42 protein-coding genes (2 of these 42 running past the window's edge) are annotated in these 57,671 nt (G+C 65.1%); 28 read left to right on the top strand and 14 right to left on the bottom strand.

All coding sequences use genetic code 11. The annotated features are described in order from the left end of the window. Window positions 1-369, bottom strand: the beginning of a protein-coding gene (locus SR3_RS01190; protein ID WP_068079779.1) for an aromatic ring-hydroxylating oxygenase subunit alpha. 912 nt of this gene lie to the left of the window's left edge; only the first 369 of its 1,281 coding nucleotides appear in the window; the start codon lies at window positions 367-369; its stop codon lies beyond the left edge, outside the window. 258 nt (window positions 370-627) lie between these two features. Beyond that, entirely contained in the window at window positions 628-1,206 is a 579-nt protein-coding gene (locus tag SR3_RS01195) for a TetR/AcrR family transcriptional regulator (RefSeq protein ID WP_068079781.1), read from the bottom strand. 409 nt (window positions 1,207-1,615) lie between these two features. Between SR3_RS01195 and SR3_RS01200 the strand changes: the two genes are divergently transcribed. The 6 genes from SR3_RS01200 (at window position 1,616) to SR3_RS01225 (ending at window position 10,388) form a co-directional block, all read left to right on the top strand. Further along, window positions 1,616-3,895, top strand: a complete 2,280-nt coding sequence (locus tag SR3_RS01200; RefSeq protein ID WP_068079783.1) for a TonB-dependent receptor — start codon at window positions 1,616-1,618, stop codon at window positions 3,893-3,895. Window positions 3,896-4,100: 205 nt separating this feature from the next. Continuing rightward, window positions 4,101-4,610, top strand: coding sequence for a sigma-70 family RNA polymerase sigma factor (locus SR3_RS01205; RefSeq protein ID WP_068079906.1), 510 nt, complete (start codon window positions 4,101-4,103; stop codon window positions 4,608-4,610). Next, window positions 4,611-5,579 carry a FecR family protein gene (locus tag SR3_RS01210; protein ID WP_245653682.1) on the top strand — a complete coding sequence of 323 codons (969 nt, stop codon included), beginning with the start codon at window positions 4,611-4,613 and terminating at the stop codon, window positions 5,577-5,579. 77 nt (window positions 5,580-5,656) lie between these two features. Next, on the top strand, window positions 5,657-8,104 hold the full coding sequence (locus SR3_RS01215) for a TonB-dependent receptor domain-containing protein (RefSeq protein WP_157098561.1): 2,448 nt from the start codon (window positions 5,657-5,659) through the stop codon (window positions 8,102-8,104). After that, window positions 8,104-9,171, top strand: coding sequence for a PepSY-associated TM helix domain-containing protein (locus SR3_RS01220; protein WP_068079785.1), 1,068 nt, complete (start codon window positions 8,104-8,106; stop codon window positions 9,169-9,171). The genes SR3_RS01215 and SR3_RS01220 overlap by 1 nt, the downstream gene beginning before the upstream one ends. Before the next feature lie 170 nt (window positions 9,172-9,341). Then, window positions 9,342-10,388 (top strand): nucleoside hydrolase, encoded by a 1,047-nt coding sequence (locus SR3_RS01225; protein ID WP_245653683.1) that lies wholly within the window; start codon window positions 9,342-9,344, stop codon window positions 10,386-10,388. Window positions 10,389-10,430: 42 nt separating this feature from the next. Here the strand turns inward: SR3_RS01225 and SR3_RS01230 are convergent, their stop codons facing one another. Further along, a complete protein-coding gene (locus SR3_RS01230) occupies window positions 10,431-12,572 on the bottom strand; it encodes a beta-galactosidase (protein ID WP_068079787.1) in 2,142 nt (713 codons plus the stop codon). 329 nt (window positions 12,573-12,901) lie between these two features. On the opposite strand from SR3_RS01230, the gene SR3_RS01235 reads away from it, so the two are divergent. From SR3_RS01235 to SR3_RS01245, 3 genes are all read left to right on the top strand, one after another. Further along, window positions 12,902-15,172 (top strand): TonB-dependent receptor, encoded by a 2,271-nt coding sequence (locus SR3_RS01235; RefSeq protein ID WP_245653685.1) that lies wholly within the window; start codon window positions 12,902-12,904, stop codon window positions 15,170-15,172. A gap of 88 nt (window positions 15,173-15,260) precedes the next feature. After that, complete coding sequence (locus tag SR3_RS01240) at window positions 15,261-16,835, top strand: alpha-N-arabinofuranosidase (protein WP_068079789.1); 1,575 nt, start codon at window positions 15,261-15,263, stop codon at window positions 16,833-16,835. 31 nt (window positions 16,836-16,866) lie between these two features. After that, entirely contained in the window at window positions 16,867-18,360 is a 1,494-nt protein-coding gene (locus SR3_RS01245; RefSeq protein ID WP_218018736.1) for a glycoside hydrolase family 30 protein, read from the top strand. A gap of 49 nt (window positions 18,361-18,409) precedes the next feature. Here the strand turns inward: SR3_RS01245 and SR3_RS01250 are convergent, their stop codons facing one another. The 3 genes from SR3_RS01250 to SR3_RS01260 form a co-directional block, all read right to left on the bottom strand. Beyond that, window positions 18,410-20,884, bottom strand: a complete 2,475-nt coding sequence (locus SR3_RS01250) for a TonB-dependent siderophore receptor (RefSeq protein WP_068079792.1) — start codon at window positions 20,882-20,884, stop codon at window positions 18,410-18,412. Window positions 20,885-20,987: 103 nt separating this feature from the next. After that, on the bottom strand, window positions 20,988-21,920 hold the full coding sequence (locus SR3_RS01255; protein WP_068079794.1) for a FecR family protein: 933 nt from the start codon (window positions 21,918-21,920) through the stop codon (window positions 20,988-20,990). A gap of 64 nt (window positions 21,921-21,984) precedes the next feature. After that, window positions 21,985-22,440 (bottom strand): RNA polymerase sigma factor, encoded by a 456-nt coding sequence (locus SR3_RS01260; protein ID WP_068079796.1) that lies wholly within the window; start codon window positions 22,438-22,440, stop codon window positions 21,985-21,987. Between SR3_RS01260 and SR3_RS31745 the strand changes: the two genes are divergently transcribed. Next, entirely contained in the window at window positions 22,363-22,542 is a 180-nt protein-coding gene (locus SR3_RS31745; RefSeq protein ID WP_169805528.1) for a hypothetical protein, read from the top strand. The two genes, SR3_RS01260 and SR3_RS31745, sit on opposite strands and share 78 nt — an antisense overlap. 77 nt (window positions 22,543-22,619) lie before the next feature. Here the strand turns inward: SR3_RS31745 and SR3_RS01265 are convergent, their stop codons facing one another. Genes SR3_RS01265 through SR3_RS01275 form a run of 3 tightly spaced genes read right to left on the bottom strand, consistent with a single transcriptional unit; the run spans window position 22,620 to window position 27,042 of the window. Continuing rightward, window positions 22,620-23,909, bottom strand: coding sequence for an HlyD family type I secretion periplasmic adaptor subunit (locus tag SR3_RS01265; protein WP_068079798.1), 1,290 nt, complete (start codon window positions 23,907-23,909; stop codon window positions 22,620-22,622). Beyond that, complete coding sequence (locus SR3_RS01270) at window positions 23,906-25,627, bottom strand: ATP-binding cassette domain-containing protein (protein ID WP_068079800.1); 1,722 nt, start codon at window positions 25,625-25,627, stop codon at window positions 23,906-23,908. The genes SR3_RS01265 and SR3_RS01270 overlap by 4 nt, the downstream gene beginning before the upstream one ends. After that, complete coding sequence (locus tag SR3_RS01275) at window positions 25,624-27,042, bottom strand: TolC family protein (protein ID WP_068079802.1); 1,419 nt, start codon at window positions 27,040-27,042, stop codon at window positions 25,624-25,626. The genes SR3_RS01270 and SR3_RS01275 overlap by 4 nt, the downstream gene beginning before the upstream one ends. Window positions 27,043-27,449: 407 nt before the next feature. Here SR3_RS01275 and SR3_RS01280 point away from each other — a divergent pair, with 407 nt between their 5' ends. Next, on the top strand, window positions 27,450-33,164 hold the full coding sequence (locus tag SR3_RS01280) for a Calx-beta domain-containing protein (protein ID WP_068079804.1): 5,715 nt from the start codon (window positions 27,450-27,452) through the stop codon (window positions 33,162-33,164). Window positions 33,165-33,295: 131 nt separating this feature from the next. Here SR3_RS01280 and SR3_RS01285 read toward each other — a convergent pair whose 3' ends face one another. Together SR3_RS01285 and SR3_RS01290 are read right to left on the bottom strand one after the other, a co-directional pair. Beyond that, a complete protein-coding gene (locus tag SR3_RS01285) occupies window positions 33,296-33,496 on the bottom strand; it encodes a hypothetical protein (RefSeq protein WP_068079806.1) in 201 nt (66 codons plus the stop codon). A 31-nt stretch (window positions 33,497-33,527) separates the two neighbouring features. Beyond that, on the bottom strand, window positions 33,528-34,517 hold the full coding sequence (locus SR3_RS01290) for a LacI family DNA-binding transcriptional regulator (protein ID WP_068079808.1): 990 nt from the start codon (window positions 34,515-34,517) through the stop codon (window positions 33,528-33,530). Window positions 34,518-34,644: 127 nt separating this feature from the next. Between SR3_RS01290 and SR3_RS01295 the strand changes: the two genes are divergently transcribed. From SR3_RS01295 to SR3_RS01315, 5 genes are all read left to right on the top strand, one after another. Next, window positions 34,645-35,571, top strand: a complete 927-nt coding sequence (locus tag SR3_RS01295; protein ID WP_068079810.1) for a ribokinase — start codon at window positions 34,645-34,647, stop codon at window positions 35,569-35,571. A 64-nt stretch (window positions 35,572-35,635) separates the two neighbouring features. Further along, window positions 35,636-36,898: a NupC/NupG family nucleoside CNT transporter gene (locus SR3_RS01300; protein ID WP_068079812.1), complete on the top strand. Its 1,263-nt coding sequence runs from the start codon at window positions 35,636-35,638 to the stop codon at window positions 36,896-36,898. Window positions 36,899-36,906: 8 nt separating this feature from the next. Then, window positions 36,907-37,560, top strand: a complete 654-nt coding sequence (locus tag SR3_RS01305; protein ID WP_068079814.1) for a beta/alpha barrel domain-containing protein — start codon at window positions 36,907-36,909, stop codon at window positions 37,558-37,560. Beyond that, a complete protein-coding gene (locus tag SR3_RS01310; protein WP_218018737.1) occupies window positions 37,557-38,531 on the top strand; it encodes a nucleoside hydrolase in 975 nt (324 codons plus the stop codon). The genes SR3_RS01305 and SR3_RS01310 overlap by 4 nt, the downstream gene beginning before the upstream one ends. Next, a complete protein-coding gene (locus SR3_RS01315; protein WP_068079819.1) occupies window positions 38,528-39,670 on the top strand; it encodes an esterase-like activity of phytase family protein in 1,143 nt (380 codons plus the stop codon). Before SR3_RS01310 ends, SR3_RS01315 begins: the two co-directional genes overlap by 4 nt. Before the next feature lie 53 nt (window positions 39,671-39,723). On the opposite strand, the gene SR3_RS01320 is transcribed toward SR3_RS01315, so the two are convergent. After that, window positions 39,724-42,087: a TonB-dependent receptor gene (locus SR3_RS01320; protein ID WP_245653687.1), complete on the bottom strand. Its 2,364-nt coding sequence runs from the start codon at window positions 42,085-42,087 to the stop codon at window positions 39,724-39,726. A 169-nt stretch (window positions 42,088-42,256) separates the two neighbouring features. Here SR3_RS01320 and SR3_RS01325 point away from each other — a divergent pair, with 169 nt between their 5' ends. The 8 genes from SR3_RS01325 to SR3_RS01360 all read left to right on the top strand — a co-directional run bounded on the left by SR3_RS01325 (window position 42,257) and on the right by SR3_RS01360 (window position 51,613). Continuing rightward, window positions 42,257-43,111, top strand: coding sequence for a carbohydrate kinase family protein (locus tag SR3_RS01325; RefSeq protein ID WP_068079821.1), 855 nt, complete (start codon window positions 42,257-42,259; stop codon window positions 43,109-43,111). Window positions 43,112-43,215: 104 nt separating this feature from the next. Then, window positions 43,216-44,409 carry a TetR family transcriptional regulator gene (locus tag SR3_RS01330; RefSeq protein ID WP_068079824.1) on the top strand — a complete coding sequence of 398 codons (1,194 nt, stop codon included), beginning with the start codon at window positions 43,216-43,218 and terminating at the stop codon, window positions 44,407-44,409. Between the two features lie 15 nt (window positions 44,410-44,424). After that, entirely contained in the window at window positions 44,425-45,801 is a 1,377-nt protein-coding gene (locus SR3_RS01335) for an MFS transporter (RefSeq protein ID WP_068079826.1), read from the top strand. Window positions 45,802-45,874: 73 nt separating this feature from the next. Continuing rightward, window positions 45,875-48,286 (top strand): TonB-dependent receptor, encoded by a 2,412-nt coding sequence (locus SR3_RS01340; RefSeq protein WP_068079827.1) that lies wholly within the window; start codon window positions 45,875-45,877, stop codon window positions 48,284-48,286. A gap of 26 nt (window positions 48,287-48,312) precedes the next feature. Continuing rightward, window positions 48,313-49,527 (top strand): Ca2+-dependent phosphoinositide-specific phospholipase C, encoded by a 1,215-nt coding sequence (locus SR3_RS01345; protein ID WP_218018738.1) that lies wholly within the window; start codon window positions 48,313-48,315, stop codon window positions 49,525-49,527. A gap of 1 nt (window position 49,528) precedes the next feature. Continuing rightward, window positions 49,529-50,287, top strand: a complete 759-nt coding sequence (locus SR3_RS01350; protein WP_068079830.1) for a hypothetical protein — start codon at window positions 49,529-49,531, stop codon at window positions 50,285-50,287. A gap of 179 nt (window positions 50,288-50,466) precedes the next feature. Beyond that, complete coding sequence (locus SR3_RS01355) at window positions 50,467-51,120, top strand: glutathione S-transferase family protein (protein ID WP_281198694.1); 654 nt, start codon at window positions 50,467-50,469, stop codon at window positions 51,118-51,120. A gap of 73 nt (window positions 51,121-51,193) precedes the next feature. Beyond that, window positions 51,194-51,613, top strand: coding sequence for a DUF2177 family protein (locus SR3_RS01360; protein WP_068079832.1), 420 nt, complete (start codon window positions 51,194-51,196; stop codon window positions 51,611-51,613). Window positions 51,614-51,755: 142 nt separating this feature from the next. Here SR3_RS01360 and SR3_RS01365 read toward each other — a convergent pair whose 3' ends face one another. Both SR3_RS01365 and SR3_RS01370 read right to left on the bottom strand, forming a co-directional pair. Next, window positions 51,756-52,781, bottom strand: a complete 1,026-nt coding sequence (locus tag SR3_RS01365) for an SAM-dependent methyltransferase (protein ID WP_068079835.1) — start codon at window positions 52,779-52,781, stop codon at window positions 51,756-51,758. Then, window positions 52,778-53,602: a DUF1295 domain-containing protein gene (locus SR3_RS01370; protein WP_068079837.1), complete on the bottom strand. Its 825-nt coding sequence runs from the start codon at window positions 53,600-53,602 to the stop codon at window positions 52,778-52,780. Before SR3_RS01370 ends, SR3_RS01365 begins: the two co-directional genes overlap by 4 nt. 131 nt (window positions 53,603-53,733) lie before the next feature. On the opposite strand from SR3_RS01370, the gene SR3_RS01375 reads away from it, so the two are divergent. The 4 genes in view from SR3_RS01375 to SR3_RS01390 are tightly spaced (each overlapping or abutting the next) and all read left to right on the top strand, a layout consistent with a single transcriptional unit that may run on beyond the window. Next, window positions 53,734-55,044 (top strand): NAD(P)/FAD-dependent oxidoreductase, encoded by a 1,311-nt coding sequence (locus SR3_RS01375; protein ID WP_218018740.1) that lies wholly within the window; start codon window positions 53,734-53,736, stop codon window positions 55,042-55,044. After that, on the top strand, window positions 55,041-55,838 hold the full coding sequence (locus tag SR3_RS01380; protein WP_068079841.1) for a DUF1365 domain-containing protein: 798 nt from the start codon (window positions 55,041-55,043) through the stop codon (window positions 55,836-55,838). Before SR3_RS01375 ends, SR3_RS01380 begins: the two co-directional genes overlap by 4 nt. Further along, the gene (locus SR3_RS01385; protein WP_084454805.1) at window positions 55,829-57,064 is read left to right on the top strand and encodes an SAM-dependent methyltransferase; all 1,236 of its coding nucleotides are present in this window, start codon (window positions 55,829-55,831) and stop codon (window positions 57,062-57,064) included. The genes SR3_RS01380 and SR3_RS01385 overlap by 10 nt, the downstream gene beginning before the upstream one ends. After that, a protein-coding gene (locus SR3_RS01390) for a DUF6134 family protein (RefSeq protein WP_068079843.1) crosses the window boundary here: on the top strand, window positions 57,061-57,671 show its 5' portion. Its footprint extends 43 nt past the window's final position; 611 of the gene's 654 nt are visible here — the first part of the coding sequence; the start codon lies at window positions 57,061-57,063; its stop codon lies beyond the right edge, outside the window. Before SR3_RS01385 ends, SR3_RS01390 begins: the two co-directional genes overlap by 4 nt.

The raw sequence follows: 57,671 nt of genomic DNA on the forward strand, positions 1-57,671 counted from the left end.
CGGCACGCCGGTGAGCTTGCCGTCGAGATCGTAAGCCCAGCCGTGGAACTTGCAGAAGAATTTGCGGGTGTTGCCGCGCTCTTCATAGACGACCTGGTTCAGCCGGTGGGCGCAGACATTGTGATAGGCCTTGATGTCACCCGACTTGGTGCGCACGACAACCACTTCGGCATCGCAGGCATGAAGCTTCTTGACGAAGTAATCGCCGGTCTTCTTCAATTCCTCGACGCGGCCGACCTGCAGCCATGTCTTTTTGAAAAGATGCTTCTTTTCCCGCTCCCAATAGTCCTTCGAGACATAGGGATCGATGGGCAAGGGATCGCGACCAAGCTCAGGATAGCGGTCGTGCAGTCGTGCTGCGCTGCTCATAGGATGCTCTCCAACCAAACATGTTGGCTTAAAACCGAGCGTTATTCTGTATTGAGTGAAAATGGGAGTCAAGTGGCATTTCTGCGCAGGTTTGACGGAATGTCTGAAAAGCGAATGCATGTCGCCGATGGGCACAGGCCGGTGCTGCGCGGTCATCACGCATGGAGCAGACCGTTCAGGGCAAAGTCAGGTGCGAAGCCTCGGCGCGCGGCGGTTGATCCACCTCACGCTTTCACCGCAACGGCCATAAAAGGCTGATTATTCAGCGCCGCCCAGCAGCATGCCAACCCACAGATCGGCCAGCGCATCCATATCCCGCACATCGCCCAGACGGCGATTGATGGCAAAACCGTCGAAGGCCATCCACATCATATGCGACAGCAAGCCGCCCTCAACGAGGAAATGGCGCTCTTCAGGTAGGATTTCGCGCAGCAGGTCGGACAGCAGCGCCTCGACCTGCACCAGCAGATTGTTGGGCTTGACCTCAGAAGGCGGCGTGCTGGCCAGAGCTTCGACGATGGAGTTGGGCAACCCCTGCCCGATCGAGGGAATATCGCGCCACAGACCGAGAATCAGCCGCCGCAGCCGGGTTTCAGGCGAGCGATAGGGCAGCACGGCGGCGCGCAGATCTTCAAGCTGGCGCAGCATCCATGGCTCGTAGATGGCGTAGAGCAGAACCAGCTTGCTCGGGAAATAGACGTAGAGATTGGCCACCGTCATGCTGGAAGCCTTGGCGATGGCCGAAACCGTCGTCGCCACATAACCCCGTTCGGAAAAGAGATCGAACGCCGCGGCAAGGATCGCCTCGCGCACATCCGCTTTCTTGACCTGCACCATTCACCCTACTCCCACCATGCCTTCCGCCCACCTAGGCGGCACGACCTGCCTTGGCAATATTTTGGAGTGAATTTTCACTCAAACAAAAATGATATTCAAGGCGTGAGATTCTCATCTGCCAACTGCACGCGGACACGCCGGGCACCAACAGATGCAAGCCTGCCAGATCCCCTGGATCAGACTGATAAAAATACAATTTATTCCATAAAATTCAAACCCAAACCCCATCCCTACGCCATCCGACGTATTGGATCGAGAAACACGCTTGACAGTGACTGAGATTCATAAAAGAGTGTCGCTCGGTAATGAGTAGCCAGATCGGGGGCAATCCGACGCTAACAATCCACCGACCGCGATCCGCAGGACCTTTTCAGCACGATCCAGGGGAGATCCATCAATGAGGGATATCATGAAGCAATCTTCCTGCCTGGCGGCGCTTTGCGCCCTGATGCCGGCAACCGCCTTCGCGCAGGCCGCTGCGCCCGTTACGCCACCCGCCGCCGATCAGGCGGGCCAAACCGGCAATGACATCGTGGTGACGGCCCAGCGTCGCCAGCAAAACCTTCATGATGTCCCTGTCAGCGTGGCCGCCGTTTCAGGCGCCGAACTGCGCACGAAAGGCATCAACAACATCGTCGATGTGGGCCGCATGATCCCCGGCGTGACCGTAGCCTCCAACACCGGCGGGCAGGCCGCCGCTTTCTCGATCCGCGGCGTGACGCTCAGCGATTTCAACGACAGCGCCGAGGCGCCGGTCGCCGTCTATGTCGATGACACCTATCTGCCCAATGTGCAGGCGCAAAGCTCGGCGATGTTCGATCTCGATCATGTCGAAGTGCTCAAGGGCCCGCAAGGCACGCTGTTCGGGCGCAATTCCACGGGCGGCCTCGTCAACCTCGTGGTCGCCAAACCCACCGCCGAAACGCAGGGCTACATCAACGCCACCTATGGGGCCTTCAACCATGTCAGGGTCGAAGGCGCGGCCGGCGGCACGATTTCAGGCGACACCACGGCCCGCGTCTCGCTGCTGATGGACCGCAACGATGGCTGGCTGCGCAACCTCTACCCCGGCAAGCCCGATCTGGGCGGGCAGGAAACCTATGCCGCACGCCTGCAGATCCAGACCAGGCTGGGCGACAATCTGACCGCGCGCCTTTCGGGCACCTATTTCCACGAAAACATGTCGAGCGCGCCCTACACCTCGATCGCCACCACGGCGGTGAGGGACAGCCAGAACCGCGTCGTCAGCGGCTATTACACCCCCAACCACATCGACTCGCTGGGCTACAATGCCGGGCCGATCGGCTCGCGCTACACCAATGTGGATTACGCCTGTTCGGATTGCACCGGCATGCGTTCGGGCGATCTTGCGCTGCACCTCAACTATGACGCGGGCAGCTTCCAGATCCTGAGCACCACCGATTACTACAAGATCGTCAAACATCTGAAGCTGGATGGCGACAATGATCCGGTCAACTTCCTGGACGTTTCGACCAACGGCCAGACCGAATCCTTCACGCAGGAGCTTCGCGCCACCGGGAAGACTGACAAGCTGGTGTGGAACACCGGCCTCTATTATCTCGACATGGTCGTGCGCACCCAGTCGGGCTACATCATGCCCGCCGGATCGGGCTATGCCGCGCTGTATTATCCGGCCTATGCCGCCAGCGGGCTGGACACCGCCAATGTCACGCGCATGCACAAGCGTTCCGGCTCGATCTTCGGGCAGGCGGAATATGAAGTGCTACCCCGGCTGACCTTTACCCTGGGCGGCCGCCTTATCCGCGAGAGCGCGAATTACGCGCTGACGTCCAACGGCTATGCCAATCTGGACAATTTCAACCTCAACACTGATCCGTCCACCTATCTCTTCACCGCGCAACCTTCCTATGTCGGCAAGAATGCCAACACCTATTGGACCGGCAAGGTTGGGCTCAGCTACAAGCCGTCGCGTGACTGGCTGATCTACGCCAGCGTCAACCGTGGCGTGCGCGGTTCGGGCTACAACAACAAGCTGCCCGGCGGCGCTGCGCTGACTGCCGCGCAAGTGCCCTATGGCGCTGAAACGCTGGTCTCCTATGAAGGCGGGATCAAATCCACGCTGTTGGGCGGCAAGCTGCTGCTCGATGCCGGTGCCTACCACTATGACTACAGCAACTATCAGGCCTTCCTTTTCCTGACCGCTGGCGGCTTCGTGGAGAATGCCAATGCAACCGCCAATGGCGCGGAAGCGGCCATCACCCTGCGCCCGGTCAAGGGGCTGGAGCTTCAGGGCAGCGGCTCCTACAACAAGAGCACCGTCCACAACCTGCCGATCGCGCCGGGCGTGTATCGCGACGTCACGCCGACCTATGCGCCGCGTCGCCAGTTGGCGGCATCGGTCTCCTATACGCCGCCGGTCAATGTCGCGAATGGCGCTGTGACGTTCTCGGCCAACTGGAATTCGATCAGCTCCTTCTACACCAACATCCGCAACTTCGACAGCGAGCGGCTGGCAGGCTATTCGGTCACGGGTCTGCAGATCATCTGGAAGAACGATCGAGGCTTTTCCTTCACCGGGTCGATCACCAATCTGTTCGACAAGCATTATGCCGTCAACGAAACCGATCTCTCGACACTCTGCGGCTGCACCGAGATCACCTATGGCCGCCCGAGGGAGTATAATCTGACGGTGGGCTACAAATTCTGATCGAGACCGAAAGCGCGCCGCCCCGTTTTGGAAATTTCGCAAAACGGGGCGGTGAACGCTGACACCCCTGCCCATGCCGATGCAGCGCCGCAGCCGGAAAACTTGTTATTGCGACTTAATCTCAAACAAACTAAGGAAGCGGGCTATTCAACCTCACCGCTCCCCACTGATGGCCGGCAGCCGGTGCGGCCAGGGAGTGGCGATTGTGTCGGGTGTTGCAGCAACCGTGGACGTGGGCAGGCTTTATGCATCGCATGGAAACTGGCTGACCTCATGGCTGCGGCGCCATACACGCTGCGCCCATCGCGCCGCCGATCTGGCTCAGGATACGTTCTGCCGGGTTCTCGAAGCCAAGAACCCCGCGCCCATCCATGAGCCGCGCAGCTATCTTTCGACCCTGGCCCGGCGCATCCTGATCGACGACATCCGCCGCCGCGAGATCGAACGGGCCTATCTCACGGTCGCCGCCGCCCATCTGGGGGATGCCGACCATCTGACGCCCGAGCGCATTGCCGAAGCCACCCAATTGCTCGATGCGATCCTGCATCTGCTGGAACAGTTGCCGCGCAAGGCGCGCCAGGCTTTCACCCTGATCCGTTTCGACGGACTGCGCTATGCCGAGGCCGCCCTCAGGCTTGGTGTGTCCGAACGGATGGTCAAACGCTATGTCGCGCAGGCCTATGCGCATTGCTACACGCTCGCCCACGCCGATTGAATGTCGGCGCCCCGCCCCACCCCGGAGATGATCGCGCAGGCGGCGCATTGGGCGGCCCAGCTGGCCACCGATGAAGCCCCCCAAAGCGACCACGACGCCTGCGAGGCATGGTGCCGCCTGAACCCGCTGCACCGCCTCGCGCTGCAGCGGATGCGCGCTTTCGACACGCAATTCAGCCACACCGACGCGATCGACCGCGAGACGATCGAGACCGTCCTCGACCAGCGCTCACGCACATCCCGGCGGCTTGGCGGGCTGGCGCTGGCCCTCGCCCTGCTGGCGGGCGGCGGATGGCTGGCGGCGCAAAGCTGGATGGTGCGCGGCTGGTTCCCCGATGACCGCACCGCGCGCGGCGAACAACGCACCCTCGCGCTGGCCGACGGCAGCAGGCTGACCCTCGACACCGATGCCGCGCTCGACATCCGCCGCACCGACCGGCAGCGCACAGTCTCCCTGTTTCGCGGGCAAATTCTGGTGAAGGTGGCGCGCGACAAGGACCGGCCCTTCGTCGTGGAAACCAGCGACGGCACCGCCACCGCGCATGGCACCGCCTTTGTCGTGAGCCGCGAAGCGGAAGCCACCACCGTCACCGTGATCGAGTCCCGCGTGCGCGTCTGCCCCGCCGGATCGGCGCCCGCACCATGCGCCGACCTGCTGCCCGGCGACCGGGCGCGGATGGCGCATGGCGCCCTCACCCCGCTGGGGCGTGTCGACCCCGCCACGGCGGCAGGCTGGGCCGAAGGCTGGCTCGCCGCCGACGATCAGCCCGTGGCGCAGGTGCTTGACGCGTTAAACCGCTATCGCCGCCAGCCCGTGCGTTTCGATGCGGCGGCTCTCTCGGGCATCCGTGTTTCGGGCAGCTTTCCTCTCACCGACACCGACCGCGCGGTCGACGGGCTGGCGCGCTCGACCGGCCTGCGCCTGTCGCGCGAGGGGGACGGCAGGCTGCGCATCGGCGCCGCGCCATAAAATCGCCGCGCCCGGTTCCCGATTTTTCATCTCATCCGTCCCCCTTGGCGAAACCATATCGAACGGGGAAGCAACCGGTGACGACATTCAAGGGCATGCACGGGGCGACGGCGCTCGCAATTCTGGCCGCGAGCATGGGGGCGCAAGCCGGACCGGCACAGGCTCAGGCCGCGCAGACCCCGCGCCAGGTCGACATTCACGCCGGATCGCTGGGCCAGGCGCTGACCGAACTGGGCCGCAAGACCGGCGTGATGATCGTGTTCGATCCGGCGCTGACGCGCGGCCGGCGCAGCGCCGGGCTTCAGGGCAGCTACACGCCCGCCGCGGCGCTGGATCGTCTGCTGGCCGGCAGCGGTCTCGATGCAACATCCGATGGGCGCGGCGGCTTTTCCCTCGCGGCCCGGCCCACAGCCGCCCCGCACCCGGTCCGCAGCAGGCCGGAGCGCCCCAGGCCTGTCGCGCAGCCGGTGGAGGCCTCCACCTCCCGCCAGCCGGACAGCATCGTGGTCACGGCCACCCGCACCGTGCTGCCCGCCAGCGCCCTGCCGCTCACCATCGATGTGATCGACAAGGCCGATCTTTCACGGCAGGTCGCCATTTCGGGATCGACGCTCGATGCGGTTTCGGCGCTGCTGCCCGCCTTTTCGCCCACGCAGGAAAAGATCAACGTGACAGGCGTGCGGCTGCGGGGCCGCTCGCCGCTCTATGCCATCGACGGCGTGCCGCAATCGACCCCGATCCGCAACGATGCCCGCGACGGCTACACCATCGATCCGTTCTTCATCGATCGCGTCGAGGTGATCTATGGCTCGAACGCCTTGCAGGGGATCGGGGCGACGGGCGGCGTGGTCAATCAGGTGACGGTGCGCCCGCCCGTGAAAGACGGTTTTGGCGGCCGCGTGATGTTTCAGGCCAATGCGGGGGACAGCTTTTCCGGCGCCTCGCTGGGCGGCAAGGCGGGCGGGCTGCTCAGCTGGAAGGGCGGCGCGCTGGACCTGACCGGCGGCGTCGCCTTCGAACGGCGCGGCGTCTATCTCGACGGCCATGGCACGCGCATCGGCATCGACCCCAACAACAGCGAGTTGCAGGATACCGACACGCTCTCCTTCTTCGGGCGCTTCGGGGCCAATCTGGCCGATCATATCAGGCTGGAGGTGGTGGCCAGCCGCTTCAGTCTGGACAGCAACGGCCATTATGTCGGGGTCGATGGCAGCCGCGCGCTGAACATCCCCTCCACCAGCAAGCCGGGCAGCGTGCCGGGCGTGGCGGCGGGCAATCTGGCCGAACTGGTCTCCGCCTCGCTGATCGACAAGGATCTGGCGGGGGGCACGCTGTCGCTGCTGGGCTTCTACAACAAGTCGCGGACGCGTTTCAGCGGCGGCATTCTCGCCACCTTTCAGGATGCCGCCATCGCGCCGGTCGGCACGCTGTTCGACCAGTCGGAAAACCAGTCGCGCAAGCTGGGCGGCAAGATCAGCTATGAGCGCAAGCTGCCCGGCATCCCCGGCCTGACCGGCACCATGGGTTTCGACGCCCTGTTCGACCGCACCGCGCAAACGCTGATCCAGACCAACCGCATCTGGGTGCCGCGCACCACCTTCCGCAGCCTTGCCCCCTTCGGCCAGCTCAACTGGGGCTTGCTGGACAACCGGCTGCGGCTGGCGGGCGGCGTGCGTTATGAAAATGTGCAGCTGAATATTCCAGGCTACACCACGCTGGCTTCTTATGGTTCGCGGCTGGTGACCGGTGGCAAGCCCTCCTTCAACCGCCCCTTGTGGAACGCCGGTGTCATCGTCGAACCGGTCAAGGGCATCCGCGCCTATGGCAGCTATGCCGAGGGGTTCACCATCGCCGATGTTGGCCGCATCCTGCGCGGGATCAACACGCCGGGCGTGGTCATCGGCAATTATCTCGATCTCACCCCGGTCGTCTCGAACAACAAGGAGGTCGGGGTCGAGCTGCAGCGCGGGCCACTCAACGCCAGCGTCAGCTATTACTGGTCGCACAGCGATCTGGGCGAGGTGCTGGTGCGCGGCGCCGACGGTTTCTACAGCACCGCCCGCCAGCCGGTCGACATCCACGGGCTGGACATCGACATGAAGGTGCGGATGCCGCTGCCCGGCCTGAAGCTGGGGCTGGGCTACAGCCATATTCTGGGGCGCACCGACACCAATGGCGATGGCCGGCTCGATGCCGATCTCGATGGCGGCAATGTCTCGCCCGACCGGCTGAACCTGTCGGCGGATTATCGGCGGGGGCCTTTTGCCGCGCGCCTGCAGGGCCGCTTCTATCTCTCGCGCTTCTTCGACGGGCAGCCGGTGGCCAACAGCTTTACCGGCTATACGCTGGTCGACAGCTATCTGAGCTATGATCTGCCGGTGGGCCAGATCAGCCTTGGCGTGCAGAACCTCTTCAACATCTATTATATCACCTATCTCACCGACACGCAGGGCCCCACCGACAATGCGCGCTTCTACAGCGGGCGCGGGCGCAACATGACGCTGGGCTGGACCTACCGTTTCTGATGCGCTGGATCGATCTGGCGCATCGCTGGCTGGGCGGCTGCATCGGCCTGCTGCTGGCGCTGATCGGGCTGACGGGGGCCGTGCTGGTGCATCGCGATGCATGGACGATGGTGCCGCACAAAAGCGATCCTGTCGTTCGCGATGCCGCTCAGGTGGCCGGGGCCGTGGTGAGGATCATGGCCGATGCGGCGCGCCCTCCCCGCGCGATCACCTTCGCCTCGCCGGGGCTGGCGGTGGACCGCGTGGCTTACGGGCATGATGCGGGTGCCTACACCGATCAGGCCGGACACGTGCTTGCCCGCTGGAGCAGCAGCTGGGCCCGGCCGGAGCTGTGGCTGGCGGATCTGCACATGCATCTGCTGTCCGGCGACAGCGGCGAGACCATCGTGGGGATCGCGGGCCTTGCCGGACTGGCGTTTGTGGTGACGGGCAGTATCCTGTGGTGGCGCACCCGGCGGACCTATGCCTTCCGCCTGCTGCCCAAACGCCTGAGCCGCCCAGCCATCCTGCGCCACCATCGCGATCTTGGCATTCTGGTCGCCCCCCTGCTGCTGCTCTCCTTCGTAACGGGCAGCGTTCTGGTGTTCCGCCCGCTCTCCTCGCTGCTGCTGGGGCCGGGCGCGACCACGGCCATCGTCGCCGCCGCAAAGCCGCCCGCTGCCGCGCCTGCCCCGCTGGGCCGGCATCCGGATTGGCGCGGCATGATCCTGACCGCGCGGCAGCGCTTTCCGGACGCGGAATTCCGCAGCCTGTCACTGCCGCGTCAGGTTGGCGGCCCGATTGTGCTGCGGATGAAGCAGCCGTGGGAGTGGCTGCCGAACGGCAGAACGACGCTGTGGTTCGCGCCCGACGATGGCCATCTGATCGAGGCACGCGATCCGACCGAGGCAAAGGCGCAAGTGCAGGCCTATGCCATGCTTTATCCGCTGCATGCCGGCAAGGTGGGCGGTCTGGCCTATCGGTTTATCATGACCGTATCGGGCCTCGCGCTGGGCATGCTGGGATCGCTGACGGTCTGGAGTTTCTGGTTCCGTCGAAACCCGCGTGGTGAAGGCAAGGCTGGATAATCCCCCTGTTGCACAGCCTGTTTGACGCCGCGCCCACGCGCCTTTAGTCTGACAAATGACAGGCACACAGTCGGGCAGGCGCAACTTGCCGATTGCATCGCCAGCCAGACCGCAAGACAAGCGCAAAAGCGATGAAAGGCACGGACATGAGAGGGGGCATGAAAAACAGGATGATGACAGGACAATCAGCGCCTTGGCGCGGCGGCGTGGCGCGGCGCGGCGTTCTGGCCGGGCTCGGCATGGCCGCCGCCTTGGTGGGGACGCCAGGGTGGGCGGCGATCACGCCGCGCCAGCGCATCATCATCGACAATGATTACGGCGGCGATCCCGATGGGCTGTTCCAGCTGGCGCATCATCTGGCCTCCCCCTCGGTGGAGATCGCGCTGATCGTCGGCTCGCATTTGCATGACAAGGATCCGTTCGATCCCGCCCCGGGGCAGGCCGACCGCGCGGCGGAGCGGGCGCGGCAGATCGCGACTCTGGCCGGGGTGGCGCGCGTTCCAGCAATCATCGCGGGCGGAAATGTCGCGCTCGACGCGGCGATGCGCCCCACCCCTGCCAGCGCCCGGATCGTGGCCGAGGCCATGCGCGAGGACACCAAGCAGCCGCTGTTCTATGTCGCCGGGGCAAGCCTGACCGAACTGGCTGCCGCTCACAGGCTGGAGCCGCGCATCGGCAAAAGGCTGAAACTGGTGTGGATCGGCGGCATGGAGCATGACGATCTGTGGCCCGGCCGCCCGACGCGCCATGATCCGGAATACAACCTCACCATCGATGCGGCGGCGGCGCGCTACATCTTCAACGAATCCGACATCGAGATCTGGCAGGTGCCGCGCGATGCCTATCGCCAGATGCTGATCTCTCACGCCGAACTGGAGCAGGGGCTGGCCCCGGCGGGCAGGCTGGGCGCCTATCTGCTCGAACAGGTGGACAGGGTGGGCACGATGGCGGGCAAGGCGGGGCTCAACATCGGGGAGACCTATATCCTCGGCGACAGCCCGCTGGTGACGCTGACCGCGCTGCAATCCTCCTTCGAGGCGGACAGTTCCTCGAGCGATTATGTCATCAAGCCCACACCGCTGATGGATGAGAAAGGCTTCTACACCCCGCGCCCGCAGGCCAGACCCATGCGCGTCTACAAGACCATCGACACCCGCCTGACCTTCGCCGACATGTTTGCCAAGCTGGCCCATCTGGCCGCTGGCGCGCCGCGCTGATCGTGCCCGGCGCGGGGGATTGGCCCCCGCGCCGGACGACGCTTATTGCTCCTCGAGGATCGCCGCGCCCCATGCTCCCAGTTCGACGGGAGCCCCCTTGGCGACAGCATGGTTCGAGAGCAGATCCTGCGCGGCGGCAGGCGCATCATAGCGCGCCGGGCTGGCCGAATAGTTCAGCACATAGCGCACATGATGCCCGTTCTTCAGCACGCCGCTGCGCACGATCACCGGGAAGCGCGCGGTTTCTGCCTGCGGCACCCCGGCGTCCGCCAGCGTATCCTTCAGCAAGGATGCCATCATCGCCTCGCCGGGCATAAAGCCGACATAGGTGACATCGCCCTTGCCCCAGTCGTTGCGCGTTACGGCGGCATAGGCGGGCCATGAGGGATGTTTATAGCGCGCCAGCACCTTCGCAGTGGTGGGCTCCAGAAACTCCATCCACCAGCGCACGGTGTTGGCCTTGTCGCCCACCTTGAAGGGATCGCCATCAAGGCTCACGCCTTCGGGCGCGGCGAATTGTGAATAATGCACCCCCGCCGCCTGAGCGATGGCGCCGGGCTGATCGGCATAGCGCACCTTCACATTCTCATCCGAAAAGCCGCTCTTGAAGCTGTAAAGCAGATGGCCGCCCGCCTTGGCATAATCGTTGAGGCGCCCGATCTCGGCATCGCTGGCGGCATAGAGCGCGGGCACGATCACCAGATTATAGCGCGACAAAGGCGTGGGGGTGGAGGGCGTGATGAAATCCACCTCCACATTCATGCGGTAAAGCGCATCGTAATAGCCGCGCATCACATCGTTATAGGCGATCGACTGGCCATCGGCCTTGGGCTTGAAGTTGTCGAAAGCGGTCAACGCGGTGTTGCTGACATAGATCGCCACCTTGTTGCGCTTGGTCAGATTGGCCAGCTTCGGCCCCAGCCGGGCCAGATCCGCGCCGATGGTCTCCGCTTCGCGATAGGTGGCATTGGGCTTGAAATCCTGCGAGAGCAGCCCGCGCCAGTAGGTCTCGATCCCGTTGGCGGTGGTGCCCCAATGCCAGTATTCCAGCATGTTGGCGCCCGAGGCGAGATGGCTGAAAGCCTGAAGCCGCAACTGCCCGGGATAGGGCGTCCATTCCGGAAAGCCCTGCGCGGTGGTCTCCATCACCAGATAGTTTTGCCCGTGCCTGATCGAGCGGGCCAGATCGCCGCCCAGCGCGATTTCGGTGCCGGTGAGCTGGCTCTGGCCGGGGTGATAGATGTCGATCCCCGCCACATCGAGCGCCTTGGCGGCATCCCAGTGGTTGACCTCGGTCTGCAGCCCATAGGAATAGCCGCGCCAGTCGAGGTCGAAATTCTGGGTCATGAACTGGGTCTTGCGGGCATGGGCGCGCACCAAACCGGCTTGCCAGGCCAGATAATCCGTCACCAGCCCGCGCTGGAATTCGGCGAAGGCGGCGGACAGGCTGGCGTTGATCGCGCCATTGACGGAAGGGAAATCCTCCCAGCGGTTGATGCGGTTGCTCCAGTAATTGAGGCCATAGGCCTTGTTGAGCGCATCGAGATCGCCGTGGAATTTCACCTTCATATGCTCGACAAAGGCGGCCTGCACATTGGGGCCGCTGGTGCCATAGGCCTTGGTCTCATTGTCCAGCTGATAGCCGATGACCGAAGGATGGTCCTTCACATGATCGACCAGCGCCACGATCGCCCGCTGCGCGGCGGCGCGGAAGTCCGGGCTGGTGATGTCCATGTTCTGGCGGCGGCCATAGGTGTAAGGGCCCTGCGGCGTGATCGCCAGTACATCGGGATGTTCCCGGGCCAGCCAGGTGGGGATGGCATAGGTGGGCGTGCCGATGATCACCTTGATCCCGGCCTTGTCCATCGCGGCCAGCACGCGGTCGATATGATGGAAGTCGAAGGTTCCGGGCTGGGGCTCCATCGTGCCCCATGTCGATTCGGCGATGCGGACCACGCTGATATGCGCCGCTTTCATCATCCGCACGTCTTCATCCAGCCGGTCGGTGGGGGCATATTCATCGTAATAGGCGGCGCCGAACAGGATGGTGTCGGGCCAGCGAAAGGCGGTTGCCGGGGATGTTGGCGAAGGCGTCTGCGCGGCGGCCACGGCAGGCGTCATCGAAGCGGCGGCACTGACCAAAAGACCGGCGCAGAAGGCTTTTTTCCGGAAAGACAATGCCATGGCAGATATGCACCCCTCGCTGTTTGATTGATTGCATGGAGTAATGATCGCCCGGCAGCATGGCAACGGCTGCTCACGCCCATCTGGGAACGCGGTGTCATTTTAAAAAATCAATTTAATATAGATAGATAATCGCAATCCCCCACCCTTCCCTACGTGATATTCCTGCAACGGTTTACGCAAAACCATCCAGTTGGATGATTTTTTAGTCGTACTTTTTCGAACTGCCTCTACCTCTAGGATCGATTGCAGGCGGTTTTGCTGGGACGCGAGTCCGGAAGCGAAAACACTCCGGACAAGCCGCCGCGATCTGGAGGGAGAATAACAGGATGAGGCACTATCTCATGAGTGGTGCGGCGATGGTTGCCGCCCTGACAACGGCCACCGCCGCCATGGCGCAGCAGGCCAACGCCCCGGCTTCGGGCGATATCGTGGTGACCGCCACCCGCCAGTCCACGCTGCTGTCCAAAACGCCGGTCGCGATGACCGCCGTGACGGGTGACGGACTGCGCAGCGCCGGCGTGACCGATGCCCGTTCGCTGGCGCAGGTGACGCCGAATCTGGCGATCACCGAAAACAGCGACGGCCTGCGCATTTCCATTCGCGGCGTGACCAGCACCGACGGCACCGAAAAGGGCGATCCTTCGGCGGCCTTCCTGCTCGACGGCATCTACATCGCCCGTTCGCAGGACCAGCAGGGTTCGTTCTATGACGTGTCGCAGGTGGAAGTGCTGCGCGGGCCGCAGGGCACGCTTTACGGGCGCAACACCACCGCGGGCGTGGTCAATGTGCAGTCGAACCGGCCCAAGCCCAAGTGGGAAGCCTCGTTCGATGCGAAGTATGGCAATCTCAACAGCCAGAACTTCACCGGCATGATCAACGCCCCGGTGTCGGATACTTTGGGTATCCGTCTGGCCGCGAATTATGACCGGCAGGACAACAATCTGCGTCAGGCCACCGGCACCTCGGGCTATCCGCTGAACCCGGGCCGCAAGGTCTTCTCGACCCGCCTGTCCTTCGGCGGCGACATCGGGCGGCTGCATTTCGTGATCCGGGGGGATTACTCGATCCAGCGCGGTTCGATGACCAACACGGTGCCGCTCAGCACCTTCTTCTCGAACACCGCCACGGTCGGGCAGAACCCCACCTACCGTTCGGGCCAGAGCGCCAACACGCTGCGCACCGTGCCCTATGGCCAGATCTACCCCAGCTACAAGTGGTACAACAACAAGGGCGTGATGGGTGAGGCGACCTATGCGCTCGGCGATTCCATCGATGTGACCTATCTGGGCTCCTATCGCGAATCGAAGCATGATTTCGTGCAGGATCTCTACTTCCTCGAAGCGCTACAGAACCCGGCGACCTTCTGGGGCAAGTATCACCAGAACTCGCAGGAACTGCGTCTGGCCTTCGGCAAGGGCCACAAGCTTCACGGACAGGCGGGCGGTTACTATTTCGAGGAGGAATCGCACCTCAACTACAATCTGGGCAATCCGCTCTCCAGCCTGGTCTATCCGGGAGCCTCGGGCTACGCCTTCCCTCAGGGGCCGACCATCGCGCGTTCGAAGGCCGGTTTCGGGCAGATCACCTATGACGCGCTGCCCGGCCTGCATCTGACCGGCGGCGTGCGCTACACCAGCGATCTCAAGTCGCGCAGCGGCGCCACCGTGCTTTATTTCCCCAATCAGGCCTCGGTTCCGGCCTCTTTCGGGTCGCAATGCGTGGGCACCACCTGCACGCTCAACCTGAACATCGCCTCGCGCAGCTTCGAGAAGGTGACCTTCAAGGCCGGCGCCGATTATGACATTCCCAATCTGGGTCTGGCCTATGCCAGCGTCTCCACCGGCTACAAGGCGGGCGGTTTCAACGACGGCTGCGTGACAGGCAATGGCGTGGGTTGCGCGCTCAACGCCTCGCAGCTCTACTACAATCCGGAAACGCTGACCGCCTATGAAGGCGGCGTGAAGTTCAAGTTCGCCCAGAACCGCCTGCGCTTCAACGCCTCGGTCTTCCATTACGACTACAAGAACCTGCAGCTTTCGCAGGCCGCCACGCTGACCGATCCGACGACGGGCGCCAAAGTGCTGCAGACGCTGATCCAGAACGCGGGCACCGCCAAGGTGGACGGCATCGAGACCGAAACCACCTGGGTTCCCACCAGCAACGACCGCCTGCTGGTGTCGCTCAACTACACCAATGCGCGTTACACCACCTTCTCGCCCACCAATTCGTCGAACCAGACGGTGAATTTCGCGGGCAAGCAGCTGGATCACGCCCCCAAATGGACGGCGACCCTGGGCTATACCCATACGGTCCCGCTGGCCAATGGCGCCACGCTGGAGGGGGCCGTGCTCAGCCGCATCTCCTCCTCCTACGCCATGTCGGATCTGAACATGCTGTATCAGTTCCGCCAGCCCTCCTTCACCAAGACCGATCTGACGCTGACCTACAAGGCGGCCAAGGATCGCTATTACGTCCAGGCCTATGCCAAGAACCTGGAGAACAACATCACCATCGCCGCCGCCACGGCGGGCAACACGCCCGGCGTGACGATCGAGGAACCGCGTACCTATGGCCTGCGCGCCGGTATGAAGTTCTGAGAAAGCCGCTGACAAGTTGAGGGAGAAAGGGCAGTGCGGCATCCTCGGATGAAGCGCTGCCCTTTTTATCGGGAAGAAGACTGAACCCATGCGTGTGATCACTTCCTTGCTGGGCGGCATGGCCCTGCTGGCTCTGGCCGCCCCCGCCGCTGCTCAGGAAAGCCTGCCCGGCAGCATCGACACCGCCCATCCCGGTCCGGTGATCTCGCGCAACATTCAGGGCCAGTTCGCAGAGCATCTGGGCCGCGACATCTATGACGGCATCTGGGTGGGGCCGGACAGCGCCATTCCCAACACCCGCGGCATCCGCAAGGATGTGGTCGAGGCGCTCAGGGCCGTGAAGATGCCGGTGGTGCGCTGGCCGGGCGGCTGCTTTGCCGACATCTACAACTGGCGCGACGGGATCGGCCCGCGCGCGCAGCGCCCGGTGCGCAAGAACGACTGGTGGGGCGGGCTGGAAACCAACGCTTTCGGCACGCATGAATTCTTCGACTTCGCCGAACAGACCGGCGCGGACACCTATGTCGCGATCAACATGGCGACGGCCACACCCGCTGCGATGCGCGAATGGATGGATTACCTCACCTCCAAGGGCGAGGACACACTGGCGCAGGAACGCCGCGCCAATGGCCATGCCGAGCCCTTCAAGGTGGGCTTCGTGGGCATCGGCAATGAGGCATGGGGCTGCGGCGGCGCCCAGACGCCCGAATATTTCTCCAACGAATACCGCAAGTTCGCTACCTTCTTCCACAAGAATGGCGCGACCTTCCATATGCACAACGACAACACCGCGCTGCGCGTGGCATCCGGCCCCAACAATGACGACACCGCATGGATGCAGGTGGTGCTCAAGAACGCGGGCCCGATGATGGACGCGATCTCGCTGCATTACTACACCGTCTGGCATGGGGACTGGACGCAGCGCAACAGCGCCACCGCGACCGGTTTCAAGCCCGAGGCCTGGAACGAAATCCTCTATCAGGCCTGGCGCATGGACGGCATTCTGCGCGACCATGAAGCGGTGATGGACAAGGAAGATCCGCAAAAGCGCATCGGCCTGTTCGTCGACGAATGGGGCACATGGTACGCGCCGGAGCCGGGCACCGAACCGGGCCACCTCTATCAGCAGAACACCCTGCGCGATGCTCTGGTGGCGGCGGGCACCTTCAACATCTTCCATGCCCATGCCGGGCGGGTGCGGATGGCCAACATCGCCCAGGCAGTCAATGTGCTTCAGGCCATGCTGCTGACCGATGGCGGCAAGCTGGCCAAAACGCCGACCTATTACACCTTCGCCATGTATGTGCCCTTTCAGGATGCCACCGTGCTGCCGGTGCGGGTGACGGCCCCGATGCTCAAGGCCGAGAGCGGCAGCTTCCCCGCTTTCACCGTCAGCGCGGCCAGAGCCAAGGATGGCAAAACCTATGTGGCCGTCGCCAATGCCGACAAGGACAAGGGCTATCATCTGGCGCTCGATCTGGGCGGGGCGAAGGCGCGCAAGGTCAGCGGCCAGATCCTCACCGCCGGCAAGCTGGACGCGCATAACACGCCGGGCCAGAAGGAGGAGATCGCGCCGCAGCCTTTCACCGGTGGGCGCATCGCCGCTGGCAAACTGCTGCTGGACATTCCGGCCAAGGCCGTCGTTGTTGTCGGTCTGGACTGAAACACGCAAAGCAAAGCGAGAGGTGCCCGCCATGACTGATCCCTTCACCCTGTCCCGCCGTTCGGCGCTGGGCATGATGGGCACCGCCGCCGGCGCCAGCATGCTGCCCGCCACGGCTGCGGCAGCCACCGCCTCTGGCATGCCGGGCGCCACATGGCACAGCACCAGTGCAACCGCGCCATGGCAGAGCCGCGCCGTGCCCGCTCTGGCGGCCGCCGCGCCCACCATGTTCGCGCAGGACGCCACCATCCAGCTCGACAAGCCGCGCCAGACCATGGCCGGTTTCGGCGGCGCTTTCAGCGAAAGGGGCTGGGATGCGCTGACCCTGCTGTCACCCGCGAAGCGCCAGGCGGCGCTTGCCGCGCTGTTCACGGCGCAGGGCTGCAACTTCAGCCAGTGCCGCACGCCCATCGGCGCGGACGATTTCTCGCGCGACTGGTACTCCTATGACGAGACCCCGGGCGATTTCGCGCTCGATCACTTCTCCGTCGCGCGTGACCGCGAAACGCTGATCCCCTTCATCAAGGCGGCTCAGGCTTTGCGGCCCGATCTGAAAATCTGGGCCTCGCCCTGGTCGCCACCCAGCTGGATGAAGAAGGGCGGCCATTATGCGCAGGCTCCGGCATGGCCGGGCGCCGCCTCCAACGGCATCAAACCCGACCAGCTGGGCCATGAAGGCGCCGACAGCTTCATTCAGGAAGACCGCTATTTCGCGGCCTATGCCGCCTATTTCGCCCGCTATGTGCAGGCCTATGCCGGGGAAGGCATCGCCATCAGCACGGTGATGCCCCAGAACGAGTTCAACTCCGCGCAACCCTTCCCCTCCTGCTGCTGGACCCCTCAGGGGCTGGCGCGCTTCCTGCCGCATCTGGGCCGGGCGATGGGCCCGCTGGGCGTCAGCGTGTTCCTTGGCACGCTGGAGCGGGGCAATGCCGATCTCGTCTCGCAGGTCATGGCCGACCCGCAAGCGGCATCGGTGGTCAAGGGGCTGGGCGTGCAATGGGCAGGCAAGACCGCCCTGCCCGTGATCCGCGACCGCTTCCCCGACATCGCCCTCTGGGGCACCGAGCAGGAATGCGGCATCGGCACCAATGACTGGCACTATGCCCGCTATGGCTGGGAGACGATCCGTCAGTATTTCGCCGCCGGGGCTTCCGCATGGACCTATTGGAACATGGTGATGCCCACGGGCGGCATGAGCGGCTGGGGCTGGCCTCAGAACAGCATGATCGTCGTCGATCCGGTGAAACGCGATTTCACCCTCACGCCCGATTACTGGCTGATGCGCCATCTGGCCGGATCGGTGCAGGCCGGAGCGCGGGCCATCCCGGTCGACAGCTTTCTGGGCTTCAACGACCAGCTGGCCTTCCGCAATCCCGATGGCACGCTGGTGCTGGTGGCCAACAATGGGCTGGGGCAGGCCCAGCAGGTGCGTTACGGCATCGGCAAAAGGGTGCTGACGCTGGATCTGCCGGCGGATTCGCTCAACACGCTGGTGTTGCCCGCCGCCATGCTGGAGGTCTGAAAGCCTCGCGCCGCATCCTTGCACAGGATGCGGCGCGGCACCGTCAGCTTCAGAACCTGTATTTCGCGCTGATAAGGAAGCTGCGCGGATCGCCATAAACCCCCGTGCCATAGGAACCGAGCCCCGGCATATAGGTCTTGTCGAACAGATTGTTGATGTTGGCCGAGAGCGACAGGCCATTGTCGAAGGCATAGCGCATCATCAGCCCCACCAGCGCATAGGCCGGCTGATCGGCGCGGAAATAGGGGCTGCCCGATTGCTGGTAATAGGTGCTGCTCTGCCATGACAGGCTGCCGCCCACCGTCAGCCGGCGCAGCGCGGCAGGCAGGCGGTAGGATGTGCTCATCTTCAGCAGATGCTCGGGCTGGTTGGTGTTGACCGCGCTCAGGATCACATCGGGCTGCGGCGGCATCTTGGAGGTGCGATAGGTGTAGCCGCCATAGATGTTCCAGTCCTTCGCGATGCTGCCGGACAGCTCCAGCTCCACGCCCTTGCTGGTGATGCCGCTGACGGCGATGTAGGACTCATCGCCCTGCGGCGTGATCCCGCCATCCATCTGCGCGTAATTGTTCTGCCTGATGCGGAACAGCGCCAGGCTGACGTTCAGCCGGTCCTGCAGCACCGCGCCCTTGATGCCCGCTTCCAGGCTCTGCCCGGTCAGGGGCGCCAGTGGCGAGCCATTGCCGTATTTGTAATAGGTCTGCGGACGGAAGATATCGGTGTAGCTGCCATAGAGCGACCAGTGCGGCATCACATCATAGACCACCCCCGCATAGGGCGTGACCTTGCCGTTGATATGCAGATCGTCCGACACGCTGAGCGAACCGTCGCTCACATAGCGGTTGCCGTCATACAGGCTGTACCAGCTGACCCGCGCGCCGCCGATCACCGACAGGCGCTCGGCCGGACGCAGGCGGATGGCGGCGGCAAGGCCTTTCTCATGGGTGCGCGTATCGCGGTCGAAGGATTTGGTGAAGCTCGGCTGGGCGGCATTGCCGTTCCATTGGAAGTAATTGTCGATCGTCGTGAACACCGAGGCATATTGCTGCGAGGCGCGATCCTGCCGCGAGAAGGTGCCGTTGAGCATCAGCTCATGCCGGTGCCCCAGCAGGTCGAAGCCGCCGGTCACCGCCAGATTGACGGCATTGGTCGTCGCCTGATTGGGAATATAGCCCGAAAGCATGCGGATGCCCGCGCCGGTGGCCTTGTCCACCTGCCCGTAATAGGCCGAACCGAACAGCGCGTCGCGCGTCTGGCGCAAATGGCTGGCCGCAAGGTCCAGCTTCCAGTCCTGCCCCCATTCATGCTTGAGCGAGGCGAAGATGTTGGTGCTTTCATTGTTCCAATAGGCCCAGCGGGCGGCGGGGTTGAACGAACGGTCGAAATCGGTGCGCGTGCCGTCGCTGTAGAACAGCGGAATATGGCCGAAGCTCGATCCCTTAGCGCGTGTGGTCATATAGTCCACGCCTGCCGAAAGCGTGGTGCGCGGCCCCAGATCGCCCTCGACGATGCCGTAAACGTTGCGCATGTTGCGGCTGTAATAGTTCACATAGGATCCGGCATTCTGCACGGCGGCCACCACGCGGGCGCGGATCCGGCCCTCGGCGGCCAGCGGCGCGGAGACATCCGCCACGCCGCGATAACGGTCCCACGATCCACCCGACACTTCGGCGGAGGCCTGAAAGTCCCGCGCGGGCCGCTTGCGCACCAGATTGATCGTGGCGGAAGGATAGCCTGCACCGGTCAGCAGGCCGGTGGCGCCCTTGACCACCTCGACCCGGTCATAGACCGCGCTGTCGGCCAGGGTGGTGGTGTACTGGCTGGCCGCATCCACCGTGTTGGGCACACCGTCGAACTGGACATTCTCCACTTCGAAGCCGCGCGAATAGAAGGTGAAGCGCTCGCTGTCGTTGCGCCCCACGGTGATGCCGGGCACGCGGTCGAGCACCTGCGGCAGGTCGGTCAGCGCCAGATCGTCGATCTGCTGGCGGGTGACGACGCTGACGGACTGCGGCGTCTCGCGGATCGACAAGCCCATCCGGGTTGCCGTCCTGCTGGGGTGAAGCATGGCATAGGACCCGCTGCCTTCCGTCGCGGCGGGGTCGCTGGTCGGTGACACCGGGCCGCCCTCTTCCCCGGCCACCCGCACCGGACCCAGCTGCACCGCATGGCCCGAAGCGGCGGGAGCGGGCTCCAGCGTGAAGGCATGCGCTCCGGTCTGGCGATAGGCCAGGCCAGTGCCCGCCAGCAGATGCGACAACGCCTCGACCGTGCCGAAGGTGCCCGCCACCGCGCTGGATTGCCGGTTGGCGGACAGGTCGGCGGGATAGGTGATCTGCGCCCCGGTGGCCCGCATCAGCGCGCGGATCGCGGCATCGAGCGGCTGGGCGGGAATGTCGATCCGCGTGGCGGCGCTCTGGGCCTCGGCAATGGACGGGACTGTGCCCACCGCGGTGCCCGCCAGCAGCAGCGCCGTCAGCAGGAGGTGGCCGCGCGATCTGGCGGTGAATGTCGAAAAGCCCATATCTGATCCCCGTCTGCAACAGCGCAATCAATGCTGTTGAAAATCACTTGCAACAGTTAGACGGGTGGCCTTGCTGCATCTCACAAAAGAAAATCGGATTTTTTCAGCGCAGGATCAAAAGCCTGTCCGAAAGACGGATCAGCGTGCCCCCGCTCAGCCGCGCCAGATCCGCCATGGCCGAGGCCGGATCGCGCGTGTCATAACCACCGCTGACCTTCAGCGCCGCCAGCCGGGGATTGGCCAGAATGATCCAGCCGCGATGATAGCGCCGCAGATCCTGCACCACATCGCCCAGCCGCGCCTGCGAGAAGAACAGCCGATGATCGAGCCAGGCGAAGGTGATGTCGGCAGGCGCCGCGTGCACCGGCAGGAAACCATCGGCGTAGCCGCCGGTCTGGCCCGCCGTCAGATGCTGCTCGGGCCCGGCGCCATCGGGGCGCAGGGCCACCTCGCCCTGCTCCACCGCGACACGGACGGCATCGCCCGCCTTCTCGACCGAAAAGCGCGTGCCGATATCGCGCACCACGATCCGCCCCGCCGCGACACGGAAGGCGCGCGGGGCACCACCGGCATCCTTGCCCACAGCGAAAAAGGCACGGCCATCGCGCAGCACCATGCGCCGCTCGGTGGCGGTGTAGGCGACATCGACCGCCGCGCCGCTGTCCAGCACCAGCTTTGTCCCGTCGTCGAGTTGCGCCACCTCCTGCCCGCCGATGGTCGCCGCATGGCTGGCGGGCAGGCGCCATGGCAGCCCCGCCAGACGCATCCCGCCCGAACCGACGAGCAACAGCAAGGCCACCGAGGCGGCGACCTGCATCAGTGGGCGCATCGCACGGCGCTTTGCTTCCGGCTGCGTGGCCAGCGCCGCCACGAAAGCGGGCGCGGCCCAGACCGCCTGCACGCGCGCATAGGCCCGCGCATGCTCCGGATCGCTGTTACGCCACTGCGTGAAGGCAGGATCGGCGGCATCCGCGCGCCCGGCCTGATGGCGCAGGAACCAGTCAAGCGCCTCGCTCTCGGCCTGTTGTTGGGTCATCGGGTGGGCGGCTCCGTCTGGTCCTGAGCGTATGACGCGCGGAGGCATGCTGTCTCACAAGCGATCACAGCTCGATCTCCGAGGTCTGGGCGATGATGGCGGCCATGGCAGCCTTGATGTCATTGTAGACGGTGCCGGTCGAACAGCCCAGATGGGCCGCGATCCGGGGGTGCGACCAGCCCTGCAGGCGGTTGAGCGTCAGGGCCTGGCGCTGCCTGTCCGGCAGGGTGGCCAGCGCGGCCTCGAAAGCGGCCTTGCGCTGCTGCGCGATCAGCGCTTGTTCGGCGGAAGGTTCGGGGCTGGCCACCGCCATGGCTTCCGGACTGTCGATCGGCATGCCGCTGATCCTTTCGCGTGTCGCGCCACGACGCAGGGCATCGATCGACAGATTGCCCGCCACCCGGAACAGATAGGCGCGCAGATTGCCGATCTTCTCGCTGTCATGGCTGGCGATGACACGGATCATGGCTTCCTGAACGATGTCCTCGCAATCATTGGCCGCGCCGAAGCGCCGCTGCACGAAGGACAGCAGGGCGCTTTTGTGATGGATGACATCGGAAGGCGGGTGATCGGACAGGACGGCAACTCTTGGGCAGGTCAGGCGCGAGAAGGCATGGAATGACGCTTGCCTTAGAGATATTGAGAGTTATTCGCAATACTTGCGTGATATGGAGAAAGGAGCGTTCGAAGAAGGAGGCCTCAACGCTCGCGGAAGGCCTCGCCTGACAGGCGGGTGAAGGGGGTGAGCAGGTAACGCATGATCGAGCGCTTATCACCGATCAGGTTCACATCGGCAACCATCCCCGGCCCGATCGGCAAAGGCGCGCCATCCGGCCCGCGCAGCGCCCCGGCCTGCACGCTGACCCGCACGGTGTAATGCGCCTCACCGGTGCGTTCCTCCACGGTGGCGTCCGGCGAGATATCGCTGACCTTACCCTCCAGCCCGCCATAGACCGAATAGTCATAGGCGGTGATCTTCACCAGAGCGCGCTGCCCCTTGCGCACGAAGGCGATGTCTTCCGGCTTGACCGAAGCCTCGACTGTCAGCGCGCTGTCGGAGGGCACCAGTTCGAGCAAGGGCTCGCCCGCCCGCACCGATCCGCCCAATGTGGTGAACAGCAGGCGGTTGATCCGCCCCGCCATGGGCGCGCGCACCACAGTGCGCTGCGCCTTGTCCGCCAGCGCGGGCAAGGCATTCTGGCGCGAGGACAATTCGCCTTGAGCCGCCGCCAGATCGGTGGCGGCATGGGCGCGCCATTCCTGACGCTGCTGCCCCATGCTGGCGCGCGCCTCGGCCAGAGCGGCACGGGCGCGCTGGGCCTGAGCCGCGGCAGCGTCAGCTTCGCTTTGCGCGGCCAGAGCGGCATTGCGGGTCTGCACCAGGGACAGGCGTGGCTCGATGCCCTTCTCGACCAGCGGGCGCAGCACCTCTGCCTGCTCCTTGGCGGTGTCGCGCTGAGCCAGCTTTGCGGCGTGGGTGGCGTCGGCCTCGGCGATGGCGCGCTGGGCCTGCGCCACGCGCGCCTCCGCGGTGGCCATGGTCCCGGCCAGTTCCGCCTGACGAGCGGCATAGGCCGCCTGTTCGCGGGCCATGGCTTCACCCGTAGCGCCGGGCGCGAAATGCGGGGCGCCACCAGCCACTTCGGCGGCCAGACGGGCGGTGCGCGCCTTCAGCGCATCCACCGTCGCCTCGCCGCTGCCCAGCTCGGCGGCGCTGGCGGTGCGATCGAGCTGGATCAGCGGCGCCCCCGCCGCCACATCCATGCCCGGCTTCACCAGAATGGCGGCCATGATCCCGCCCTCCAGGTTGGAGACGGTCTGCAGCCGCGCGGTGGGGATCACGCGCCCCTGCCCATGCACGGTGCGATCCAATTGGGTAAAACAGGCCCAAAGGATCGCCAGCGCGAAAAAGCCCGCGATGCACCACAGCAGCAGGTTCGATGCGGCGCTGGGGCGGATGCGCGCGGCGCGGTCTTCAAGATGCATCATGCCGCCACCTGCGCGATCCGGGTCAGCACCGCATCACGCGGACCATCGGCCACCACGCGCCCGCCTTCGAGCAGGATGATCCGGTCCACCAGCTTAAGCAGCGAGGGTCGATGGGTAATCAGCATCAGGGTACGGCCCTTCAATTCCTGCTCCAGCCGGGCGATCAGCGCAGCTTCGCCGCCGACATCCATGGCGCTGGCCGGCTCATCGAAGATCAGCATCGGCGGTTGCCCGGCCAGCGCGCGCGCCAGAGCGATGGATTGCCGCTGACCGCCCGACAGGCTGTCCCCCCGGTCGCCCAGCTTCAGATCATAGCCATTGGCCATGCGCCCGATAAACTCATGCGCACCCGAAACGCGGGCCAGACGGAGCAGCTCATCATCAGCGATGGCCCGATCCAGCACGATGTTGTCGCGTACCGTTCCGGTAAACAGAACGCTCTCCTGCAAGGCCGCGCCGATCTGGCTACGCAGGAAGCCGATGTCGATCTGTGCCAGATCGGTGCCATCAATGCGCACCATGCCTTCGGTAGGCGGATAAAGCCCGAGAGCCATGCGCGCGATGGTCGACTTGCCCGAGCCGACGCGCCCCAGCAGCGCCACATGCTCGCCCGGGCGGATCGCGAAACTGACCTCGCTCAGCACCTTTTCAGCAGCGCCGGGGTAACGGAAGGACACATTGCGGAACTCGATCCCGCCCTCGATGCGGGCAGGGCGCAAGGGCTCGCCCTCGCCGCCTTCGACCGGCATCGCCATCATCGCATCCAGCTGGCGATAGGCGGTGCGCGTCGCCGTCAGCCGCGAGAGCAATTGCGCGATCTGCCCCAGCGGCGCCACCGCCCGCCCGCCCAGCAGCGAACAGGCGATCAGCGCGCCCGAGGTCAACTGATGCGCCGCGATCATCGACACACCCAGAATGATCACGCCCGCATAGGATATGGTCTGCGCCGAAGTGGCGATGTTCACCCCAATGGCCCCCACCAGCCGCTGCCGCAGCGAGGATTGCGCATGATGATCGATCGCCGCCAGCCATCGCCGCCCCATCAAGCCGCCCGCGCCGCTGGTCTTCACCGTCTCGATGGCGCCGATGGTCTCGACCAGCACCGATTGCTTGGCCAGCCCTTCGCCCATCGATTTGGCCGAGAGCCGATCCAGCGCCGGATAGGTCGCCAGCCCCGCAAGGATCACCAAAGGCACCATCGCCAGAGGCACCAGCACCACCCAGCCGCCCATCGCCGCAATCACCAGCAAGGTCAGCGCGATAAAGGGCACATCGACCAGAGCCGTCATGGTGGCCGAGGCGAAGAAGTCCCGCAACGTCTCCAACTCGCGCATCATCGCCGCCAGCGATCCGGTCGAACCCTTGCGCAGATCCAGCCGCAGCGCCAGCAGCCGCGCGAAAGCCGCGCCGCCCAGCTTGCGGTCAATGTCCATCCCCGCCATGTCGACAAAATAGGACCGCAAGGACCGCAACACGAAATCGAACACCACGACGATAGCAAGGCCGATGCTCAGCCCGATCAGCGAGGCGGTGGCATTGTTGGGCACCACCCGGTCGTAAACCGTCATCGAAAACAGCGACGAGCCCAGCCCGAACAGGTTGATCATCCCCGCCGCCAGCGCGACTTTCAGATAGATCGCCTTGTTCTCCAGCATCGGCTGGAACAGCCATGGGGCAAAGCGGGGGTGGGCAGGCGCGATCTCGATCTCGCTTGTCATCGGGTCATCCGTTCCATGGCGGAGGCAAGCCCCAGCGCGGGCAGCAGACGGCCCGTGCGGGAGAGCAGAACATAGTGGGCCGCATCGCGCTGCGAGAGCGCCTCGATATAGGCGGCGGCGGCGTCGAACATGGCGGTGTTGGAGGCCAACACATCGAAAAGATCCCCGCGCGACACGCGGAACCTCTCGGCCAGCACATCGCGTGAACGACGCGCGGCGATATAGCTGACCCGCAAGGCGGCAATCTGCTCGTTCAAAGCATCAAGGTCGGAACGGGCGATGGCGGCATCGCGCGCGGCTTCCTCGCGCACGCGGTCGGCGCGGGCATGGGCGGCGCTGGCGCGGGCATCGGCCTGATGGGCATGCGCGCCCGCGCCAAAGGAAAAACGGTAATTAAGCGAGACGCGCGCCCGCACATCGTAATTCTGCTCGTTCTCGAACACGCCATAGCGGCCCGCATCCATGCCTGCGCTGACCCGGGGCAGCAGATCGGCATGGGCAGCCCGCGCATCCTTGCGACTGCCCGCAGCCTGAGCCTGAGCGCCCTGAACCGCAGGGCTGTCATCGGCCGCCTCGCGCGCGGCGACGCCATCAGCGGGGGCATCGCCCAACAGGGGTGCGCGCTCCAGGGCGCCGGGCGGCGGAGCTCCGGTCAATTGGCCGAAGCGCGCCTCGGCATTGGCCAACTGGCGACGATATCCAGCCAGACGTGTGGCGATGGACGCCGCCACGCTGTCCATCCGCGCCACATCGGTGGAGGCCGAGGCGCCGCGTTCGATGCGTTCGGCCAGAGCCTCGCGCATCATGGCGATTTCCCCGGCATAGCTGCTATCGAGCTGCACCAGCGTGCGCCCGGCATAGATGTCATACCAGGCGGCGATGGCGCGCAGGGCGATATCCTCGACCGCGCTGTACACCCCGGCTGCCGCCGCGCGCAGACGATCACCGGCCGCGCCGATGCGGCGGTTGCTGGCCCCGCCATCGAAGAGCGGCTGATCCAGCGAGACTGTGACATCGCTGCGTTGCGGCGCGCGCAGGCGCTCGATCACATAATTGGGATCATTGTCGAACTGGCGCGACAGGGTGCGATAGCTTGAAAGCCCCAGCGTCACCGTGGGCAGGCGGGCGGCGCGCGCCTCGCTGCGGGCGGCGCGGGCTTCCTCTCCGGCGGCCTGCGCCTCGGCCAGCGCCGGGTTGCGGGCCACCGCTTCGGCCAGCGCCTGGCGGAAAGGATCGGCGGCGCCCGCCGCCTCGCCCAGGGCCAGCACAGGATCGCGCTCCGGATCGATGGCCAGCGGATCGCCCTGAGGTGCGGGCAGGGCACGCAACCCGCCCTGCGCCAGCGCAGGCCCCGCCCCGCACAGCAGCAATGCCCCGGCCAGGGGGCATGACACGATCCTCAAAGACACACGCATGGAAGGGAAAGATCCTTGGCGGGGCTGCCCATGCCCCGAACGGGTCGGGGCCCTAGCTTCTGGCCGAGCGGTCTGTCCAGACCTATCGCAAGACAATTCGTCGCAAAATTTGCATTAAAAATGAAATATATAAAATAAATGACGAATAATTTTTGAACGTAACAGTTATGACTTATTTCATTTCTAGCAATTGCCGGTCAATCGGAGGTGCGACCGATGCGACATCGCAGTTTGTACAGTTTTGAGGTGACATGATCTGGATTATATAAGTTTTTTATCCAGACAATATCCACATTACCTTTCCCATCATGATGCTGTGCAGGATTAAGACCTTGCGCGGTCATGGATGACGGCTGCCTGTCGCAATCAGCACCCCCGCCTGTCTTTGGGCTATTCAGGGGTTCTTCATGCCTACGTCGGTTTTCATCAATGAGTTCCATTACGACAACCTCGGCACCGATGAGAATGAGGCGATTGAAATCGCCGGCATTCCCGGCACAGATCTGACCGGCTGGAAGATCTATCTCTACGATGGCGGCACCACTGCCAGCGCAGCCCTTGCCGCCAAGGTCTATGGCACCTCCACCACCAACCCCACCGTGCTGAGCGGCGTGCTGGTCGACAAGGGCAGCGGTCTGGGCACGATGCTGGTCAGCTACCCCGTCAATGGCCTTCAGAACGGTTCGCCCGATGGCTTCGCGCTGGTCAACCCGCAGGGGCAGGTCGTTCAGTTCCTGTCCTATGAAGGCGTGATGACCGCAGCCGATGGCCCCGCCGCCGGGATGACCAGCACCGATGTCGGCCAGCAGGAAGCCTCCAGCGCGCCGCTGGGCACCTCGCTGCAGCTCACCGGCAGCGGCAGCTATTACGAGGATTTCACCTGGGCGCCCTCGGCCACCAGCACCTATGACGCCATCAACAACGGTCAGGCCTACACTGCGCCCGCCGGCACCGGCACGCCGACAACGCCGAGCGCCACACTTTCCATCGCCGCCATCACCGCCAGCCAGAACGAAGGCGCTCCGGGCGACAGCACCGTCTTCAGCTTCACCGTCACCCGCAGCGATGGCGATGGCACCGCCAGCGTGAACTATGCCGTCACCGGCGCGGCGACCAACGGCGCCAATGCGGCCGATTTCGGCGGCACGCTGCCCTCGGGCACCCTCTCCTTCGCCGCTGGCGAGACCCAGAAGACCATCACCGTCACCGTCACCGGCGATCATGCGATGGAAAATGACGAAGGCTTCGTGGTGACGCTCAGCGGCGCGCAGAACGCCACCATCGCCACCGCTTCGGCCACCGCCACGATTGTGAACGACGATCACGCCGGGGCGCTTTCCATCGCCGATGCCAGCGTGAGCGAGGGCAACAGCGGCGCCACCGATCTGCATTTCACCGTCACCCGCGCGGGCGGCAGCGATGGCGCGGTGTCGGCCACATGGACCGTCAACCTCAACGGTAGCGCCACGGCGGATGACCTGACCGGCTCCACCACCGGCACCGTCACCTTCGCCGACGGCGCCACCACCGCCGATGTGGTGGTGCATGTGCAGGGCGACACGAGCTATGAAACCGACGAGACCTTCGGCATCACGCTGAGCGCGCCCACCGGCGGCGCCACCATCGCCCAGGCCACCGCCACCGGCACCATCCTGAACGACGATGCCGCCCCGGCGGCAGGCGCGATCTCGATCGCCGATGCCTCGATCGTCGAGGGCAACAGCGGCATCCAGTCGATGGAATTCGTGCTGACGCGTGACAGCGGCAGCACCGGCGCCGTCACCGTGGATTACACGCTGGCGCTGGGCACGGCGAGTGCCGCCGATCTCGACCCCAATCAGGCCTACAGCGGCACCATCACCTTCGCCGCGGGGCAGACCACCGCCACGCTGTTGGTGGGCATCGTGGGCGACACGGTGATCGAGCCCAACGAGACCTTCACCGTCAACCTCAGCAATGCCACCGGCGGCGCGGTAATCACCGATGCGCAGGCGGTGGGCACCATCACCGACAATGACCCCACCAGCGTGGTCTTCATCAACGAGCTGCATTACGACAATGTCGGCACCGACAGCGGCGAGGCCATCGAACTGGCGGGCCCGGCGGGCACCGACCTGACGGGCTGGACGCTGGTGCTCTACAACGGCACCAGCGGCGCGGCCTACAGCACCCGCGCGCTGACCGGCGTGATCCCCGATCAGGACCATGGCTATGGCACGGTGACCTTCGCCTATGCCGCCAACGGCATCCAGAACGGGTCGCCCAGCGGCATGGCTCTGGTCGACGCCAGCGGCCATGTGGTGCAGTTCCTCTCCTATGAAGGCACGATGACCGCCAAGGGCGGCGCGGCCGACGGCATGACCAGCACCGACATCGGCGTGTCGGAAACCTCGGTCACCACCGGCTATTCGCTTCAGCTGTCGGGCACGGGCTCGAACTATGGCGATTTCACCTGGCAGAACGCCGCGCAGAACACCTTCGGCACCATGCCCGCGGCGGGCGCCAGCGGCAGCGGCGCGATCAACACCGGCCAGAGCTTCCTGCCCGCCACCGGCACCAGCTTTTTCAGCGTCACCGACACCAAGATCAACGAGGGCAACAGCGGCGTCACCCCGCTGACCTTCACCGTCACCCGCGCGGGCGGTTCGGCCTCGGCGGCCAGCGTCGACTATCATATCGATCTGGGCACGGTCTCGGCGGATGACATCGCCGCCACCCCGCTCTCGGGCACGCTGACCTTCGGCGTGGGCGAAGTGGCCAAGACCATCACCATCGGCGTGATCGGCGACACGGTGGGCGAGAACAACGAGACGCTCTCGCTGACGCTGAGCAATCCGGTGGGCGATGCGCAGATCAACCATGCCAGCGCCACCGGCACGATCCTGAACGACGATCCCATCGAACTGGCGATCTACCAGATCCAGGGCGCGGCCCATACCTCGCCCGTGGTCGGCCAGACGGTGAGCACCACCGGCATCGTCACGGCGGTGAACGGCACCAGCTTCTGGATCCAGGACCCCACCAGCCACCGCGAGACCGGCGCTTCGGACGCCATTCAGGTCTTCGTGGGCAGCGCCCCCTCCGTGGCCGTGGGCGATGCAGTGCAGGTTTCGGGCGTGGTCACCGAGTTCCAGCCCGCCGCCGGTTCGCTGACCGTCACCGAGATCAACACGCCCACCGTCACCGTGGTCTCGCATGACAATGCGCTGCCCACCGCCATCGTGATCGGCGTGGACGGCATTCTGCCCCCCACCAATGTCATCGATGACGATGGCATGACCTCCTACGATCCGCAGCACGACGGCATCGATTTCTACGAATCGCTCGAAGGCATGCTGGTGACGGTGGAAACGCCGATCGTGGTCGGGCCCACCTCCGGCAAGAACACCTATGTCGTCGCCTCGGCGGGCGAGGGCGCGACCAATATGAACGATCGCGGCGGCATCACGCTTTCGGGCACCGATGCCGCGCCCGAACGCATCCAGATCTATGCCGATAACGCAGTGCTGCCCGGCTATGTGCCCAACCACACGCTGGGCGATGTGCTGAACAATGTGACGGGCATCCTCACCTATTACAACTCGCCCGAACTGCTGCCGACGCAGGCCGTCACCACGCTGGTCGACAAGGAGACCACGCAGGAGGTAACCGCGCTGAAGGGCGATGCCGATCATCTCTCCATCGCCAGCTTCAACATGGAGAATGCCGATCCCACCGATCCGCAGGCCAAGTTCGACGCCATCGGCAAGGAAGTGGTGGACAATCTGGGCTCACCCGACATCATCGGCGCTCAGGAAATTCAGGACGCCGATGGCGCGGGCAGCGGCAGCGACCTGTCGGGCGCCGCGACGGCCCAGAAGGTGATCGACGCCATCGTCGCGGCGGGTGGCCCCACCTATGTCTATGTCGAAATCGCCCCCACCGTGGCTGGCAGCACCGGCGGCGAGCCGGGCGGCAACATCCGCAACGGCTTCTTCTACAACCCCGAGCGCGTGACCTATGTCGAGGGCAGCGCGGAGCTGGTGCCCGGCGCGGCCTTCACCGGCAGCCGCAGCCCGCTGGCGGCGGAATTCCAGTTCAACGGCCAGACGGTGACGGTGATCGACGTTCACTCCACCTCGCGCGGGGGATCGGAATCGGCCTGGGGCGCGGATCAGCCCGCCACGCAGGCGGGGGATTCCTCGCGCACGGCGCAGGCCGAGGCGATCAAGGCCTACACCGATGCGCTGCAGGCCGCCGATCCTTCCACCAAGATGGTGATCCTGGGCGATTTCAATGGTTACTATTACGAAACCGCGCTGAGCACCTTCACCAAGGATGGCAGCTTCACCAACCTCTATTCGCTGCTGCCCGAGCAGGAGCGCTATTCCTACCTCTATGAGGGCGCTTCGCAGGCCTTCGACAACATTCTGGTCAGCAACAACCTGACCAGCGGCGCGGCTTTCGACGCGGTGCATGTCAATGCCGAGCAGACCGTGCAGCCCATCACCGACCACGATCAGGTGGTGGCCACCATCTATCTGCCCAGCGCCACCACCCCGCCGGCCAACACCGCCCCCACCGACATCACGCTGACCAACGCCAGCGTGGCCGAGAACCTGCCGGCGGGCACCGTGGTCGGCACGGCGGCGGCTGTCGATGCCGAGGGCGGCGCGATGGCCTATGCGCTGGCCGACAACGCCAGGGGCCTCTTCGCCATCGATGCCGTCACAGGCGTCATCACCACCACGACGGCCCTCGATCACGAGACACTGGCCAGCGCCAGCATCACCATCTCGACCACCGACAGCGGCGGGTTGAGCTTCAGCAAGACGGTCGCCATCGCCATCAGCGATGTGAACGAAGCCCCTGCCCGCGTGACCATCAGCAATGCCACGGTGGTCGAAAATGCGGTCGGCGGCACGGTGATCGGCACGCTCGACGGGCATGATCCCGATGCGAACAGCACGCTGACCTATGCGCTGGCCACCGCCGACAGCCGCTTTGTCATTCAGGACAACAAGCTGCTGGTCGCGGCGAGCGCCAACATCGATTACGAGGCGCAGCACAGCATCAGCCTCGATATCACCGCCACCGATCAGGGCGGGCTGCACACCACCTCCACCATCACGCTGGCGGTGCAGGATGTGGCCGAGACGTTCGGCGGCTCCGCCGGCAACGATACGATCCTGGGCGATGCCGGCAACAATGTGATCGATGCGGGCGCGGGCAATGACACGGTCAGCCCCGGTCTGGGCATCGACACGATCACGCTGGGCGCGGGCGCCGATACGGTGCGCGGGCTGCTGGCCGAACTGCTGGGCGACACCATCACCGATTTCGGCAGGGAAGATCGCATCCAGATCCAAAACAGCGATTTCCATCGTTCGGATTTCACCGTTTCGGGAACGGGTGCGGCCACCACGCTGGGCTTTGTCGGCGGTTCGATGGCGCTGACCGGCGGTCTGGCGGGCGGCGATGTGATGGTCGCCCATTCGGGCAATGATACGGTGGTGACGTTCCATGCCTATCTGGCCGCGCTGACCGAAAACACCGCTGTTTCCAGCAGCGCGATCAACGGCATCACCAATCAGGCCTATCTGAGCGGCGACACCTCCAACGCCTTCACCGTCAATGTGGAAGCGATGAGCGGGGCCGCTTATCACAACACCGTGGGGGTCTATGAGGTGGATAGCGCCACTGGCGCGATCTCCGATGTGCGCATCATCGCCGGGGATGCCAAGAATGCCGCCAGCGCGATCAGCGTCACCGGCGTGGAGGCCGGGCACCAGCTGGGCTTCTTCCTTGTGCAGGATGGCGCCAGCACGCTGGGTTCGGCGTTGAGCAGCACCAATCTGTCGATCGTCAGCCAGAACGGCCATCTGGCGCTGGCCAACAATGGCACGGCGATCAGCGGGGCGACGACCTTCTTCTCGACCTCGGCCGCGGCCAATGTCGACGGGGTGCAGCATGTGCTGTCAGGCGTGGCGAATGATGGATCGGGCACGATCCGCATCGGCTTCGAAGATCTGCTGCGCAGCGGATCGCAGAGCGACGACGACTTCCAGGATGTGGTGCTGCATGTGACGGCGGTGCCTCAGGCGCATGCAGCCGTGCTGGAAACGGCTGTGCTGCACGGGTGATCCCGGCGTAAAATACAGAAGGTGGCACCGGTTGGCTTGCGCCGCCGGCGCCACTTTTTGTCAAGCTCTCTGGCCTGGCCGACGCCACCAGCCTCAGGCCCCTGTTGCCCGGTCAGCACGCCTGGCACAGATCAGGGTTGAGATCGGGCATCGAGCGAGAGCACAGAGGCGGCATAACGCTTCAGCATCTGATCGAAGAAACCCGCCTTGCTGCCGAAGGCGGCGTCAAAGCTGGGCGGCTGGCCGACCGCCGTCCGGATCTGGTCAAGGCGGTGATCGCCATCGGGCCGATGGGGCCGCCCTTCGCCACCATCCCCGCATGGGTCAGGCATTGGCCTGAAACCTGCCGCGGATTCAGCGAAATCAGAGCGATACTCCCGCCGTGGACTGGCGGACCACCAGAGCAGGATCGAGGATCACCCTGCGGCTTCTCTCGCCATCGGCCTCCATGCGGCGGATCACGCCATCCACGGCTTCGATCGCCATATCCTCGATGGGGATCTCCACCGTGGTGAGCGGCGGCGTGCTGAGCTGCGCCCATGGAATATCGTCCATGCCCATCACCGAAACATCGTCCGGCACACGCTTGCCCATGGCCTGAAGGCATCGGATCACGCCGATGGCGATCATATCGCCGCCGGTGATGATGGCGGTAACGTTCTGGCTCTCCAGAGCCTGCCGCACCGAGGGTTCCAGATCGCGCGAATAGCCGGTCTCGACATGGAAAATCACATCGCCCTGCCCCGCGATGCGCTCCAGCGCGCCTCTGCAGCGGTCGGCCATGCTGCGGATGCTGCAGGGGCCCGAGACGATGCCGAAGCGGCGATGGCCCAGCTCCAGCAGATGGGCCGCCGCCAGATCGCCTGCCGCCAGATCATCGGCACGCACCGTTTCGAAGCCGGGGATCACCCGATCCAGCACCACCATCGGCACGGAACCGGTGCCCTCCACAGCGGTGTTTTCATCGCGGATGGGAAACCAGATGATGCCGTCGACGCCGTGGCTTTCCAGCGTCTGCATCGCCTTGCGCTCCAACTGCTGATCATCCTCCACGTCGATGACGACCACCGTGTAGCCATGCTGGCGCGCGCGCTGGATCACCGCCTGCACCAGATTGGGGAAGAAGGGATTGGCCAGATCGGGGATGACGAGGCCCAGGGTGCTGCTCTTGCCGGTGCGCACGCTTTTGGCGGCGATGTTCTGGCGATAGCCCAATTCCTCGGCCACCTGCAGGATATGGGCGCGCATCGCCTCGCCCAGCGTGCCGGTGCCGTTGACCGCATAGGAGACGCTGGCCAGCGAGACGCCCGCCCTGGCCGCCACATCCTTCAGCGTGGCCCGTTTCTGGTTCATGCGAGTCCTTTGTCGCGCGGGCGGTGTTTGCCGGCAAAAAGACTGTAGCGGTTTTGATGTGAAGAAGGCAAAAAATTTCATGAAATAATTCGACGCGAGTCGGATGGGGTCGCAAGGGAGAGGGCAAATGTCGGCAAACGGGCGCGTGATCGTGCTGGGCAGCATCAACATCGACACGCAGTTGCGCGTGGAGCACTTCCCTCAGCCCGGCGAGACGATCCGGGGCCTGTCGATGCAGACCGGGTTGGGCGGCAAGGGCGCTAATCAGGCGGTGGCGGCATCACGCGCGGGCGCGCGGGCGGCTTTGCACGGGGCGGTGGGGGCCGACGATGCGGTGCTGGAACGACTGGCTGCGCTGGCGCCCGATCTGGATCTGACGGGCGTGACGATCCATCCCGAGGCGGCCACCGGCAGCGCCTGCGTGATGCTGGATGCTTCGAGAGAGAATGCCATCATCGTGATCGGCGGGGCGAATGAAACGGTGTCTTCACCGCAGGGGTTGGTGCCGGACGCCAAGGATATCTGCCTTGCGCAACTGGAAGTTCCGGTGGCGGCCATCGCCGGGTTTTTCCGGCAGGCGCAGGCCGGTGGCGCCAGAACCGTGCTCAACACCGCCCCCGCTTTGCCCGAGGGCCGCGCGCTGTTCGCCCTGAGCGACGTGCTTGTCATGAACGAAACCGAACTGGCCTTCTATGCGGGCGTGATGCCTGACCTGACCGAAGACGCTTTGTCCGATACCGCCAGATCGCTGCTGACCACCCCGTATCAGGCCATCATCATCACGCTGGGCGCCGCCGGAGCGCTGTATGTCAGTGCCGATCATCAAGCCATGCTGCCGGGCCGCAAGGCCGTGCATGTGCAGGATACCACTGGCGCCGGGGACTGCTTCTGCGGCACGCTTTGCGCCAGCCTCGCCGAAGGACTGCCTTTTGCCGCCGCCGTCGCGAGAGCCAACGCCGCCGCCTCGCTTCAGGTCGCGCGGCAGGGCGCGGCAGAGGCCATGCCATGGGTGGATGAGATTGAGGCCGCGCGACAGCCCGACCGCTCCACTTGACAATATGAAACGTTTCACTCAATGATCCGCACAAACGGAAGCCACCAGCACAGGAGAGCCGCTGATGCCGTCTGAAATCGCGCGCGCCGTGCTGGGCATGGCCGGTTTTGGCGGCATGGCATGGCTGCTGTCCGAAACGCGCCACAACTTTCCATGGCGCGGCATGGCGATCGCGCTGGCCTATCAACTGGGCTTTGCCCTGCTGCTCACCCGCGTGCCGCTGATCACCAGCCTGCTGGGCGGTCTCGCCCATGGCGTCGATGCCGTGCAATCCTCGGCCACCGATGGGGCGCGTTTCGTCTTCGGCTATCTGGGCGGCGGGCCGGAGCCCTATCTGCGCGCGCCGGGCGCCACCTCCACCTTTATCTTCGCCTTTCAAGCCCTGCCCGCGATCCTGCTGGTCAGCGCCCTGGCCGCGCTGCTATGGCACTGGCGACTGCTGCAAATTCTGGTGCGCGGCTTCGCATGGATCTTCGGGCGGCTGTTTGGCGTCAGCGGGCCGGTGGGCGTCTCCACCTCGGCCTGCATCTTCCTCGGCATGGTCGAGGCGCCGCTGCTGGTGCGCCCGCTGCTGCCCCGCCTTTCGCGCGGAGAGCTGTTCATCATCATGGTCGATGGCATGTCGGTGATCGCCGGGTCGATGATGATCCTGCTGGGATCGGTGCTGGCCCCGCATATTCCCCATGCCTTCGAGCATCTGCTGACCGCATCGCTGATCAGCACGCCGATGGCGATTGCGCTGGCCCGTTCGATCATCCCGCCCGACAGCGATGCGGAAAACGTGCCGCTCGATCTCTCCAGCCCCTATCGCTCCAGCCTCGATGCGCTGACGACGGGCACGATCAAGGCGATCCAGATGGGCGCCAACATCGTGGCGCTGCTGATCGTGTTTGTCGGCACGGTGGCGCTGGTGAACCGGGGGCTGGCGCTGGTGAGCATCCATGGTCAGCCGCTTTCGCTCGGGCTGATCTTCGGGCAGGCCTTTGCCCCTGCCGCATGGCTGATGGGCGCGCCGATGCAGGATCTGACCACCATCGGCCAGTTGCTGGGTGCCAAGGTGACGATGAATGAGGTCGTCGCCTATGGCCAGCTCGCCGCCCTGCCTGCCGGAGCGCTGACCCCCAAGGGCACGCTGATGGCCACCTATGCGCTGTGCAGCTTCGGCAATATGGGCAGCGTGGCGATCCTGATCGGCATGCTCTCCGCCATCGTGCCCGAAAAATCGGCGCAGATCGTGGCGCTGGGGCCGCGCGCGCTGGCCGCCGCCTTTCTCACCAGTTGCATGACCGCCACCGTGATCGGCCTTCTTTTCACCCTTCTGCCATAGGCTTTCCCATGACGCATACGCCTCCGCTTTTCGTCGCCTTCACCGGGGCGGACGATCCCTCGCTTCTGCCCGGCATGATGGCGCTTGGCGCGCGCTATCCCATCGAATGGGGCATGCTGCTGGATGAGGCGCAGGAGGGCGCGCCGCTGTTCCCAGATGCCAGGGCGCGGGCGCAGATGCTGGCCGCGCCGGGGCTGCGCTGGGCGGCGCATGTCTGCGGCGATCAGGCCCGGCGGATCGCCGATGCGCCCGATAGCGCCACCATCGATCTGCAAGGCTTCACCCGCGTGCAGGTCAACCACGGTTTCGCCGGATCGAGCCCGGAGCAGATCGCCAACACCATCGCTTTTGGACGCCGCAAGGGCCTGCGCGCCATGCTGCAAACGCTGGGCGATTTCCCGCAAGAACCCCGGCTGGACTGGTTGTTCGACGTGTCCTTCGGGCGTGGCAACCGGCCCGCGCAATGGCCTGCGCTGGATCTGGCGGGCCCCTTCTGCGGCTATTCGGGCGGCATCAATCCCGACAATGTGGCCGCCACGCTGGAGGCCATCGCCGCCCCGCCGGAAGCCGCCTACTGGATCGACATGGAATCGGGCGTGCGCAGCGAAGGCAGCTTCGATCTGGCCAAATGCGAGGCCATCTGCCGGAGCGTCTATCCGTGAGCCCGCAGCACCGCATCATCCTCGACACCGACCCGGGCATCGACGACGCCATGGCTCTGCTGTTCCTGCGCCACCGGCCGGATGTGCGGATCGAGGCGATCACCACGGTTTTCGGCAATGGTGGCGTGGATCTCACCACGCGCAACGCCCATCTGCTGACGCGCCGCTTCGGGATCGAGGCGCCGATCCATCCCGGCGCCGATCTGCCGATGGGCATGGCGCGCCGCAAGCTGGCCACCCATGTCCATGGCGCCGATGGACTGGGCGATGCGGGGCTGTCGCAGGGGTTCGGAGCATCGCCCGAAGCAGAAAGCGCTGCCCAAGCCATTGTGCGACTGGTGCGCGCCCATCCCGGAGAGATCAGCCTGCTGGCCATTGCACCGCTCACCAATCTGGCGCTGGCCCTTCAGTTTGATCCCGGCATTGCTCCACTGGTGAAACAGGTCGTGGTGATGGGCGGAGCCTTCGGCTTTGCCGGGCGGCGCGGCAATGTCTCGCCCGTGGCGGAGGCCAACATCGCCAACGATCCCCATGCCGCCGATCTGGTGCTGGGCGCGGTCTGGCCGGTGACGATGGTGGGGCTGGATGTCACCTCTTCCTGCATTCTCTCGCAGGCCGCCGCCCGGCTGATCGCGCAGCAGGGCGGCGCGAATGGCCAGTTCCTCTGGGACATCTCCCGCAACTATGAGGCGCTCTACCGCGAGCATGACGGGATCGATGGCTGCTGCATCCATGATGTGGCGGCGGCGGCCTGTCTGGTGCGGCCCGACCTGTTCGAGACGGTGTCTGGCCCGATCCGCGTGGCGACCGAAAGCGTGGCGATCGGCGCGACCCTGCTCGAACCCGATGACCAGACCTTTCCGCCCGGCGCATGGGATGATCGGCCCTCGCACAAAGCCTGCCGCGCGGTGGATGCGCAGGCGCTGATCGCGCTCTATCGTGACACGCTGACCGGAGCAGCCACGCAGTGAGGCAGCGGATCGCCGGGGCGCTGATGCTTGCCCTTGGCGCAACGCCCTTGCAGGCCGCCGACCGGCACCAGGCCTATGCGCTGATCGGCATGGCCGTCATCCCGCCGGGGGCGAAGGCCGATGGGCTGGAAGTCGGCGGCCTGTCGGGCCTCGATTACGATCCCGTATCGGGCGGCTGGTTCCTGATCTCTGACGATCGCTCCGAACATGGTCCGGCGCGGCTGTGGCGGGCGCGGATTGCCTATGACCATGGCCAGCCGCCCGGCATCGATGGCTTGCATCCGCTGTTCCTGCATCGCGAGGATGGCTCGCTTTTCCCCGTACCCGGCACCGGCGGCGAGGCCTCGGATGCCGAAAGCATCCGTGTGGCATCCTTCGGCACAAGCCTGATCTGGTCCAGCGAGGGCGATGCGAAGGACGGCTTCGGCCCCTCGGTGCGGCGCGCGCGGCTTGATGGGACACCGCTGGGCAAGATGCCGCTGCCCGCAAACCTTGGCTATGATCCGCAGCGGCATACAGGCCCACGCGCCAACCTGTCTTTCGAAGGTCTGGGCTTTTCTGCACATGGCCGCCAACTGTGGCTTTCGGTGGAGGCGCCGCTGCAGCAGGACGGGCCGCTGGCCAGCGCCACGCAAGGGGCCATGGTGCGCATCACGAAACTCGCATGGCCATCGGGGCGCATGATGCGCCAATTCGCCTACCCCATCGACCCTATCGGCCCCTTCCCCGAGGGCAAGCTGGCCGACAATGGGGTGAGCGAAATCCTTCCCCTTGATGCACGCCATCTGCTGGTGCTGGAACGCTCAGGCGTGGAGACCGGCAAGATGGATTTCCGCTATCGCAGCCGGGTCTATTGCGCGGTGACCGATGGGGCCAGCGATGTGGCAAGGGTCGCCTCTTTGCGCGATGGCGGGTTCAAACCGATGCGCAAGACGCTTGCCATCGATCTGTCCGCCCTGCCCATCCCGGCGGTCGATAATGTGGAGGGCATGGCGCTGGGGCCGGTTTTATCCAACGGCCATGCCAGTCTGGTTTTCGTCACCGACAACAACTTCGCCGCCAATCACCCGACCCAATTGATCGCTTTGGAGATCAAGGCAAAGCCTGCCATCATCGCCAAGACCCTCTGCGGCACGTAAACCTCCCGGCGGAAGCGGCAGCGGACAAAGCAGCCGCCTCCGCCGGAACCTGCTCAGAACTTGGCCTGAAACGATGCCGTAAAGGTGCGCGGCGCCCCCACGAAATAGCGTCCCAGCGAGCGCCCCGGCAGGCCGGTTTCCGTGGCCGTCGCCGTCGCGCTGGTGACCGAGCCGATGTAGCTGGTGTTCAGCAGATTATCGACGTTGAGCTGCACCGAGGCATTCTTCAGCGGGCCATGCTTGGCCAGACTGTAACGCGCCGAAAGCCCCACCAGCGTGTAGCCCGGGATGCGCTCGATGGCGACTTCCTGATAGGTGGTGGGCGCGATGATATCGCCGCCCACCCGGCTGCTGATATGGCTGACATTGGCCTGAAGGCGCAGCGGCTCGATGGGCTTCAACGTTACTTCGGCATAGAGGCTGTTGCGCGGGATATCGCGCACATCGCTGCCCGCGATGATGCCCACCGAGGCCAGATTCTTGCGGTCCAGCGTGCCCACGGCGGCATTGTCGTAATGCGCGCGCTGGTAGGAATAGGAGGCGTAGAGATCGACCCATTTGTAGGTCGCCAAACCGCTGACCTCCACACCATTGGTCGACTGGCCCAGGATCGAGGCGGCGCGCGTCGCCACATTGCCGCGCTGGATGTCGATGGGGTCGGTCACGGTGGGATCGTTGGGCACGATGCCCACGCCATTCTTCAGATGCACATGGTAACCCTGCACCGAAAAGGCATAATGACTGCGCGTGTAGCGGATGCCGCCATCATAGTTGATCGACTGCAGGGGTTTCAAATCCCCCGGCTGGATCACCGCTGTCGAGCCGAGGAAGGCATCCTCCGAAATGCCCGAGAAGTTCTGGGCATAGCCGCCGAACAGCTCCCAATGGTCTGCCGGTTTCAGGCTGAGCGCGATCTTGGGCTGCACCGGAGAGGTCTGCACGAAATCCAGCTTGGCCGAATATTCCAGCGGCGAGCGCGCCTTGTAGCGGATATGATACCAGGTGATCCCGGCATCCAGCCGAAGCACATCGGGGATGATCTGGAAGGAATCCTGCCCGTAAAGCTCCAGCGTGGAGATCGAGGTCCAGCGGTTGTAGGCGACATAGGAGGGCGTGCCGCCCTTCCAGGCCAGCGTGGTGGTGCTGGGGATGATCTGGTAATAATCGCGCTCCTCCGTGGAGGTGCCGCCATCGTACCAGGCGCCGAAACGCAGGGTGTTGCGCGGGATCAGATCGCTGATCTTCAGCTCGCCGGTGGCGCCGTAGCGCTCGCGCTTGCGCGGGGTGACGCGCATATCGGCGGGGCCGCCATAGACATTGGGGTTCGATGTGGTGACCAGCGCGGGGCGGATCGCGCCGCCCGTGGCATTGTAGCCCGTCACCGCATAGGGATCGCTGCCGGTCAGCTGGCGATGCGCGTTCTGATAGCTGAGCGAATAGCCGTCCAGCGTCTGGTAATAGGGGTTGGCGGTGAGGGTCACATGGTCGCCCAGCACCGCCTTGCCGTTGATATAGGCCAGAAAGTCGCGCCGCGCGCCGCCGAAGGTGCCACCGTAGTACAGATCCTTGTTGGGGATGCCCGTCAGCACATCGTTGAGGCCATCGCCCTTGGGGTTGGCGCGGAATTGCGGCAGGGTGACGATGTTGAAATCATTGTCGAACTGGCTGTTGTACGACACGCGCGCCTTCAGGAAGGAGCCATTGTCGAACAGCTTCACCGCCTTGAACTCGCCATGGTCGCGGTAGGAGCGGCGAGCGTTCGGGCCGGCCCAATTGTCGTTATACTGGTGCGAGAAGCTGCCATACATGGCGATGTTGCCCGGCAGCGTGCCGGTATCCACGCGCAGATATTCGCGGTGGTAATTGTAGCTGCCCACGCCGCCCTCGCCGGTAACGGTGAAGGTCTTGGCCGGATCGTCGGAGCGGAAATCGATAAAGCCGCCCAGCGCGAAGCGTGAGGGCGCGCCGACATCGCCCGCGCTCTGCGAGACGACAATCGTGCCGATGTTGCTGGATTCGATAAAGCGCTGCGGCGGCGAACCGCCGTTGAAACGCGCGTCGCCGGTGGGGATGCCATCGAGCGTGAAGCCGATCTGCTCCTTGCTGAGGCCGCGCATGAAAATTTCAAACGAGAAGGAGCCACCGCGCGCATCGCCGGTGGAAACCTTCACGCCGGGAACCTTTTCAAGGCTTTGCGTGATATCCGCGCCCAGGGGGCGGTCATCGATATCGGCGCGGTCCAGCTGAAAGGTGGCGCGCGCCTTGCCCGCGCCCAGCTTTTGCGCGGTGACGATAATGTCGCTGCGGGGTGCCTCGGCGGGTGCATCCTCCGCCTTGGCAGTCTGCGCGCCCGCCAGAACCAGCGCCACGCAAGAGGCTGTCTGCAGCCATCGTTTATCCAGTCGAGAAATCATCATGCCCCTTTCCGCGAGCCGCTGCGACTCGCCGCTGATGCTCATCTAGCGCTCAATTAAGACAATCATGTAACGTTTCACTTGTTTTTCATATCGGCTGGGCGTAGCAGTCGCAACACGTTTTTGCAGGCGCTGCGTCAGGCGCCCCATGGGCCGAAAGGGAAGCCGCACCATGTCGCTCCGGACCTCCATCGCCTTGATCGGCTATGCGACAATGGATTTCATCGCGCAGGCCGACGGAGCGCTGCTGCCCGAGGGCACCAACACCATCCGCACCGCCGATCAAGGCTGGCCGCGCATCGGCGGCGGCGCCATCTATGCCGGAGAGGCCCTGTTGCAGGCTGGCCATAAAACCACGCTGATCGCCAACATCGGCGCCGATGCGCCGGGCGCCACCATGATCGAGCATCTGCGCCAGCGCGGCTTTGCCAGCGATGCCATCGTGCAAGACCCGGCCAGCCGCACGCCTGTCTGCGTGCTGATCAATCGCCCGGACGGCCATTATTGCTGCTTTCTGGATCGCGGCAGTTCCGTTGAAGCCAGCCTGTCCGCCTCGCAGAAGGCCGCCCTTCGAAACGCCGACTGGATCGTCATATCCGCCGGGCAACGCGGCATGGCCGAAGAAGCGCTAGACCTGATGCGGGTGGATCAGAAGCTGGCGTGGATCGTCAAGGCCGATGCCATCTGCTTTCCCGAGACCCTGCGTGACGCGCTGCAACACAGGGCCGGGGTCATCTTCCTGAACCGTCATGAACGCGATTTCCTCGGATCGCACCAAAACGGCTTCCCCGCGCACCAACTGGTGTTCGAAACCGATGGCGAGCGCGGCGTCCATATCCATCACGAAGGGCAAAGCATCACACTGCCCACAGCCATGCTGGACACGATGGACACCACCGGCGCGGGCGACACCTTTGCCGGGGCGACCCTGGCGGCTCTTATTGCGCATGGCGATGACGTGGAGCAGGCTGCATGCGCCGGGCTGGCCGCCGCAACAAAGCTGCTGGCGCGACGGCCAGCGCACTGACGGTGTACGCTGTCGGGCCCGGATGATGATCGCCTGGGCCCAGGCCGTCCAAGGTGACAAACCGGCTGGCCTTCCCTAGAGGGGGGGCTCCTGAAAATCCCGGGATGCTGATGACACCTGTCGATGACAAACACGCCGCGCAGCCCATCATCATGGCGGCGCTGGAGCTGATCGCCGCCCATGGCCTGACCGAGCTGACCCTGCGCCCCCTTGCCGAGACCGTGGGCATGAGCCTCAATGCCCTGACTCAGGCCATGGGCTCAAAGGAACAGCTGGTGGCGCAGGTCGTCGCCAGCGCCATGGAGCAGGACAGGCGCTTCCGTGAACACTGGCTGGAGCGCCTGCACGCCATGGCGCCGGTCGGTGCTGGCCTGCGCGCGGTGCTGGCCGCGACCATGCTCGATGACTGGGTGGTCAAACACCGTCCCCTCGCCAGCCTGCTGATCGATCTGGTGCAGGAGGCCGGGCGACAGGAAGGCTGCCCCGAGGCCCTGAGCGCATGGCTGGATGAGGTGGGCCTGTTCTGGGCGCAGGTGCTGTTCGGTGATCCCCGCCAGGCCGATGCGGCACTGGGCTATATGCTTGACGAGGCCGGCTTCTCGCTCTTCGCCCATGGCGATCCGGCCTATCGCATGCTGCGCGCCCTGTGCCTGCACCGCTTCACCGGCGGCATCTATCCCCAGCCCGACGAAGACATCGGCAGCGGCCGCCATCTGGAGCAATGGATCGCCGCGCTGGCCCCCGACCAGTCCTATCCCGACACGCCTGACCGCAGCAAGCGCGGCCTGATCGCCGCGGAGGCCGGGCGGCTGATCGTGACGCAAGGGCTGGAGGCGCTGACCCATCGCTCGGCGGCGGCGGCGGCGGGCGTGCCTGCCTCCACGGTGGTCTATCATTTCGGCACGCGTGACGCGCTGATGGTCGCCGCCCTTCACGCGGTTGTCACGAACTTCCGCCATGGGCTGGCGGAAACTTCCGGGCAGCCGCGTCCCTTCCATGCCAATTATGCTCACTCGCGCGATCTGGTCAGGGCGACCTCGATCATCGCCATTGCCGCCGCCCGGCACCCCGGGCTGGCGCATCACGCGCTCGACATGCGGCGGCGGCGCGGCGAGAACATCGTCACCCCGGTGCTGTGGGATATGGGCCTGCCGGAGGGACGCATCGCGGATCGCACCACATCGCAGGTCGCCTCGGTCACGCTGTTCGGCATGCGGATGGTGGCCATGGCGCGCGGGGTTGACGAGGATCAGGTGCTCAAGGGCGCCTTCACAAAGCTGGCGGAGACCTGCCGCTAAAATCCATGGCCTGCCATGATGCGGGAGGACACCCCGCCCAGCCGCGCGGAGTTGCTGGCGCTGTCACTGCCCAGCTTCGTCTTTTCCGGCTATGAGCTGGCGCGCAAGACCTATCTGCCCGTGCTGCTGGCCGGCGCCGCCGGGCTCGATCTGGCGCGAACCGGGCTGATCCTCACCATCGTCCATGGCTGGAGCATTCTGGTCGAGGTGCTGTTCGGCATGATCTGCGATCTGGCGCCCGATCCGCGCTGGCGCCGCAGCTTCTGGATGGCGACAGGCACGTTGCTGCAACTGCTGGGCGGCGCGGTGCTGTGGCTGGCGCCGGTGCATGGCAGATCGGTGTTCCTCTGGCTGCTGGGGCTGCTGCCTTTGGCCAGCGGCTGGGTGCTCTCCAATCTGGCGCATGGCGCCTGGGCGCTGGAGCAGGCCAGCGGCGTGCTGGCGCGCGGGCGGATCTTCGGCGGGCGGGCTCAGGCGGGGATGGCCGGGTCGATCCTTTTCGCCATGGCGGTGCTGTGGAGCCATCACGCCAGCAGCGGTTTGGCAGGCGCGCGGCTGGACGATTTCTATGTGATCCTGCTGCTGACGCTGATCGGCGCGCCGCTGGTGCATGGCTGGCTGATCTGGCGCGTGAAGGAGCGCGGCGGCGGCCCTTCCTCCGCCAGCGCCGCGCCCCGGCTCGATTGGGCGGGGGTGATCAAGCCTTTCAGGCTCTGCATCGCCTCCCCGGCGGATCGGCGGCTGGCGAGCCTGTTTCTGCTGGTCGGCGTGCATATGGCGGTGATCGGCGGCAGCTTTCTGTTCATCGCCCGGCACCGTCTGGCCCTGCCCGATTGGGGCACGCCGGGCATTCTGATGCAGTCTCTGGCCGCAATGGTGGGCACCGGCGTGGCGCCGGGGTTGCTGAAACGCATGCCGCCCTTGCGCATGCTGGGCGTGGTCTTTGCGCTCAATCTGGCGCTGGCTCTGGCGCTGCCCGTGTTGCCGGTGGGGCATATTGTGCCTCTGCTGGGGTGGTCGGCGGGGACGGGGGCCACCATGGCGGTGGATTTCATGCTGCTGCGCGTGGTGCTGGGGCAAAGGCTGGACCGCGACCGCCTGCGCGATGGCGATGCCCCCGCCGCCGCCTTTTACGCGGGCTTTCACCTGCCGCTCAACATCGGCGTGATGCTGGGCACCGCCCTGCTGTTTCGCGGCATGGCATGGACGGGCCTGAGCGATCACGGCGTCGCCCTGACAGGGCTGACCTGCGGCCTGGCCGTGCTCTGCCTGATTCCGGCGCTGGGCTGCGTGTTCGCCCTGCATCAGGCGCTGCTGGCGGAGGATCAGTCGCATCCTGCCCGGCACATACTGAACAGTCGTATTTTTATAATGATAAAAAGCCTGATATAAACTGAACATTCGTCTTAGAATTGTCATCTCCCGCGCATAGTCGGGCCCCGACGCAACTTGGGGTATCCGAATCATGACCAGTCTTCGCCGTCGCGGTGTTGTCACGCCCGCCTTGCTGCTTGCCGCCACGGCCCTGAGCGCTGTGCCGATGATCGCCCATGCGGCCGATGCCGCGCCTGCTCCTGCCGCCGCTCCGCAGGCCGATGGCCAGCCCGCGCTCGACCAGATCGTGGTCACCGCCGAGCGTCGTCAGGAAAAGATGCAGAACGTGCCGATCTCGATCCTCTCACTGAGCGGAGAGGCGCTGCAGAACAGCGGCTATCAGTCGCTGACCGACCTGCAATACACCACGCCGGGCCTCACCTATGACCCGACCTCGGGTGCCGCCTTCCAGATCCGCGGCGTGGGCTCCACCTCCTTCGACTTTTCCAACGCCAAGTCGGTGAACGTGGTGGTCGACGATGTGGTGATGGACGCCCAGCGCGATCTGGGCATCACCGGCCTGACCGATATCGAGCGCGTCGATGTGCTGATGGGCCCGCAGGGCACGCTGTTCGGCAAGAACTCCACCTCGGGCGTGATTTCGATCACCACGGTGAAGCCCAAGCTGAACGAGTTTTCCGGCAAGGTCTACGCCAGCTATGGCGAGCGCAACGACCGCACCATCAACGGTACCGTCAACATCCCGCTGGGCCACACCGCCGCGCTGCGCCTGAGCGCCTTCGATGTCGGGCAGGACGGCAAGGGCCGCTATGTGACGCTCAACCGCAATCTGGGCCGCGTCGATGAATTCGGCGTGCGCGGGCGCCTGCTGTGGCAGCCCATCGACGATCTGGAACTGATCTTCGCGGGCGAATACACCCATCATTACGACACGTCCGTCCGCACCGCCGTGGGCGGCCCCGCCGGCACCAGCTTTGCGCCCACCGCCGCCGTCACCGCCGCGCAAATCGCCCATGGCGTGACGCCGGGGCCGCAGAACGTGGACACCGCAGACGGCTTCCTCGGATCGATCAACACCACCAACAAGGGTGGATCGCTGCATGTCGCCTACAAGCTGGGCGATCACACGCTGACCTCGATCACCGCCTATCGCGAGACGAAGTATGGCAACGACACCCCCGCCGATCTGCTGCCCAACGATGTCTATTCCTATCTGGCCTACAACTCGGGCCGCCTGAAGACCGAGAAGTTCAGCGAGGAAGTCCACCTCGCCTCGCCCACCGGCGGCTTTGTGGAATATCTGGTGGGCGCCTTCTACAACCGCCTGCATGCCGATCAGACGCAGGCCCAGTGGGGGCCGCTGGGCACCAGCCCGCTGATCGTAAATGGTTCGGTGGTTTCGCCGCTTTATGCCAACACCGGCGCCAACGATCCCGTCACCGGCCAGTTGCTGGGCAATACGGTGGAGTTCAACGCCCATAATGAAACGCTGGCGGGCTTCGGCCAGTTGAAGTTCAACCCCACCCCGCGCCTGAGCCTGACGCTGGGCGGGCGCTACAACTATGACCGCAACGATCAGCGGATCAGCTATTTCAACATCGATCCGGTCTCGATCTTCGGCCAGTCGGTGAATTTCATCGCCACCGGCACGGCCCCCACCGCCGATTTCCGCTATGGCGTGAAGAGCAGCCGCCGCTTCACCTATCGCATCGCGCCGACCTATCAGCTCAGCAAGGATGTGATGCTTTATGCGACCTATTCCACCGGCTACAAGCCGGGCGGCATCGCCTTCGTGGGCAACAAATACGATCCCTATAACCCGGAATCGGTGAAGAGCTGGGAGATCGGCGAGAAGGGCGAATTCTTCAACCACCGCCTGCGCGTCAATTTCGACCTCTTCACCTCCTCCTACACCAATTTCCAGGCGACGGTGCTGACCCCGGTCTCGACGGGCGTGGGCGGCTTTATCCTGGCCTCGGCCATCGGCAATGCGCCGGGGCTGCGCAGCCGCGGTTTCGAGGCGCAGGTGGCGGTGAAGCCTACGCGCAACCTCTCGCTGTCGGGCGCGGTGACTTATACCGACGCCAAATTCACCAATTACGTGGCCAGCACCACCGCCAATTACACCGGCACCCGCCTGACCAACGCCCCGCAATGGATGGCCAACATCGGCGCCGACTACAATGCTCCGGTGACCAGCAAGATCAATCTGAAGGCCCATCTGGAATACAGCTACCGCTCCAACCTGCAGACGGTGACCGGCGCCATGCTGGGCAACATCACCGCGCCTGCCGTGAAGAATGCCGATGGCACCTCCACCCCCAACGCCAGCTATTCCTATGTGCCCGGCTATGGTCTGGTGAACGGGCGCATCACGCTGGCCAAGGCCGATGATGGCATCGAGGTGGGCGTCTATGCCCGCAATCTGTTCAACCAGTATTTCTCCACCGGCTGGCAGATCTACGGCGCGCTGGGGCTGCTGCATTACACCTCGCCCGATGCCTATCGCACCGTTGGCGTCTTTGCCCAGATGAAGTTCTAAGCGCCCTCCCGGGAGAGGATATTCTCATGAAAAACAAAGGCTTTTACGCCGGGGCCGCGATGGCGCTGGGCATGATGGCAATGGCCGCCCATGCCCAGAACCAGAGTGCCCAAAGCCATGACGATCTGAAGATCAACCAGATCCAGATCGTGGGCACCCACAACTCCTACTCGCAGGGCGTCGATCCGCAGATCATGGCGATGGCCGATGCCATCATCGGCCCGCGCCTCTCGCAAATGACGGCCAAGATGCCGCCAGAGGCCCGTGCGCAATATAAGGAATACCACCCCAACGAGGTCAGCATGCCCGAAGCGTTGAACTATCGCTACGGCACGCTGACCAGCCAACTGGACTCAGGGATGCGCAGCCTTGAGCTGGATCTCAACCGCGATCCCGAAGGCGGGCGCTTCCTGCATCCCGCCGCCTATGAGGCCGCCAGGGCCAGGGGCATCCCGGAAAACCAGCTGCTGCCCCATGACAAGACCGGGCTCGACAAGCCCGGCTTCAAGGTGATGCATATCGTCGATTTCGATGTGCGCTCCAGCTGCAATCTCTTCACCGATTGCCTGGCCGAACTGCGCCGCTGGTCGGATGCCCATCCGGGCCACGAGCCGGTCTTCATCCTGCTGGAGGCCAAGAGCGATCCCATTCCGATCTTCCCCGGCTCCAAGCCGCCCCTGCCCTTCACCGCCCAATCCTTCGACGAGCTGGACGCCGATCTCTTCCGCGTGATCGGGCGCGACAGGATCGTCACACCCGATCAGGTGCGTGGGCGTTATCCCACGCTGGAGGCCGGGGTGAAAGCCGGCAACTGGCCCAGGCTGAAGGATGCGCGCGGCAAGTTCGTCTTCCTGCTGCTGACGGCTTTGGACACAAACGGTCTCTCCGGCTATGTCGGCGGCCATCCCAATCTGGAAGGGCGTGCGGCCTTTCTGGAATCCAGACCCGGCCAGAGCTACGCCGCCTTCCTGCTGATGGACAATGCCACCTTGCGGGCCAGGGAGATCCCCGATCTGGTCCGCCAGGGCTATCTGGTGCGCGCCCGCGCCGATATCGAAACATGGGAAGCCAAGGCCCATGACCTGACCCGCGCCACACAGGCCTTCGCCAGCGGCGCGCAGATCGTCTCGACCGATTTCTACAAGCCCGGGAACGCCTATGGCACGGATTATGTGGTGCGGCTGCCGGGCGGCGGCGTGATGCGCTGCAATCCGGTCAATGCGGCGCAAGCCTGCCAGTAAGATGACCACACGCCGCACACTTCTCAGGGGCGCGACCGCCACCGTGCTGGGCACTGCGACGGCAGGCGCCAAGGTGCTGGCCGCGCCCCTTGCCGATCCCTCGCTGGAACCGCTGATGGAGCGGCAACTGGCGCGCGCGCTGGGCGATGAAGGCGTCGCCGGCAAGCTGGCGCCCCTGCTGTATGACGCGACCATGCTGTGGTCCTATCCGCAGATGCCCGCACAAGAGGCGGACTCGCTGATCGCCTACAGCTTCGGCAACCGCCTCGCCCCCGGCGCCGATGGGCGAAGTCTGGAGCCCACGGCATCGCTGCCCGGCCCGATCAACGCCAGCCTTGCCGAGGCCGTGTCCCGGATACGCGCGATCCGCGATATTCCCGTCTATGCGCAATGGGAAATCGCGCAAATCCTGGAGCAGAACTATCACATCGATCGGGTCACCCCGCTCTACCCGGAGCGGGGCGCGGATGGAGCGATCACCTATCTCAGCACCGAGGGCGTGGCCAAGGCCGCGCTGCGCCATGCGGGCAGCGCCAGCGCCCTTGGCCGCGTGGCGATTGTCGGCCACCGCGACCATGTGAAACGCTGCATTCTGACCTCGCAGCAGGCCGGTCTGACGGCGGCGGCGATCAGCGGCATAGCGCTGCCTGTCGCGTATGATCCACAGTCAGGCCAGCCCTGGACGCGCGATAGAACGACCTATCTGCTTGGCGACATCATGGCGCAATTGATGATCGAACGATCAAAGCTGCTGCGATAATGCTCATTTCGGAACATCGATCCGCCTCGCTCCCGCAGTAGCCAGAGGTGAGGCTGAAACTGCCCCTGCCACGCAGGAATGCGGCACGCAAATCGGTTGAGCCTGCCTTCCGCCGAGGCTTTACGCCCGGCCGATCTGGCTATAGCTTCACGCTGTCAGCGACAATCGGGAGAGTGTCGATGGGCGATTTTATTGTGCATGGCATACCGGGCAGCCCTTTCATGCGAAGCGTGCTTGCCACGCTCATCGAGAAGGGCGCATCATGGCAGCTCGCCTCACTGGGCCCGGGCGAAACCAGGCAGGATGCCCATCTCGCCCGCCATCCCTTCGGGCGCGTGCCTGTTCTCGAGCATGACATGTTCCAGCTTTACGAAACACAGGCGATCCTGCGCTATCTCGACCGTGTGCTGCCCGAACCGGCGCTGACGCCCGCCTCGCCCCGCGCAGCCGCGCGGATGGATCAGCTGATGAACATCTGCGACTGGTATCTGTTTCAGGGCGCGGTCAGCGTGATCGGCTTTCATCGTATCGTCGGCCCGATGTTGCTGGGGCTCGAACCCGATGAAAAGGCCATCGCCACCGCGATGCCCAAGGCGCGCAAAGTCTTCGGCGTGATTGCCGACCTGCTGGGAAGCAACCCCTATATGGCGGGCGACGAGCTGTCGCTGGCCGACCTGCATCTGGCCCCTCATTTCGATTTCGTGGCCTTCACCCCGGAATGGGCTGCGCTGAGCGAAGGACATCCCGATCTTATGGCCTGGATGGAACGCATGCGCGCGCGCCCAGGCTTGCAACACACCACGATGCAGGCATTGAGGGCTGCTCCGGCCTGACGTTCCGATCACAGGCGGCCATGCATCCATAGGCTTCGGCCGCGCGTATCTTGCGGCATGAAGGAGACCCTGCATGCACAAGCGCCTCATCAGCCCTCTGGCAACGGCCCTGACCTTTCTGGGTTGCGATGCGGTGTGGCTCGGCACCATGGGCAGCCGCCTGTACCGGCCCCGTCTCAGCGCCCTGATCCGTGACGATTTCGCCTTGGCGCCGGCGATCGCCTTCTATGCGATCTACATTGCAGGCATCATGGTGTTTGCCGTGGCGCCCGCACGGGCCACCGGCCAGTGGCACACGGCAGCGATCCGAGGGGCCTTTCTGGGTCTGGTGGCTTACGGCACCTATGATCTGACCAATCAGGCGACCTTGCGGGATTGGCCCATGGTCATCACGCTCGCCGATCTGTGCTGGGGCATGGCCCTGACCAGTCTTGCCGCGACGGTCGGTTTTATCGTTTGCCGGCGCGCGGGCGGACTGGGGTCCATACGATAAACAGGCTCAACACCCGCCGCGCTCCGCCAGAGATAGGGCGGAAAGGTCGGCTGGCTGCCCGCCACCGGCAACACGATGCGGTTGCAGCCCGCCGTGACGGGATCGGGATGCACGGCGCAGGCTTTGACCCGCGCGGCCAACGTCATGGCGCCGGGCGCAGCAGATAATGGCTGACGCCCCATTCATTGCCTCCGCTATGACCGAACAACCCCGCCGTCGCGAGGTAGAACAGGCGCCAGCGCCGCGCCCACAACCCGGCCAGCTCGCCATAGACATCGCGCAGCACGGCATCGACCTCCGCGCGATGGGCGTCGAAGTTGTCCAGCCACAGATCGGCGGTGCGCTGATAATGCGTGCCGCTCCACCGCCATTCCTGCTCCACCGCGAACAGGTCCGGAAACTGGGCGATCAGGCCATGGCTGGGCATGATTCCGCCGGTGAAGAAATGCCGGGCGATCCAGTCCGTCGGGTCGCTGGCGTCGAACCGATACGGCGCATGATTATGGCTGAAGACATGCAGAAACAGCCGCCCCTCCGCGTTCAGCCAGTCGCGCGCCCGCGCCAGCAAGGCCTGCCAGTTGGCCATATGCTCGAACATCTCGACCGAGACGATGCGGTCGAACAGGCCTTCAGGCTGAAAGCTGTTCATATCGGCGGTGATGACGGTCAGATTGACCAGGCCCTGCCTGGCCGCCTCCTGCTCGATATAACGGCGCTGCGGCGCGGAGTTGGACACGGCCACGATCCGGCTGCCGGGCAGGCGCGCGGCCATGAACAGGCTGAGCGATCCCCAGCCGCAGCCCAGTTCCAGTATGCTCTGCCCATCGACGAGCCGGGCATGGGCCAGCGTGGCCTCCAACGCCTGCACCTCCGCCTCGGCCAGGCTCTCCTGCCCGGTGGGGAAGAGGCAGCAACTGTATTTCCGGCGCGGCCCCAGCGTCAGTTCGAAGAAGCGCGGGGGCAGTTCGTAATGCTGCTCATTGGCAAGGTCGGTATGCTCGGCGACCGGATAATCCACCATGTCGCGGGCGAAGGCGATCTCATCCTGCGCGACCTTGCCCAGACTGCGCCGCCTGATGCCCACCAGCATATCGATCCCGGCGCGCGTCAGCGGATCGGGCAAAGGGGCGGTTTCGGCGGCGCGGATCGCCATGGCGAGCAGGTTCATGGGAGCTCCTTCGATGCACGGGGAATGGGCCAGAAAGCAGGCACGCGGCGCTGCACCGCGCGAAAGGCCTCCCCCCGTGAGCGCAGCATATGCGCCTCAAGCGGGGGAATGCCGGAGACATGGACCAGCAGCCAATACATGAACACGGGCCCCGACCAGGCGATCCAGCCGGGCAAGGCGCCAGCCGATGGCCCCATGGCGATCACCGCATAGGCGACCCAACCCAGCCATTCGAAGAGGTAGTTCGGATGGCGCGACAGGCCCCACAGGCCCGTGTCGCACACAAGGCGGGCATTGGCGGGATGGGCGCGAAAAGCCTTCAGCTGAGCGTCGGCCAGCCCTTCGCCGATCACCGCCGCGATCAGCAGCCCGGCGCCGGCATAATCGCTCCACGCCAGATCACCCAGCCGATAAGCGGGAGCAGGCGCCCGCGCCGCCATCATCACGCAGATGGCCAGCAGCCAGCCGGCCGCCGCCTGAATTTGCAGAAACCCCAGCAGCCGCACGGAGAAGCTGCCGCCCCACGCCTCACGCAAGGCGACATAGCGCGGATCGTCCCCGCCATGGGCCGAACGCAGCGCGATATGCCCGCCCAGCCGCAGCGACCACAAGGCGACCATTCCGGCCACCAGCCTCTGCCGCAGATCCGGCGCATGCCCCACCGGCGCCAGCGCCGCCGCCACGGACGCCACCCCCACCGCGAAAGACCAGATCGCATCGATCCAGCCCGATCGCCCCGGCCTGCGCGCGATCAGCCAAGCCCCGCCCATGGCGGCAGACAGGCCCGGAGCGCAGCATGCGGCGAGAAGGATCAGCGTCATGGCCCCAGATACGCAGCGCCGCCCCATCCGGATGCATGAGAAAAAAGTCAGGCATCCAAATCCGCATCCCCTCCGTACCTTTCCCCGAACAGCGGATGACCTCATCCGCCGGGACAGGAGGCGCCATCCCCATGCATGCGGGCAGAACCCTCGATATCGCCGTGGTGGGCAGCGGCATTTCCGGCCTGTCGGCGGCATGGCTGCTGAGCCAGCGCCACCGCGTCACCCTCTTCGAAAGCGACAGCCGCATCGGTGGCCACAGCCATACGGTGATGGCGCAAGGCATGCCGGTGGACACCGGCTTCATCGTCTACAATGAGGCGACCTATCCCAATCTGACCGCGCTCTTCGCCCATCTTGGCGTGCCCACCCGCGCGACGAACATGAGCTTCGCCGTCTCGCTGGACGATGGGCGGCTGGAATATGGCGGCAGCGATCTGGGCGGGCTGTTCGCCCAGAAGCGCAATCTGGCGAGCCCGCGTTTCTGGGCGATGCTGCGCGATCTGGAGCGCTTCTATCGCCGCGCCCCGCGCGATCTGCCGGGCCTGGGCACGATGGCGCTGGGCGATTATCTGGATGGCCTGGGCTGCGGCACGGCCTTTCGCGACGATCACCTCTACCCCATGGCCGCCGCGATCTGGTCGATCCCGGTGCGCGATATTCCCGATTATCCCGCCGCCGCCTTTATCCGCTTCTGCGACAATCACGGCCTGCTCAATCTGGGCTCCCGCCCCATCTGGCGCACGGTGGAGAACGGCAGCCGCGCCTACATCGAGCGCCTGACCCGCAGCTTCGTCAATCAGATCGTCACCGGCGCCCCGGTGCGCAGCATCCGCCGCCTGCCCGGCGCCGTGCAGATCGACACCGGCCATGCCAGCCAGCGCTTCGACCATGTGGTGATCGCCACCCATGCCGATCAGGCGCTGGCCATGCTGGCGGATGCCGACGCGCAGGAACGCACCGTGCTGGGCGCCTTCGCCTACCGCCGCAACGAGGCCGTGCTGCATGCCGACCCGCGCGTGATGCCCCGCCGCAAGCGCGTGTGGTCAAGCTGGAACTATGCCGCACGGACTGCGGAGGATGGCCGCGATCTCTCGGTGACCTACTGGATGAACCGGCTGCAGCATCTGCCTGCCGAGCATCCGCTGTTCGTCACGCTCAACCCCATTGTCGAGCCCGACCCGGCGCTGGTGCATCGCAGCGACATCTATCACCACCCGATCTTCGATGCCGCCGCAGGCGCGGCGCAAACCCGCCTCTGGTCGCTTCAGGGCACGCGCAACACATGGTTCGCAGGCGCCTATTTCGGAGCGGGCTTCCATGAGGATGGCCTGCAGGCGGGCCTCGCCGTCGCCGAGGAACTGGGCGGCCTGCGTCGCCCCTGGCTGGTCGGGAATGAGTCGGGCCGCATCCGGATCACGCGCGAAAGGCAGCCGGCATGATCAGCGCGCTTTACATCGGGCAGGTGACGCACCGGCGGTTGAGGCCCCGCGCGCATCATCTGCGCTATCGCATCTTTTCGCTGCTGCTCGATCTGGACGAGATCGATGCCGTGGCCGCCCGGCTGCGCCTGTTCTCCCGCAACCGCTTCAACCTCTTCTCCGTGCGTGACCGCGATTACGGCGCGGGCACCGATGAACCCCTGCGCCGCCAGATCGAGCGCCACCTCCATGCCGCCGGGATCGCCGCCGATGGCGGGGCGATACGCCTGCTGACGATGCCGCGCATTCTGGGTTTCGCCTTCAACCCGCTCAATGTCTATTTCTGCCACGCGCGCGAGGGGGCGTTGCGCGCCATCCTCTATGAGGTGAACAACACCTTCGGCCAGCGCCATGGCTATCTGATCCCGGTTGCGCCGGGGGCCGGCGGCACCATCGATCAGGATTGCGCCAAGGCTTTCCATGTCTCGCCCTTTCTGGGGCTGGAGATGCATTACACCTTCCGCGTCTCACCGCCCGAGGAGCGCCTCTCCATCGCCATCACCGCCAGCGATGACGCAGCCCCGGTGCTGACGGCGCTTCACACCGCGCAACGGCGCACGCTGAGCGATCGCGCCTTGTTCGAAGTGTTCCTGAGCCATCCGCTGCTCACCATCAAGGTCGTGGGCGGCATCCTGTGGGAAGCGGCCCGCCTCTGGGCCAAGGGGGTGCCGGTCCATCCGCTGCCGCCCGCCCCCGCAGAGCCCGTCACCATCCCGCCCATCCCCATCCAGCACAGCGAGGCCGCATGTATCTGAACCACGAGGCACAGATCGATCTTGCCGCTCCGCCCCCGCCCGCCTCATCGCCGCCCGCCGCAGCGCCCTGGCTGATCCGGCGGGCCTTGCGGCATCTGGACTGCGGGCGGCTGACCATCGTCCTGCCCTCCGGCGTCAGGATCGAGCATCAAGGCGCCCGGCGCGGGCCCCATGGCGTGCTGGAACTGCGCGCGATGCGCGCCTTCCGCCGCCTGTTGCTGCGCGGCGATGTGGGCTTTGCCGAGGGCTATATGGAGGGCGACTGGACCAGCCCCGACCTGCCGCAACTGATCGCCCTGGCCGCGCGGAATGTCGCGCGGCTCGATGCCACGCTGGAGGGGTTCTGGCCGGTGCGGATCTGGCGCTGCCTTGGCCATCTGTTCAACCGCAATTCGGCGCGGGGCAGCCGGCGCAACATCGCCTTCCACTACGATCTGGGCAATGATTTCTACCGTCTGTGGCTCGATGACAGCATGACCTATTCCTCGGCCATCGCCCTGCCCGGAGGCGTATCGCTGGAGCAGGCGCAGCAGGCCAAGCTGGCGCATATCGCCGCGCTGCTGGCGCCGGAGCCCGAGAGCGATGTGCTGGAGATTGGCTGCGGCTGGGGGGCGCTGGCCATGCATCTGGCGCGGGGGTGCCGCAGCGTGACGGGCCTGACCCTGTCGAGCGAGCAACTGGCCCACGCTAGCAGCAAGGTGGCCGCCCATGGGCTGGCGGACAAGATCGACCTGCGTCTGCAAGATTACCGCGCCATCGACCAGCGCTATGACCGGATCGTCTCGATCGAGATGCTGGAGGCGGTGGGCGAGGCCTATTGGCCAGCCTATTTCGACCGGCTGCGCGCCTGTCTTGCGCCGGGCGGGCGGATCGTGCTGCAGGCCATCACCATCCGCGAGGACCGTTTCGCCTCCTACAAGCGCAATCCCGATTTCATCCAGCGCTACATCTTCCCCGGCGGCATGCTGCCCACCCCCGCCATCCTGCAGGAACAGGCCCGCCACGCCGGTCTGGCGATCACCCGCAGCGAAACCTTCCGCGATGGCTATGCCGACACGCTGGCGGAATGGCGCCGCCGCTTCAAGGCGGCATGGCCGCGCATTCAGGCGCAGAGTTTCGAGCCGCGCTTCGGCCTGCTGTGGGATTATTACCTCGCCTATTGCGAGGCGGGCTTCCGCACCGGCACCATCGATGTCGGCCTCTATGTGCTGGAGGCGAAGCCATGATCGGGCGGCGCGGGATGCTGGTCGGGGGCGCCGCTCTGCTGCTGTCGCCGCAGGCCTTGCGGGCGGCGCTGCCCATCCCGCCGGGCAATCGGCTGGGCTTCGACATTCTGCGCAGGGGATCGAAGCTGGGCACCCATATGCTGAACTTCGAACCGTCAGGCGATGGGCTGACGGTGCGCGTGGCGGTCGAGCTGGCCTTTCGCATCGCCGGGATCACGCTCTACCGCTATCGCCACAGCGCGGTGGAGCGCTGGCAGGGCGACCGGGTGGTGGCGCTCGACACCCGGACCGACGACAATGGCGCGCGTCATGAGGTCACCGCCCGCAGGGACAATGACGCGCTGTGGGTGCAGGGCAGCAAGGGGCCGCGCTATGCCGCGCCCGCCGACGCCCTGCCCGCCAGCCACTGGAACCAGCGCGAGCTGGATGGCCCATGGATCAACACGCAGGACGGGGCTCTGCTGCGTCCTCAGGTTGCCGCGCGCGGCGATGAGACGATCCCGGCGGCAGGGGGCAGCTCCATCCGGGCCCGCCGCTTTGCGCTCACCGGCCCGGTGCAGCTCGACATGTTCTATGACGAGCGGCATCAATGGGCGGGCCTGTCCTT

The organism is Novosphingobium rosa NBRC 15208, from assembly GCF_001598555.1.
GTDB classification, from domain to species: Bacteria; Pseudomonadota; Alphaproteobacteria; order Sphingomonadales; family Sphingomonadaceae; genus Novosphingobium; species Novosphingobium rosa.

Bases quoted from the DNA above. Each gene is read 5' to 3' on its own strand.
- SR3_RS01340 (WP_068079827.1), top strand. From the start codon at position 45,875: ATGACCAGTCTTCGCCGTCGCGGTGTTGTCACGCCCGCCTTGCTGCTT.
- SR3_RS01280 (WP_068079804.1), top strand. From the start codon at position 27,450: ATGCCTACGTCGGTTTTCATCAATGAGTTCCATTACGACAACCTCGGC.
- SR3_RS01345 (WP_218018738.1), top strand. From the start codon at position 48,313: ATGAAAAACAAAGGCTTTTACGCCGGGGCCGCGATGGCGCTGGGCATG.
- SR3_RS01220 (WP_068079785.1), top strand. From the start codon at position 8,104: ATGCGCTGGATCGATCTGGCGCATCGCTGGCTGGGCGGCTGCATCGGC.
- SR3_RS01195 (WP_068079781.1), bottom strand. From the start codon at position 1,206: ATGGTGCAGGTCAAGAAAGCGGATGTGCGCGAGGCGATCCTTGCCGCG.
- SR3_RS01255 (WP_068079794.1), bottom strand. From the start codon at position 21,920: ATGACCCAACAACAGGCCGAGAGCGAGGCGCTTGACTGGTTCCTGCGC.
- SR3_RS01330 (WP_068079824.1), top strand. From the start codon at position 43,216: ATGCTGATGACACCTGTCGATGACAAACACGCCGCGCAGCCCATCATC.
- SR3_RS01270 (WP_068079800.1), bottom strand. From the start codon at position 25,627: ATGACAAGCGAGATCGAGATCGCGCCTGCCCACCCCCGCTTTGCCCCA.
- SR3_RS01235 (WP_245653685.1), top strand. From the start codon at position 12,902: ATGAGGCACTATCTCATGAGTGGTGCGGCGATGGTTGCCGCCCTGACA.
- SR3_RS01325 (WP_068079821.1), top strand. From the start codon at position 42,257: ATGTCGCTCCGGACCTCCATCGCCTTGATCGGCTATGCGACAATGGAT.
- SR3_RS01275 (WP_068079802.1), bottom strand. From the start codon at position 27,042: ATGCGTGTGTCTTTGAGGATCGTGTCATGCCCCCTGGCCGGGGCATTG.
- SR3_RS01355 (WP_281198694.1), top strand. From the start codon at position 50,467: ATGGGCGATTTTATTGTGCATGGCATACCGGGCAGCCCTTTCATGCGA.
- SR3_RS01320 (WP_245653687.1), bottom strand. From the start codon at position 42,087: ATGATGATTTCTCGACTGGATAAACGATGGCTGCAGACAGCCTCTTGC.
- SR3_RS01225 (WP_245653683.1), top strand. From the start codon at position 9,342: ATGATGACAGGACAATCAGCGCCTTGGCGCGGCGGCGTGGCGCGGCGC.
- SR3_RS01375 (WP_218018740.1), top strand. From the start codon at position 53,734: ATGCATGCGGGCAGAACCCTCGATATCGCCGTGGTGGGCAGCGGCATT.
- SR3_RS01350 (WP_068079830.1), top strand. From the start codon at position 49,529: ATGACCACACGCCGCACACTTCTCAGGGGCGCGACCGCCACCGTGCTG.
- SR3_RS01265 (WP_068079798.1), bottom strand. From the start codon at position 23,909: ATGATGCATCTTGAAGACCGCGCCGCGCGCATCCGCCCCAGCGCCGCA.
- SR3_RS01305 (WP_068079814.1), top strand. From the start codon at position 36,907: ATGACGCATACGCCTCCGCTTTTCGTCGCCTTCACCGGGGCGGACGAT.
- SR3_RS01295 (WP_068079810.1), top strand. From the start codon at position 34,645: ATGTCGGCAAACGGGCGCGTGATCGTGCTGGGCAGCATCAACATCGAC.
- SR3_RS01335 (WP_068079826.1), top strand. From the start codon at position 44,425: ATGATGCGGGAGGACACCCCGCCCAGCCGCGCGGAGTTGCTGGCGCTG.
- SR3_RS01230 (WP_068079787.1), bottom strand. From the start codon at position 12,572: ATGGCATTGTCTTTCCGGAAAAAAGCCTTCTGCGCCGGTCTTTTGGTC.
- SR3_RS01210 (WP_245653682.1), top strand. From the start codon at position 4,611: ATGTCGGCGCCCCGCCCCACCCCGGAGATGATCGCGCAGGCGGCGCAT.
- SR3_RS01300 (WP_068079812.1), top strand. From the start codon at position 35,636: ATGCCGTCTGAAATCGCGCGCGCCGTGCTGGGCATGGCCGGTTTTGGC.
- SR3_RS01365 (WP_068079835.1), bottom strand. From the start codon at position 52,781: ATGAACCTGCTCGCCATGGCGATCCGCGCCGCCGAAACCGCCCCTTTG.
- SR3_RS01385 (WP_084454805.1), top strand. From the start codon at position 55,829: ATGTATCTGAACCACGAGGCACAGATCGATCTTGCCGCTCCGCCCCCG.
- SR3_RS31745 (WP_169805528.1), top strand. From the start codon at position 22,363: ATGGCTGGCGATGACACGGATCATGGCTTCCTGAACGATGTCCTCGCA.
- SR3_RS01240 (WP_068079789.1), top strand. From the start codon at position 15,261: ATGCGTGTGATCACTTCCTTGCTGGGCGGCATGGCCCTGCTGGCTCTG.
- SR3_RS01200 (WP_068079783.1), top strand. From the start codon at position 1,616: ATGAAGCAATCTTCCTGCCTGGCGGCGCTTTGCGCCCTGATGCCGGCA.
- SR3_RS01245 (WP_218018736.1), top strand. From the start codon at position 16,867: ATGACTGATCCCTTCACCCTGTCCCGCCGTTCGGCGCTGGGCATGATG.
- SR3_RS01380 (WP_068079841.1), top strand. From the start codon at position 55,041: ATGATCAGCGCGCTTTACATCGGGCAGGTGACGCACCGGCGGTTGAGG.
- SR3_RS01370 (WP_068079837.1), bottom strand. From the start codon at position 53,602: ATGACGCTGATCCTTCTCGCCGCATGCTGCGCTCCGGGCCTGTCTGCC.
- SR3_RS01250 (WP_068079792.1), bottom strand. From the start codon at position 20,884: ATGGGCTTTTCGACATTCACCGCCAGATCGCGCGGCCACCTCCTGCTG.
- SR3_RS01290 (WP_068079808.1), bottom strand. From the start codon at position 34,517: ATGAACCAGAAACGGGCCACGCTGAAGGATGTGGCGGCCAGGGCGGGC.
- SR3_RS01360 (WP_068079832.1), top strand. From the start codon at position 51,194: ATGCACAAGCGCCTCATCAGCCCTCTGGCAACGGCCCTGACCTTTCTG.
- SR3_RS01285 (WP_068079806.1), bottom strand. From the start codon at position 33,496: ATGCCTGACCCATGCGGGGATGGTGGCGAAGGGCGGCCCCATCGGCCC.